The sequence below is a fragment of the Actinomadura sp. RB99 genome (assembly GCF_014706005.1).
GTDB lineage: Bacteria > Actinomycetota > Actinomycetes > Streptosporangiales > Streptosporangiaceae > Spirillospora.
On the sequence record NZ_JABMCA010000071.1, the window covers coordinates 1 to 48,304 of the forward strand.

At 75.0% G+C, this 48,304-nt stretch carries 47 protein-coding genes and 1 tRNA gene; 27 read left to right on the top strand and 21 right to left on the bottom strand.

Annotation, left to right across the window (positions count from 1 at the left end; genetic code table 11):
- Positions 1-13 precede the first annotated feature (13 nt).
- Entirely contained in the window at positions 14-1,372 is a 1,359-nt protein-coding gene (locus amrb99_RS39780) for a lactate utilization protein B (protein ID WP_241756372.1), read from the top strand.
- Entirely contained in the window at positions 1,369-2,010 is a 642-nt protein-coding gene (locus amrb99_RS39785; protein ID WP_190866279.1) for an LUD domain-containing protein, read from the top strand. The genes amrb99_RS39780 and amrb99_RS39785 overlap by 4 nt, the downstream gene beginning before the upstream one ends.
- Positions 2,011-2,045: 35 nt before the next feature.
- Here the strand turns inward: amrb99_RS39785 and amrb99_RS39790 are convergent, their stop codons facing one another.
- The 3 genes from amrb99_RS39790 to amrb99_RS39800 all read right to left on the bottom strand — a co-directional run bounded on the left by amrb99_RS39790 (position 2,046) and on the right by amrb99_RS39800 (position 3,837).
- Positions 2,046-2,618: a TetR/AcrR family transcriptional regulator C-terminal domain-containing protein gene (locus amrb99_RS39790; RefSeq protein WP_190866281.1), complete on the bottom strand. Its 573-nt coding sequence runs from the start codon at positions 2,616-2,618 to the stop codon at positions 2,046-2,048.
- Between the two features lie 349 nt (positions 2,619-2,967).
- Positions 2,968-3,062, bottom strand: a tRNA-OTHER gene (locus amrb99_RS39795).
- A gap of 43 nt (positions 3,063-3,105) precedes the next feature.
- Entirely contained in the window at positions 3,106-3,837 is a 732-nt protein-coding gene (locus tag amrb99_RS39800; RefSeq protein WP_190866283.1) for a hypothetical protein, read from the bottom strand.
- 208 nt (positions 3,838-4,045) lie between these two features.
- Here amrb99_RS39800 and amrb99_RS39805 point away from each other — a divergent pair, with 208 nt between their 5' ends.
- Together amrb99_RS39805 and amrb99_RS39810 are read left to right on the top strand one after the other, a co-directional pair.
- Positions 4,046-4,462 carry a plectin gene (locus amrb99_RS39805; RefSeq protein WP_190866286.1) on the top strand — a complete coding sequence of 139 codons (417 nt, stop codon included), beginning with the start codon at positions 4,046-4,048 and terminating at the stop codon, positions 4,460-4,462.
- A gap of 232 nt (positions 4,463-4,694) precedes the next feature.
- Entirely contained in the window at positions 4,695-5,423 is a 729-nt protein-coding gene (locus tag amrb99_RS39810; protein ID WP_190866288.1) for a maleylpyruvate isomerase N-terminal domain-containing protein, read from the top strand.
- Here amrb99_RS39810 and amrb99_RS39815 read toward each other — a convergent pair.
- The gene (locus tag amrb99_RS39815) at positions 5,371-6,744 is read right to left on the bottom strand and encodes a nitrate/nitrite transporter (protein ID WP_190866290.1); all 1,374 of its coding nucleotides are present in this window, start codon (positions 6,742-6,744) and stop codon (positions 5,371-5,373) included. The two genes, amrb99_RS39810 and amrb99_RS39815, sit on opposite strands and share 53 nt — an antisense overlap.
- A gap of 199 nt (positions 6,745-6,943) precedes the next feature.
- Between amrb99_RS39815 and amrb99_RS39820 the strand changes: the two genes are divergently transcribed.
- Positions 6,944-7,192: a hypothetical protein gene (locus tag amrb99_RS39820; RefSeq protein ID WP_190866292.1), complete on the top strand. Its 249-nt coding sequence runs from the start codon at positions 6,944-6,946 to the stop codon at positions 7,190-7,192.
- Between the two features lie 63 nt (positions 7,193-7,255).
- On the opposite strand, the gene amrb99_RS39825 is transcribed toward amrb99_RS39820, so the two are convergent.
- Positions 7,256-7,759: an NUDIX hydrolase gene (locus tag amrb99_RS39825; RefSeq protein ID WP_190866295.1), complete on the bottom strand. Its 504-nt coding sequence runs from the start codon at positions 7,757-7,759 to the stop codon at positions 7,256-7,258.
- 302 nt (positions 7,760-8,061) lie between these two features.
- On the opposite strand from amrb99_RS39825, the gene amrb99_RS39830 reads away from it, so the two are divergent.
- The 4 genes from amrb99_RS39830 to amrb99_RS39845 all read left to right on the top strand — a co-directional run bounded on the left by amrb99_RS39830 (position 8,062) and on the right by amrb99_RS39845 (position 12,653).
- Entirely contained in the window at positions 8,062-10,137 is a 2,076-nt protein-coding gene (locus amrb99_RS39830; protein WP_190866296.1) for a molybdopterin-dependent oxidoreductase, read from the top strand.
- Positions 10,138-10,335: 198 nt separating this feature from the next.
- Positions 10,336-10,731: a nitrite reductase small subunit NirD gene (nirD, locus tag amrb99_RS39835; RefSeq protein ID WP_190866298.1), complete on the top strand. Its 396-nt coding sequence runs from the start codon at positions 10,336-10,338 to the stop codon at positions 10,729-10,731.
- Positions 10,715-11,905, top strand: a complete 1,191-nt coding sequence (locus tag amrb99_RS39840; protein WP_190866300.1) for a uroporphyrinogen-III synthase — start codon at positions 10,715-10,717, stop codon at positions 11,903-11,905. Before nirD ends, amrb99_RS39840 begins: the two co-directional genes overlap by 17 nt.
- On the top strand, positions 11,898-12,653 hold the full coding sequence (locus amrb99_RS39845; RefSeq protein WP_347257051.1) for a CbiX/SirB N-terminal domain-containing protein: 756 nt from the start codon (positions 11,898-11,900) through the stop codon (positions 12,651-12,653). The genes amrb99_RS39840 and amrb99_RS39845 overlap by 8 nt, the downstream gene beginning before the upstream one ends.
- Here amrb99_RS39845 and amrb99_RS39850 read toward each other — a convergent pair.
- The gene (locus tag amrb99_RS39850; protein WP_206700283.1) at positions 12,647-13,255 is read right to left on the bottom strand and encodes a MarR family transcriptional regulator; all 609 of its coding nucleotides are present in this window, start codon (positions 13,253-13,255) and stop codon (positions 12,647-12,649) included. The genes amrb99_RS39845 and amrb99_RS39850 overlap by 7 nt on opposite strands.
- Before the next feature lie 116 nt (positions 13,256-13,371).
- Between amrb99_RS39850 and amrb99_RS39855 the strand changes: the two genes are divergently transcribed.
- The 3 genes from amrb99_RS39855 to amrb99_RS39865 all read left to right on the top strand — a co-directional run bounded on the left by amrb99_RS39855 (position 13,372) and on the right by amrb99_RS39865 (position 16,580).
- A complete protein-coding gene (locus amrb99_RS39855; RefSeq protein WP_190866302.1) occupies positions 13,372-14,355 on the top strand; it encodes an ATP-binding cassette domain-containing protein in 984 nt (327 codons plus the stop codon).
- 1 nt (position 14,356) lies between these two features.
- A complete protein-coding gene (locus amrb99_RS39860) occupies positions 14,357-15,259 on the top strand; it encodes an ABC transporter permease (RefSeq protein WP_190866304.1) in 903 nt (300 codons plus the stop codon).
- Positions 15,260-15,374: 115 nt separating this feature from the next.
- Positions 15,375-16,580: an esterase-like activity of phytase family protein gene (locus amrb99_RS39865; protein ID WP_241756369.1), complete on the top strand. Its 1,206-nt coding sequence runs from the start codon at positions 15,375-15,377 to the stop codon at positions 16,578-16,580.
- Between the two features lie 84 nt (positions 16,581-16,664).
- Here the strand turns inward: amrb99_RS39865 and amrb99_RS39870 are convergent, their stop codons facing one another.
- The 3 genes from amrb99_RS39870 to amrb99_RS39880 all read right to left on the bottom strand — a co-directional run bounded on the left by amrb99_RS39870 (position 16,665) and on the right by amrb99_RS39880 (position 20,534).
- Positions 16,665-18,047 carry an RNA polymerase sigma factor gene (locus tag amrb99_RS39870; protein WP_190866307.1) on the bottom strand — a complete coding sequence of 461 codons (1,383 nt, stop codon included), beginning with the start codon at positions 18,045-18,047 and terminating at the stop codon, positions 16,665-16,667.
- Positions 18,048-18,301: 254 nt separating this feature from the next.
- Complete coding sequence (locus amrb99_RS39875) at positions 18,302-19,309, bottom strand: cation diffusion facilitator family transporter (RefSeq protein ID WP_190866309.1); 1,008 nt, start codon at positions 19,307-19,309, stop codon at positions 18,302-18,304.
- Positions 19,310-19,373: 64 nt separating this feature from the next.
- Positions 19,374-20,534: an AMP-binding protein gene (locus amrb99_RS39880; RefSeq protein ID WP_190866311.1), complete on the bottom strand. Its 1,161-nt coding sequence runs from the start codon at positions 20,532-20,534 to the stop codon at positions 19,374-19,376.
- Between the two features lie 101 nt (positions 20,535-20,635).
- On the opposite strand from amrb99_RS39880, the gene amrb99_RS39885 reads away from it, so the two are divergent.
- The 3 genes from amrb99_RS39885 to menD all read left to right on the top strand — a co-directional run bounded on the left by amrb99_RS39885 (position 20,636) and on the right by menD (position 24,222).
- The gene (locus tag amrb99_RS39885; protein ID WP_190866314.1) at positions 20,636-21,535 is read left to right on the top strand and encodes a 1,4-dihydroxy-2-naphthoyl-CoA synthase; all 900 of its coding nucleotides are present in this window, start codon (positions 20,636-20,638) and stop codon (positions 21,533-21,535) included.
- Between the two features lie 63 nt (positions 21,536-21,598).
- On the top strand, positions 21,599-22,558 hold the full coding sequence (locus tag amrb99_RS39890; RefSeq protein WP_190866316.1) for an o-succinylbenzoate synthase: 960 nt from the start codon (positions 21,599-21,601) through the stop codon (positions 22,556-22,558).
- Positions 22,555-24,222: a 2-succinyl-5-enolpyruvyl-6-hydroxy-3-cyclohexene-1-carboxylic-acid synthase gene (gene menD / locus amrb99_RS39895; RefSeq protein ID WP_190866318.1), complete on the top strand. Its 1,668-nt coding sequence runs from the start codon at positions 22,555-22,557 to the stop codon at positions 24,220-24,222. Before amrb99_RS39890 ends, menD begins: the two co-directional genes overlap by 4 nt.
- Before the next feature lie 150 nt (positions 24,223-24,372).
- Here menD and amrb99_RS39900 read toward each other — a convergent pair whose 3' ends face one another.
- Positions 24,373-25,086, bottom strand: coding sequence for a diguanylate cyclase (locus amrb99_RS39900; RefSeq protein WP_190866321.1), 714 nt, complete (start codon positions 25,084-25,086; stop codon positions 24,373-24,375).
- A 133-nt stretch (positions 25,087-25,219) separates the two neighbouring features.
- Positions 25,220-26,026 carry a tyrosine-protein phosphatase gene (locus tag amrb99_RS39905; protein WP_190866323.1) on the bottom strand — a complete coding sequence of 269 codons (807 nt, stop codon included), beginning with the start codon at positions 26,024-26,026 and terminating at the stop codon, positions 25,220-25,222.
- 221 nt (positions 26,027-26,247) lie between these two features.
- Here amrb99_RS39905 and amrb99_RS39910 point away from each other — a divergent pair, with 221 nt between their 5' ends.
- Both amrb99_RS39910 and amrb99_RS39915 read left to right on the top strand, forming a co-directional pair.
- On the top strand, positions 26,248-27,273 hold the full coding sequence (locus amrb99_RS39910; RefSeq protein WP_241756370.1) for an acyl-CoA desaturase: 1,026 nt from the start codon (positions 26,248-26,250) through the stop codon (positions 27,271-27,273).
- Between the two features lie 13 nt (positions 27,274-27,286).
- Positions 27,287-28,102 (top strand): Fpg/Nei family DNA glycosylase, encoded by an 816-nt coding sequence (locus amrb99_RS39915; protein ID WP_190866328.1) that lies wholly within the window; start codon positions 27,287-27,289, stop codon positions 28,100-28,102.
- Positions 28,103-28,129: 27 nt separating this feature from the next.
- Here the strand turns inward: amrb99_RS39915 and amrb99_RS39920 are convergent, their stop codons facing one another.
- The 4 genes from amrb99_RS39920 to amrb99_RS39935 all read right to left on the bottom strand — a co-directional run bounded on the left by amrb99_RS39920 (position 28,130) and on the right by amrb99_RS39935 (position 32,177).
- On the bottom strand, positions 28,130-29,176 hold the full coding sequence (locus tag amrb99_RS39920) for a WYL domain-containing protein (protein ID WP_190866330.1): 1,047 nt from the start codon (positions 29,174-29,176) through the stop codon (positions 28,130-28,132).
- A gap of 42 nt (positions 29,177-29,218) precedes the next feature.
- Positions 29,219-30,454, bottom strand: a complete 1,236-nt coding sequence (locus amrb99_RS39925; RefSeq protein ID WP_347257052.1) for an isochorismate synthase — start codon at positions 30,452-30,454, stop codon at positions 29,219-29,221.
- 249 nt (positions 30,455-30,703) lie between these two features.
- A complete protein-coding gene (locus amrb99_RS39930) occupies positions 30,704-31,300 on the bottom strand; it encodes a biotin transporter BioY (RefSeq protein ID WP_347257053.1) in 597 nt (198 codons plus the stop codon).
- Between the two features lie 103 nt (positions 31,301-31,403).
- Positions 31,404-32,177: a spermidine synthase gene (locus amrb99_RS39935; RefSeq protein ID WP_190866336.1), complete on the bottom strand. Its 774-nt coding sequence runs from the start codon at positions 32,175-32,177 to the stop codon at positions 31,404-31,406.
- A gap of 109 nt (positions 32,178-32,286) precedes the next feature.
- Between amrb99_RS39935 and amrb99_RS39940 the strand changes: the two genes are divergently transcribed.
- On the top strand, positions 32,287-33,135 hold the full coding sequence (locus amrb99_RS39940; protein WP_190866338.1) for an SDR family oxidoreductase: 849 nt from the start codon (positions 32,287-32,289) through the stop codon (positions 33,133-33,135).
- A gap of 47 nt (positions 33,136-33,182) precedes the next feature.
- Here amrb99_RS39940 and amrb99_RS39945 read toward each other — a convergent pair whose 3' ends face one another.
- Positions 33,183-33,944, bottom strand: a complete 762-nt coding sequence (locus amrb99_RS39945) for an SDR family NAD(P)-dependent oxidoreductase (protein WP_190866340.1) — start codon at positions 33,942-33,944, stop codon at positions 33,183-33,185.
- A 207-nt stretch (positions 33,945-34,151) separates the two neighbouring features.
- Here amrb99_RS39945 and amrb99_RS39950 point away from each other — a divergent pair, with 207 nt between their 5' ends.
- The 3 genes from amrb99_RS39950 (at position 34,152) to amrb99_RS39960 (ending at position 36,709) form a co-directional block, all read left to right on the top strand.
- Positions 34,152-35,039 (top strand): helix-turn-helix transcriptional regulator, encoded by an 888-nt coding sequence (locus tag amrb99_RS39950; RefSeq protein WP_190866342.1) that lies wholly within the window; start codon positions 34,152-34,154, stop codon positions 35,037-35,039.
- A 68-nt stretch (positions 35,040-35,107) separates the two neighbouring features.
- Positions 35,108-35,704: a GNAT family protein gene (locus amrb99_RS39955; protein ID WP_190866344.1), complete on the top strand. Its 597-nt coding sequence runs from the start codon at positions 35,108-35,110 to the stop codon at positions 35,702-35,704.
- 18 nt (positions 35,705-35,722) lie between these two features.
- Positions 35,723-36,709, top strand: a complete 987-nt coding sequence (locus amrb99_RS39960; RefSeq protein ID WP_190866346.1) for a trypsin-like peptidase domain-containing protein — start codon at positions 35,723-35,725, stop codon at positions 36,707-36,709.
- Between the two features lie 69 nt (positions 36,710-36,778).
- On the opposite strand, the gene amrb99_RS39965 is transcribed toward amrb99_RS39960, so the two are convergent.
- A complete protein-coding gene (locus amrb99_RS39965; RefSeq protein ID WP_241756371.1) occupies positions 36,779-37,816 on the bottom strand; it encodes a helix-turn-helix domain-containing protein in 1,038 nt (345 codons plus the stop codon).
- Between the two features lie 107 nt (positions 37,817-37,923).
- Here amrb99_RS39965 and amrb99_RS39970 point away from each other — a divergent pair, with 107 nt between their 5' ends.
- Entirely contained in the window at positions 37,924-38,688 is a 765-nt protein-coding gene (locus amrb99_RS39970) for an NAD(P)H-dependent oxidoreductase (protein ID WP_190866357.1), read from the top strand.
- Positions 38,689-38,757: 69 nt separating this feature from the next.
- On the opposite strand, the gene amrb99_RS39975 is transcribed toward amrb99_RS39970, so the two are convergent.
- Positions 38,758-40,059, bottom strand: coding sequence for an MFS transporter (locus tag amrb99_RS39975; protein WP_190866359.1), 1,302 nt, complete (start codon positions 40,057-40,059; stop codon positions 38,758-38,760).
- A 57-nt stretch (positions 40,060-40,116) separates the two neighbouring features.
- Here amrb99_RS39975 and amrb99_RS52800 point away from each other — a divergent pair, with 57 nt between their 5' ends.
- Both amrb99_RS52800 and amrb99_RS39985 read left to right on the top strand, forming a co-directional pair.
- Positions 40,117-41,169, top strand: coding sequence for a helix-turn-helix domain-containing protein (locus amrb99_RS52800; protein WP_190866361.1), 1,053 nt, complete (start codon positions 40,117-40,119; stop codon positions 41,167-41,169).
- A 50-nt stretch (positions 41,170-41,219) separates the two neighbouring features.
- Positions 41,220-41,810 carry an HAD family phosphatase gene (locus amrb99_RS39985; protein WP_190866363.1) on the top strand — a complete coding sequence of 197 codons (591 nt, stop codon included), beginning with the start codon at positions 41,220-41,222 and terminating at the stop codon, positions 41,808-41,810.
- A 28-nt stretch (positions 41,811-41,838) separates the two neighbouring features.
- Here amrb99_RS39985 and amrb99_RS39990 read toward each other — a convergent pair whose 3' ends face one another.
- Positions 41,839-42,885 (bottom strand): Rv2578c family radical SAM protein, encoded by a 1,047-nt coding sequence (locus tag amrb99_RS39990; protein WP_190866365.1) that lies wholly within the window; start codon positions 42,883-42,885, stop codon positions 41,839-41,841.
- A gap of 180 nt (positions 42,886-43,065) precedes the next feature.
- On the opposite strand from amrb99_RS39990, the gene amrb99_RS39995 reads away from it, so the two are divergent.
- From amrb99_RS39995 to amrb99_RS51885, 3 genes are all read left to right on the top strand, one after another.
- Positions 43,066-44,676 carry a family 10 glycosylhydrolase gene (locus tag amrb99_RS39995; RefSeq protein WP_190866367.1) on the top strand — a complete coding sequence of 537 codons (1,611 nt, stop codon included), beginning with the start codon at positions 43,066-43,068 and terminating at the stop codon, positions 44,674-44,676.
- A gap of 56 nt (positions 44,677-44,732) precedes the next feature.
- On the top strand, positions 44,733-44,936 hold the full coding sequence (locus amrb99_RS40000; RefSeq protein ID WP_190866369.1) for a DUF3040 domain-containing protein: 204 nt from the start codon (positions 44,733-44,735) through the stop codon (positions 44,934-44,936).
- A 541-nt stretch (positions 44,937-45,477) separates the two neighbouring features.
- Complete coding sequence (locus tag amrb99_RS51885; RefSeq protein ID WP_190866371.1) at positions 45,478-46,101, top strand: ATP-binding protein; 624 nt, start codon at positions 45,478-45,480, stop codon at positions 46,099-46,101.
- A 43-nt stretch (positions 46,102-46,144) separates the two neighbouring features.
- Here the strand turns inward: amrb99_RS51885 and amrb99_RS52805 are convergent, their stop codons facing one another.
- A complete protein-coding gene (locus tag amrb99_RS52805) occupies positions 46,145-47,272 on the bottom strand; it encodes a WYL domain-containing protein (RefSeq protein ID WP_190866373.1) in 1,128 nt (375 codons plus the stop codon).
- 129 nt (positions 47,273-47,401) lie between these two features.
- Positions 47,402-48,304: hypothetical protein (locus amrb99_RS40015; protein ID WP_190866375.1), on the bottom strand; the 903-nt coding region annotated here is incomplete at its 5' end.

Genomic DNA, 48,304 nt, shown 5'->3' on the forward strand with positions numbered 1-48,304 from the left:
GGCCGACACCGCCCTGCGCCGCGGCCTGCGCGGCGCCGCCGCGGCGGTCCGGGAGCGGCGCTCGGCGGACCCCGGGCCCGCCGACTGGGAGGACCTGCGCGAGGCGGGCCGGGCCGTCAAGGACGCGACGCTGCTCGCGCTCGACGCGCATCTGGAGGAGCTCGAGCGGGCCGTCACCGAGGCGGGCGGCCGCGTGCACTGGGCGGCCGACGCGGCCGAGGCGCGCCGGATCGTCACCGGCCTGGTGCGGGCCGCCGGGGCGTCCGAGGTCGTCAAGTCGACGTCGGCGGTCACCCGGGAGATCGGGCTGAACGGGGCGCTGGCCCGCGCGGGCGTCACGGTCCGGGAGACCGGGTTCGCCGAGCTGGTCGCCCGGCTCGGCGAGGACGACCCGGCGGGGCCGGCGTCCGCGGCGCCCTACAGCGACCGCGCCCGGATCCGCGAGCTGTTCGTCCGGCGGCTCCCCGGCGCCGCCGGGGGTCTGTCCGACGATCCCGCCGCGCTCGCCGAGGCGGCGCGGCTGCATCTGCGCGAGCGGTTCCTCGGCGCGCGCGTCGCGGTCACCGGCGCGAACTTCCTGGTGGCGGAGACCGGCACGGTCGTGCTGCTGGAGTCGGAGGGCAACGGCCGGATGTGCCTGACGCTGCCGGACACGCTGATCTCCGTCGCCGGCATCGAGAAGGTGGTCCCGACCTGGGCCGACCTGGAGGTGCTGCTCCAGCTGCTGCCGCGCTCGTCGTCCGGTGCGCCGATGACGCCGTACGTGTCGTCGTGGACGGGCGTCACCCCCGGCGACGGGCCCCGCGAGTTCCATCTCGTGCTGCTCGACAACGGCCGCACGAAGGCCCTCGCCGACGAGGTCGGGCGCGCCGCGCTGCGCTGCATCGGCTGCTCGGCCTGCCTGAACGTCTGCCCCGTCTACGAGCGGACCGGGCCGGCCCCGTACGGGCCGGTCCGCGCCGGGCCGATCGGCGCGATCCTCACCCCGCAGCTGCGCGGGGTGGAGCGGGCCGCCGAGGCGTCGCTGCCGTTCGCCTCGACGCTCTGCGGCGCCTGCGCGGACGTCTGCCCGGTGAAGATCGACATCCCGGAGGTGCTGGTCCACCTGCGCGGGCGGGTGGTCGAGTCGCGCCGCCACCGGCCCGTCCCGACGCCGGAGCTGGTGCTGATGCGGGGCCTGGCCTGGACGATGGCCGAGCCGCGCCGGTACGAGGCGGCGCTGCGCCGCGGCACCCGCTGGGCGCGGCTGATGTCGCGCGGCGGCCGGATCCGCCGGCTGCCCGGCCTGCTCGGCAAGTGGACCGAGGCCCGCGACCTGCCCGCGCCGCCGCCGGAGACCTTCCGCGCGTGGTGGGCGAGGAGGCGCGGGTGAGCTCCCGGGACGAGGTGCTGCGGCGGGTGCGGGACGCGCTCGGCGGGGCGCGCGGCGCGCCCCCGCCGGTGCCGCGCGGGTACGCGCGCCGGCTGTCCGCCGCGGAGGCGGCGACCGGCGCGGACGTGCCGGCGCTGTTCGGCGAGCGGCTCGCGGAGAACCGGGCGGCGGTGCGGCACGTCGGCGCGGACGAGCTGGCCACCGCGGTCGCCGCCGCGCTGTGGGGACGCGAGGCCAAGCAGATCGTCGTCCCGGCGGACCTGCCGTTCGGCTGGCTCGCGGAGCTGGACGGGGTGCGCGCGATGGCGGACCGGCCGGCGATCGACGTGGACGCCCTCGCCGCCGCGGACGGCGTCGTCACCGGGTGCGCCGTCGCGATCGCCCGGACCGGCACCGTCGTGCTGGACGGCGGCCCGACGCAGGGCCGCCGCGCCCTCACCCTGCTGCCCGCCTACCACCTGTGCGTCGTGCAGGCCGAGCAGATCGTGGGGACGGTCCCGGAGGCGGTCGAGCGGCTCGACCCGGCCCGCCCGCTCACCTGGATCAGCGGCCCGTCGGCCGCGTACGCCGCGGACATGGCGGGCGCGGAGGGCATGCACGGCCCCCGGCACCTCGAGGTGCTGGTCGTCGAGGACTGAGCCCCGCACGCTGCACGGCTCCGCCGCACGGGCGGCTACCCGGCGCCGGCGAGGACGAGGTCGAGGCCGGCGGCGAAGCGGGCGTCCCAGTCGACGGCGCGGTCGGCGCCGTCCTCCGCCGTCCCGCGGACCTCCAGGGCGGCGTGCCCGATGACGTAGCCCAGCAGTGTGTGCGCGGCGACCGCGGCGGAGTCCTCGCGCACGCCACCCTGCCGCATCACCTCCCGCAGGGACGCGACGGTCGCGGCGAGCGCGGCCGGGTTGCGGCGGGTGACGACGAGCGGGAGCACGCCCGCGTGGGCGAGGAGCCGGGAGCGGTAGTCGCCGGCCCAGGCGCGCAGGACGCCCCGCCAGGACGCGGCGTCCGCGGCCCCGGTGTCGGCGGGGGCGGCGGCGACGTGCGCGACGAGGCCGTCGAGGAGCTGCTCCTTGCCGCGGGGGAGGTGGTGGTAGATCGCCATGGCCTCGACGTCGAGGGCGTCGCCGAGGCGGCGCATGGTGAGGCGGCCGAGTCCCTGGCCGTCGACGATCTGCAGGGCCGCCTCGGTGATCCGCTCGATCGACAGCGGCGCGCGGTTCTGGGCGTTGATGCTGGGCTGCCTGACCATGGGGGCAAGCGTACGGGGGGCCGCCGACATGATCGGGGACGCGGGCGCGCCGTGCCGTGCCGGCGGCGGGCGCCGGACGGCGGCGGGCCCCGGGACTTGCCCGAGTCCCGGGGCCCTTGGTGGTTCCGCCCTGATGCGCGCACCGGCGCGTTTCCGGGGGACGGTCAGGTTCAGTTCGCCGTGTTCTCCCTTTGAACCACCGCCGCACGAGAGCGGCGGACCAGATTCGAACTGGCACCTCGGCGACCTTCGCCGTCCCCCGCCCGCCGGTGACGGGCGGAGATGCTGAGACTGGAGCGAGAGCCTGAGATTCATGGGCCGCTCTGCCGCTGAGCTACCGGGGCCCGAGTGCTCCGGGGAGGATTCGAACCTCCGCTGACGCCACGTGATCAAGCTGAACTTCATTCTCAGCTTCGGGCTTGCGCCCGACCCCCGCGCTCCAGCGGGGGAGTCTTCAAGTTGTGCGGCCCGCGCCGGCGCGGGCGGTTCAGGCGAAAAGGTAGCCGAAGACGGCCTCGCCCACCTTACGGTCGGTCACCTCCGCGCCGTTGGCCTCCTCGCGGGCGAACTTGACCGCCGCCTGCAGCTTGGCGACGCGCTCGCGCAGCTCGTTCACCCGGCGCGCGGGCAGGGCGCCGGAGAACGCGGTCCTGGTCCAGGTGCCGACGATGACGTCCTCGGTGTAGGTCTCCACCTGGGCGGGGTGCTCGGTGGTCGCCTCGTACAGGACGTGCGCGCGCGGGATCTTCTTGGTGCGGGTCGTCCTGACCGGCTCGGTCCGCCACACGTCGGCGGACTCGTCGAACGTCCACGACTCGGCGGCGTCGAGCACCGGGAGCCGGTCGACGAGGGCGGCCAGCTCGGTGAGCTGCTTCTCCAGGAACAGCAGGTGCGCCACCGGGACCTGCTCCAGGACGGTCCGGCCGTCGACGGTGACGTCGGCGCGGGCGTCGCAGTTGGCCCAGTCCTTGGTGGCGCTGATGTCGAAGAGCCGGGTGAGCGCCGCCGCGACCTCCTTGAGCGTCCCCTCCGCCTTCACCTGCACGCGGGTGGACTCGGGCGGCAGCGACTCGCCCTCGTCGTCGAGCGGCTGGTAGGTGCGGGAGATGCCGGACAGCAGCGCGGTCTTCTGCAGCCGCTGGCCGATCTCGGCGATCTCGCGCTGCGCGCGGCTCTTCGCGCCCTTCTCGACCGCGATGATCTGGTTGAGCTTCGCCATGGTCCCTCGCCTCCCCGTGTTTCCGGCGGAAACGGTACTGATCCCGGATCTTCCTCGCATCCCGATTTCGGGTCGGCGGGGCGTCGCCCAGCGTTACCTTACTGCGTAAAGGCGCCGAGTTCGGTGTCCGGCGTCACACCCGGCGGGCGGCGCGCGTACGCTGGCCTCGATCGGACGATGAAGATCGTGAGCTTGAGGGAGTATCGCCATGCCGCTGATCCGCAGGGTGGACAAGGACGTCGCGGAGCAGTACGAGGCCGACGAGCGGCTGGCCGCCGAGTACGAGGCGCGCCTCGCGGCCGCGCGCGAGGCCGAGCGCGCGCTGCGGGACGCCCAGGGCGCGGACGTGCCCGGGCCGGAGCTGCACGAGCTGACCATCGCTTTCGACCAGACCATGACCGAGGTGCTCGCCGCGGCGGAGGCGGCCGAGCGGATCGCGATGGGCCCGAAGACCTACGTGTCCGACGCGCAGGACGCCAAGGCCCGCCGCGCCGCGGAGATCGAGCGCCGCAAGGCCAAGGCGCGCCCGTCCGTGCGGCCGTGGACCGACGAGGTCGACCGGCTGCGCACCGCGCGGGAGGCGCACCGGCTGAGCTTCCGGACGCGTCCCGCCGCGGCCGTCTGAGCGGCCGCGCAGGGGCGCCGCCGCCCGAGCCGGGGGGCCGTGGCGGCGGCCCGTGCCCACGTGGGACCACGTGGGACGACACAGCACCACCGAGTGGCACCGGCCACCGAACTCTGAGAGTCTGCCCTCTCGGGGAACGCCGGGGCGGCCCGTACCGCCCGCCGCGCGCGGCGGGCGCGGGACGCGCTCCGGCGGGGAGGGCGCCGGTGCCCTGGACGCGGGGGGAAGTCACGTGGAGCGCACGCCGCCGGATCGGTGCCGCGTACTCGAGTCCTACCAGGACGGTACGCGGGCGATCCGTGAGCTGGCGTCGGCGGTCGAGGACTGGGACGTGCCGACGCCGTGCGCCGACTGGCAGCTGATCGACCTGGCCGGGCACCTGCGGTGCGTGGCGGAGAACTTCCTGGAGTACCTGCAGGACGCGCCGGACAGCCGGCTGGCCAAGCTGTTCGCGCAGGACGCGGCGTCGGCGGTGCTGATCCGCCAGCAGGCGCGGCAGAACGCGGCCGAGCTGGCGGTGCTGCCGCCCGAGCCGGGCCCGGAGCGGATCACGGCGTTCTCGGTGTCGGCCGGCGCCTACGCCGACCTGATGCCGGACATGTGGGACCGCACCCACCTGATCTACCGGGGCACCAAGTACACCGTGGGCGACCACGCGGGCGCCGCGTGCGTGGAGTGGCACCTGCACGCCTGGGACATGGCCCGCGCGATCGGCGCGGACTACCGGCCGCGCGACCCCGACGTGCTGGTGTCGGCGTGGCACTGGGGGGTGCCGCACCTGCCCCTGGAGTCCGGGGACGCGTGGGAGTCGGTGCTGCGGTCGTCGGGCCGCGCGCCGAACTGGCCGGACCCCGGGGAGGGGCCCGGCCGGTCGCGGGGCGGGCGGCAGCGCAACGCGCGGCAGGGCGTCAGACGCCCGCCGGCCTCCTCGGGTGGGTCCGCAGGTAGACCGCCCAGGTGAGCAGGCAGCAGACGGCGTAGTAGGCGATGAACGCGAGGTACGCGCCGTCCCCGGTCCCGGACGTCAGGAACGACTGCCGGAAGGCGATGTTGACCAGCACGCCGCCGAACGCGCCGATCGCGCCGGCGATGCCGATGAGCGCGCCGGCGAGCCGCCGGGCCTCGTGCTCGGCGGCCACCGGGTCGCCGCCGTTCGCGACGCCGAGCTGCGCCTTCGCCCGGAAGATCGCCGGGATCATCTTGTAGGTGGAGCCGTTGCCGAGGCCGCTGAACGCGAACAGCAGGATGAACCCGGTGACGAACAGCGCGAGCGACTTCTCCCGCGAGGCGGTGAGGACGATCCCCGCCGAGACCGCCATCGCGACGAAGTTCCAGAACGTGACCCTCGCGCCGCCCGTCCGGTCGGCGAGCCATCCGCCGACGGGCCGGATCAGGGAGCCGAGCAGGGGCCCGAGGAAGGTCAGGTAGGCGGCCTTGATCGGGGTGTCGAAGTCGGCCTTGAACTGGACCTGCAGCACCTGCCCGAAGGCGAACCCGAACCCGATGAACGACCCGAACGTGCCGATGTAGAGCAGCGACATGATCCAGGTGTGGCCGTCCCCGCAGACGTCGCGCATCGCCCGCTTCTCGTTGCGGACCTGCGACAGGTTGTCCATGAACAGCGCCGCGCCGAGCGCGGCGAGCACGATGAACGGGATGTAGATGCCGGCGACGAGGCCCGGGTGGCCCTTGCCGGCGGTGGCGAGCACGGCCAGGCCGACGAGCTGGACGACGGCGACGCCGACGTTGCCGCCGCCGGCGTTGATGCCGAGGGCCCAGCCCTTGAGCCGCTGCGGGTAGAAGGCGTTGATGTTGGCCATCGAGGAGGCGAAGTTGCCGCCGCCGACGCCCGCGACCGCCGCGAGGACCAGCAGGGTGGAGTACGAGACGCCGGGCTTGATGAGGAACGCGGCGAGCACCGCGGGGACCAGCAGCAGCGAGGCGCTGACGATGGTCCAGTTGCGGCCGCCGAACCGGGCGACGGCGAAGGTGTAGGGGATCCGCAGCGCGGCCCCGATGGCCGCCGGGACGGTGGTGAGCATGAACTTGCCGGCCGGGTCGATGCCGTAGGCAGGGCCGAGGAACAGCACGAGCACCGACCACAGCGTCCAGACCGAGAACCCGATGTGCTCGGAGAAGATCGAGAACGCGAGGTTGCGGCGGGCGGTGCGGGCCCCGGTCGCGGCCCAGAACTCCGGCTCCTCGGGCCGCCAGTCCTCGATCCAGCGGCCTTTCAGCGAGGGGCGGCGCGTGCGCGGCGCCGCTTCGGTCGTGACGGTCATCGGGTGTCTCCTTGGGGTCGCTGACGCGGCACGACGCTAGGAACCGGCCGTTTCGTGCTTGTGTGGCCCGCAATGCGGCGGTGATAACTCCACTGCACAGCGTGCGCGCGCGAGGTGTGAGACCGGCCGGGGGCGCGTGGCCGCCGCCCCGCCGGGGTAGACCGTGATCGCGGCGCGGCGGGGGAGGGAGACAGGACCGATGGCGACCTGCGAGGTCTGCGGGAACGACTACGCGATGTCGTTCGAGGTGCACGCGCAGGGGGACGTGCACACCTTCGACTCGTTCGAGTGCGCGATCACCCGGATGGCGCCGATCTGCGAGCACTGCGAATGCCGGATCCTCGGGCACGGTGTCGAGGTGGGCGGGCGGTTCTACTGCGGTGCCCACTGCGCGCGCGCCGCCGAGCCGGAGCGCGCGCGGCTCATCCAGGACGCCGCGCCGGTGTAGGCGCGGCGCCGAGGCGCCGGGCCGGGCCGGCGCCTCGCCGCGGGCGGTGGCGCGGCCGCCCGCTCAGCCGGCGGTCCGCCCCGCGCCGCCGAACGCGGGCTCGCGGCCGTCCTCCAGGTAGACGGGGCGGCCGTCGGCGAGGGCGCGCAGGCTGGGCTCCATCCGGCGCGAGACGTGCGCGGGCGACAGCTCGGGGATCTTCTCCGGCGCGACCAGGACGTGGTCGGACAGCTCGTCGGGCGGCAGCCGGATCGCGGCGAGCTCGGCGTCGCTGATGGCGCCGCCGAAGACGAACACGTTGACCGAGTCGACGCCGTCGTCGCGCGGGGAGCCCCAGTCGACGCAGACGAGGCCGTCCAGGCGGGGGACGAGGCCGAGCTCCTCGCGGCATTCGCGCACGCACGCGGCGAGCGGGGACTCGTCGGTCTCGATGACCCCGCCGGGCAGGAACCAGCCCTCGCTGTAGGTGGGCTTGACCAGCAGGACCCGCCCGAGGCCGTCCAGGAGCAGTGCCGCCGCGGCGCCGCGGGAGCGCGGCAGCGAGGCGTAGTAAGCAAGGTCGGGCATGTACCGAGATTAGGCCGGACGACCGTCTTATGATCCTCGCCGCGGCGGGCCCGGCACCGCATCTTCCGCGAGATCGCCGGGCCGCCGCGAATCCGGTTCGGCAACCGGCCGGACGGCGACGAATGGACCCTGACAATCGCCGACAACGCTTGACACGCGATCGTCAACCATTGCCGGACCGTTCCGCCGGTGCCGCCGGAACGGGCGGCTGACCTTGCCGGACGCGCGGGCGTGAACCGCATTTAACGCGCGGGTCACACGTGGGACGCGGCGGCGAAACGGCATCGCCGGAGCCTTCCGGCATGACCGGGACTCCCACGCACTGCCCGTACTGCGCCCTGCAATGCGGGATGACCCTGGACGGCGGCGCGGCCGCGGGCGCGCCGGTGCGGGTGGCGCCGCGCGACGACGTCCCCGCGAACCGCGGCGGGCTCTGCCAGAAGGGCTGGACCGCCGCGGAGCTGCTGACCGTCCCGGACAGGCTGACCGTCCCGATGATGCGCCGCACCCGCGACGCGCCGCTGGAGCCGTGCACCTGGGACGAGGCGCTGGACCGGATCGTCTCCGGGATCGGGCGGCTGGCCGCCGAGCACGGGCCGGACGCCGTCGCGGTGTTCGGCGGCGGCGGGCTCACCAACGAGAAGGCGTACCAGCTCGGCAAGTTCGCCCGGGTCGCGCTGCGCACCTCGCAGATCGACTACAACGGGCGGTTCTGCATGTCGTCGGCGGCCGCGGCGTCCGGCCGGGCGTTCGGGATGGACCGCGGGCTGCCCGGCCCCGTCACCGACCTGGCCGCGTCCGGCGCGGTGCTCCTCGCGGGCGGCAACCCGGCCGAGACGATGCCGCCGTTCATGCGCCACCTGGCCGACATGCGCGACGGCGGTGGTGCGCTCATCGTCGTGGACCCGCGCCGCACCGCGACGGCGCGGCAGGCCGACCTGCACCTGCAGCCCGCGGCCGGCACCGACATCGCGCTCGCCAACGGCCTGCTGCATCTGGCGATCGCCGAGGGCCTCGCCGACGAGGACTACGTGGCGGCGCGGACGAGCGGGTTCGACGCCGTCCGGACGGTCGCGAACGCGTACTGGCCGGACCGGGTGGAGCGCATCACCGGCGTCCCGCTCCCGAAGATGCGCGAGGCCGTCCGGCTGCTGGCGGGCGCGGACCGCGCCCACGTGCTGACCGCTCGGGGCGCCGAGCAGCACGCGCGCGGCACCGACATGGTCAGCGCCTTCATCAACCTGGCCCTGGTGCTCGGGCTGCCGGGCCGTCCCGGCTCCGGCTACGGCTGCCTGACCGGGCAGGGCAACGGGCAGGGAGGCCGCGAGCACGGGCAGAAGGCCGACCAGCTGCCCGGCTACCGGAAGATCGACGACCCGGCGGCGCGCGCGCACGTCGCGGCGGTGTGGGGCGTCGACCCGGACGCGCTGCCGGGGCCGGGCCGGTCGGCGTACGAGCTGCTGTCGGCGCTCGGCACGCCGGACGGCCCCAGGGCGCTGCTGCTGTTCGGGTCGAACCCGGTGGTGTCGGCGCCGCGCGCCGCGTCCGTCGAGGAGCGGCTCGGTGCCCTGGACCTGCTGGTGGTCGCCGACTTCGTGCCGTCGGAGACCGCGCGGCTCGCCGACGTGGTGCTTCCGACGGCGCAGTGGGCGGAGGAGTCCGGCACGATGACGAACCTGGAGGGGCGGGTGCTGCGGCGGCGGCGGGCGGTCCGCGCGCCCGGCGGCGTCCGCACCGACCTGGAGATCATCGCCGAGCTGGCCGGGCGGCTCGGCGCGCCGGGGGAGTGGAGCACCGACCCCGAGCGGGTGTTCGGCGAGCTGCGCCGCGCGAGCGCCGGCGGCGCCGCCGACTACTCCGGCATCACCTACGAGCGGATCGAGGCCGAGGGCGGGGTGTTCTGGCCCTGCCCGGCCGAGGACCACCCCGGAACGCCGCGTCCCTACCTGGACCGCTTCCCGACGCCGGACGGGCGGGCCCGGTTCTTCCCGGTCGAGCACCACGGGCCGGCCGAGGACGTCGACGCCGAGTACCCGCTGTACCTGACGACCGGGCGCGTCCTGGCGCAGTACCAGTCGGGCGCGCAGACCCGCCGGGTCCCGGCGCTGGCGGACGCGGCGCCGGGCCCGTTCGTGGAGCTGCATCCCGACCTCGCCGAGCGGCTCGGCGTCGAGGACGGCCAGGACGTGAAGGTGGAGAGCCGCCGGGGCGCGGCGATCGCCGAGGCGCGCGTCACGGACGCGATCCGCCGCGACACGGTCTTCATGCCGTTCCACTGGGCGGGGGAGGGGCGCGCGAACCTGCTCACCGGCACGGCCCTCGACCCCGTCTCGCGGATGCCCGAGTTCAAGGTGTGCGCCGTCCGGATCTCGGCGTGAGCGCCTTTTAACACGGCGGTGACAAAGGAGACCCAACCGTGAAACGGCCTCTGCGGAGACTCGGTTCATGAACATCGGGGACGGACCGGCACGACCGGCCACCGAGCGAACCTTACAACGTCAAGGCGCCGGGCCGGCGACGTTCGCCGTAGCGCCCGCACTGTTCCCGCACGCGACTCGCCTGGAGGTTGCCGGCCGATGAGCATCACATCCGAAGCGACGATCACGAGGCGTCCCGCCGAAGCCGCGGCCCGCTGGTTCGACATCTGCTCCTACGCCGACCTGATCCCCGAGCGCGGGGCCTGCGCGATGCTGGACGGCACGCAGGTCGCGGTGTTCCGCGCCTTCGACGGGACCCTGTACGCGCTGTCGAACCTCGACCCGTTCAGCGGCGCCTGCGTGCTGTCGCGGGGCATCCTCGGCACGCGCGACGGCGTCCCGACGGTCGCCTCGCCCATGTACAAGCAGGTGTTCGACCTGCGCACCGGGGTCTGCCTGGACGACCCGCGGGTGGCGGTGCCGACGTTCCCGGTCCGCCGCGCGGCCGGCGGCGACCGCGTGGAGGTGGCGCTCACCGATGACCGCCGACAGTGAGCCGCTGGCCGGGTTCGCCGTCGGGGTGACCGCGGCCCGCCGCCACGAGGAGCTCGCGACGCTGCTGGAGCGGCGCGGCGCGCGGGTGGTGCTCGCCCCCGCGATCCGCCTCGTCCCGCTCTCCGACGACGCCGAGCTGCTGGAGGCGACGCGGGCGTGCCTGGCCCGGCCGCTGGACCACGCCGTCGTCACGACCGGGATCGGGTTCCGGGCGTGGCTGGAGACGGCCGACGGGTGGGGGCTGCGCGACGCCCTCATCGCGGCGCTCGGCGACGCCGACATCGTGGCCCGCGGCCCGAAGGCGCGCGGCGCGATCCGCTCGGCCGGGCTGCAGGAGCGCTGGTCCCCTGAGTCGGAGGGCTGCGCGGAGGTCATCGCGCACCTGCTGGAGAAGGACCTGGCGGGCGCCCGGGTGGCGGTCCAGCTCTACGGGGAGCGCCAGCCGGAGCTGACGGAGGCGCTGTACGAGGCGGGCGCCGAGGTGATCGAGATCCCGGTGTACCGGTGGGCGCGCGCCGAAGACGTCACGCCGCTGCGGCGGCTCGTCGGGCAGGCCGTCGCCGGCACGGTGGACGCGATCACCTTCACCAGTGCGCCCGCGGTCGCCGCGACGCTCGCGGTGGCGGCGGAGGACGGCCTGGAGGAGGCGCTGCTGGAGGCGCTGCGCACCCACGTGGTCGCGGCGTGCGTCGGCCCGGTGACGGCGCGGGCGCTGACCGAGCGCGGGGTGCCGGCCGTCCAGCCGGAAAGGGCCAGGCTCGGGGCGCTCGTGCGGGCGCTGGCGTCGGACCTGCCGCGGCGGCGCGCGCGGCTGCTGTCGGTGCGCGGGGCCTCGCTGGAGCTGCGCGGGCACGCCGTCGTGCTGGACGGGCAGCTGCGGCCCATCGCGCCCGCGCCGATGGCGATCCTGCGGGCGCTGGCGCGGCGGCCCGGGCACGTGGTGTCGCGCGCGGAGCTGTGCGGGGTGCTGCCGAGCCGGCTGGTCGTCGGCGGCTCTCCGTGGTCGCGGGACGCGCGGCCGCAGGCCGACGAGCACGCGGTGGAGATGGCGGTGGCGCGGCTCCGGCGGGGCCTCGGCCGCCCCGGGATCGTCGAGACGGTCGTCAAGCGCGGCTACCGGCTGGCGTGCGACCCGCGCCTGGTGGACCGGCTCGCGGCGGGCGCGGGTGGCTGACCCGCTCGCCGCGGCGGGCCGCGCGCCGGTGCTGCTGGCCGTGGCGCACGGCACCCGCGACCCGGCGGGGCCCGTCGCGGTGCGGGAGCTGCTGGCCAGGGTGCGGGCCCTGCGGCCCTCGCTGCGCGTGGCGGAGGCGTACGGGGAGCTGGTCTCCCCGTCGCTGGAGGAGGCCGCCGCCGCGCTGGACGGCCCCGCCGTCGCGGTGCCGCTGCTGCTCGGGCGCGGCTACCACGCGCTGATCGACATCCCCGAACGCGCCGGGCGGCTGCTGCCCGGCGCGGTGACGGCGCGTCCCCTGGGCCCGGACGCGCTGCTCGCCGACGCGCTGGCCGGACGACTGGGCGCGATGCCGTCCGTCCGGCGCGGGAACGGGGGCCCGCCGCGACCGCAGGACATCGTGGTCCTGGGCGCGGCGGGCTCCGCCGACCCCGCCGGCGCCGCGGACGTGCGGGCGGCCGCGCGGCTGCTGGCGCGGCGGCTGCGGCGGCCCGTCCCGTACGGGTTCGTGGCCGCCGGCGGCCCGGCCCTGGACGAGGTGGTCGCACGGCAGCGGCGCCGCGGCGCCGGGCGCGTGGTCGTGGCGTCGTACCTGCTGGCGCCCGGCCGGTTCCTGGACCGGATGCGGGCGTGCGGCGCCGACGCGGTGACCGCGCCGATCGGGGCGCACGACGCGGCCGCACGTCTGGTCCTGCGCCGCTATGACGAGGCGCGGTCGCGCATGGGCGAGCCCGCCGGCGTTCAGTGACGCGCCTGCTGCCGCAGCCGGGCCTCCGCCTCGACCTGCGGGGTGACGACCCGTTCGCGCGGCGCCGTTCCCCGGTAGGAGGCGCCGCCCGCGGGGGCGCCACCCGCGGGGGCCTCGTCTGAGGAGGCTTCGTTCGCGGGGGCCTCGTCCGGTGCCAGGCCGGCGAACCGGTCGTCGTGGTGGGCGAGGACCCGCAGCAGCATCTCCCGGAACAGCCGCCGCTCGTCCGGTGACAGGGGTTCGAACAGGACCTCGTTGAGGCGGCGGCGCGCCTGGAGGCTCTCCTCCAGGAAGCCGTGGCCGACGTCGGTGGCCTCCAGCGCGTAGCGCCGCCGGTCCGCCGGGTCGCGGCGGCGCCGGACGTGGCCGGCCTCCTCCAGCGCGTCGACGATCCCGACCAGGTCGCCTGCGTCCATGCGCAGCCGCTCGGCGACGTCGCGCTGCGACAGCGGCCCGGACCGCGCCACGCACCACAGGACGAGCAGGTGCGGCATCCGCGGCTGGCCGGGGAACATCCGCGCCCCGGCGCGCCGGACGACGCGCACCGTCTCGTACATCAGGTAGGTGGGCGAGTCGTACATCGGGTCGTCCTGGTCCTTCACGTCCCGCTCCTCGAGATCGCTGGAACGTCCTATCTCTCTTGACGTGAGAGATAGGCTACTCCTACCGTTGGAAAGCCCAAAATATGGGCGCATATCTCCATCGGAGGGGAGGCCCCATGCCCGGCGGGGGACCCGCCGTCGAGGTCGACGGCCTGATCAGGAAGTTCGGCGAGGTGGAGGCCGTCCGGGGGATCGGCTTCACCGTGGCCCCCGGGGAGATCTTCGGTTTCCTCGGCCCGAACGGCGCCGGCAAGTCCACCACGATCAACATGCTCTGCACGCTGCTGAAGCCGACCGCCGGCACGGCGCGGGTCGCCGGCTTCGACGTGGTGGCCGAGCGCGACAGCGTCCGCCGCAACATCGGCCTGGTCTTCCAGGACCCGACGCTCGACGGCTACCTGTCCGGCGAGCAGAACCTGCGCTTCCACGCCGAGCTGTACGGCGTGCCGCGCGGCGTGACCGGCGACCGCATCCGCCAGGTGCTGGAGATGGTGGGGCTCTGGGACCGGCGCGCCGACCTCGTGCAGACCTACTCCGGCGGCATGAAGCGCCGCCTGGAGATCGCGCGCGGCCTGCTGCACTCGCCGCGGGTGCTGTTCCTGGACGAGCCGACCGTCGGGCTGGACCCGCAGACCCGCGCGTCGATCTGGGACTACATCCGGCAGCTCAAGGACGCCGAAGAGATCACCATCTTCATGACCACCCACTACATGGACGAGGCCGAGTTCTGCGACCGCATCGCGATCATGGACTCGGGGCGGATCGTCGCGCTGGACACCCCCGAGGCGCTGAAGGCGGGCGTCGGCAAGGACCGGGTCCGCATCCAGACCGCCGACGACGAGGCCGCGATAGTCGCGCTCCGGGAGCGATTCGACCTGGAGGCCGGCATGTCGGAGGGCGCCGTCGCCTTCCCGGTGGCCTCCGGCGAGGCGTTCGTGCCGCGGCTGTTCGCCGAGCTGGGCGTCCCGATCCGGTCGGTGAGCGTGTCCCGGCCGTCGCTGGACGACGTCTTCATGTCCTTCACCGGCTCGACGATCCGCGACGCCGAGGCCGGCTCCACCGACAGGATGCGCGTCATGATGCGTGCGGCGAGGAGATGAGATGACGAGTTCGACGCGGGCGGGCTCGCCCGAGGCGGCGGCGCCGGTCGCGGACGTGGTGCGGGTCCGGGTACCGGAGCCGGGGCTGCGGCAGGACGTGCGCGCGGTGAAGATCGTCCTGCACCGGGAGCTGATCCGGTTCTGGCGCGACAAGCTGCGGATGGTGTCGGGGCTGGTGCAGCCGGTGCTGTGGCTGCTGGTGATGGGCACCGGCCTGTCGAACCTGATGGCCAGCGGCGGCGCGCACGGCGATATCGACCTGAAGACGTTCATCTTCCCGGGCGTGTGCGCGATGTCGGTGATGTTCACCGCGATGTTCTCCGCCGGGTCGATCGTGTGGGACCGCGAGTTCGGGTTCCTGCGCGAGATGCTCGTCGCCCCGGTCAGCCGCAGCTCGATCGTGATCGGCAAGTGCATCGGCGGCGCGCTGGTCGCGACCCTGCAGGGCGCGGTGATCGTCGCGCTGGCCGGGCTCGCCGGGGTCCCCTACGACCCCGTCCTGATCCTGGAGCTGCTGGGGCTGATGTTCCTCGGCGCGTTCGCGCTGACCGGGTTCGGCGTCATGATGGCCGCCCGGATCAAGCAGATGCAGTCGTTCTTCGGCCTCATGCAGATGGCGATGATGCCGATGATGTTCCTGTCCGGCGCGCTGTACCCGCTGAACGGCCTGCCCGCCTGGCTGACCGTGCTCACCCGGTTCAACCCGCTGACCTACGCCGTCGACCCGCTGCGGCAGGCGGTCTTCTCCCACCTGGACCTGACGCCGGCGCTGCGCCGCACCTTCGACCCCGGCGTCACCTGGAACGGGTGGGTCGTCCCGGTCTGGCTGGAGATCCTCATCGTGCTGGCCATGGGCTTCGGGCTGATGGGCGTCGCGATCATCGAGTTCCGCCACGCCGACTGACCGGCGCGCCGCCCGGACACCAACGGAAAACACCGCCGTCACCGTGCGTGATGCACCATACTGAGCCCGGCCACGGAGTGGATTCGGTCGGATGCGAAGGGTGATGGTGGACAGGTTGAACGGGCATCGGACGATGATGCGGGGGACGGCGGCGGCCGCCGCCGTCCTCGCGGCGCTGGCGGTCCCGGCGGTCATGGAGCGCTCCGCGCGGGCGGCGGACCGGACCGGAGCGCCGGCGGACCGCACGGCCGGGGCGGCGGACGGCGCGCACCGGGGGCTGCGGATCACGCGGTTCCTGGGGGAGAGGCGGCTGCCGCACCTGATGAAGTTCCAGGGCACGACGGTCGGCGGCCTGTCGGGCATCGACCGGGACCCGCGCACCGGCGACTGGTACATGATCTCCGACGACCGGTGGCGGTACGACCCGGCCCGCTTCTACACCGGGCGGGTGGACATCGATCCGCGGACGGGCCGGTTCGGCGGCGTGCGGATCAGCGGGGTCAGCACGCTGACCGGCCCGGACGGCGGGCCCTACCCGGGGTTCGGCAAGCCCCGCTCGGTCGACCCCGAGTCGATCCGCTACGACCCGGGCCGCCGCCGGGTGCTGTGGGGCAACGAGGGCGACCGGCCCGACGAGACGCACCGGGTGCCGCTCGCGCCGCTGACCGTCCAGTGGGCGGGCCGCGACGGCCGGTACCGCGGCCTGCTGCCGCTGCCGGCGGACCTGCGGCTCACCACCGGCCACCACGGGCCGCGCCGCAACTTCGGCATGGAGGCGCTGGCGATCGCGCCGCACACCATCGCCGGGATGATCGAGGGGCCGCGCTATGAGGACGGCCCGCTGCCGACGGTGCAGCACGGCGCCGCGACCCGGCTGACGCTGTGGAGCCCGCGCGGGAAGGTGCGGGCGCAGTACGCCTACCAGGTGGACCGGCTGCCCGCCGCGCCGGTCCCGGCGGGCGGCGTCGCCGACAGCGGCGTGTCGGAGATCCTGGCGATCGACGACCACCGCTACCTGGCGCTCGAGCGGTCGTGGCTGCAGGGCGTCGGCTACAAGGTCAAGCTGTACGAGTTCGACGTCCGCGGCGCGACGAACGTCCTCGCGAGGGGGAGCCTCGCGCAGGGCGGGGGGTACCGGCCGGTCCGCAAGCACCTGGTCGCCGATCTCGGCCGGTACGCCTCCCCGACGCAGAACCTGGAGGGGATGGGCTGGGGCCCGGAGCTGAGGTCGGGGGAGCGGACGCTGGTGGTGTGCTCCGACGACAACTTCGACGCCCAGGAGGTCACCGAGTTCCTGGCGTTCGCGGTCCGGGGCCGCTGACCGCCGGACTCGTCCCCCAATGGACGGCGGCGCCCGCGGATCACGGATGATCCGGCGGGCGCCGGTGTCGTGCGGGACGGTGCGTCAGACGGCGAAGTCCAGCAACGGGCGGGCGTTGCTGGGGTGCCGCAGCTTGGACAGCGACTCCTTTTCCAGCTGCCGGATCCGCTCGCGGGTCAGCCCCATCGCCTTGCCGATCTCGTCGAGCGTGCGGGGCGTCCCGTCGTACAGCCCGAACCGCATCGCCATGATCTTGGCCTCGCGGGGCGACAGGATGTCCAGCGTGCGGCGCAGCTGGTCGGCCATCAGCTGGCGGTCGACCAGCTCGGACGCCTCGGGGCTGTCGGTGTCCTCGATGAGGTCGCCGATGCGGGTCTCGCCGTCCTCGCCGATGGTGGAGTCCAGGCTGATCGGCTGGCGGCTGGTGCGCAGCAGCTCGCGGACCTGCTCGGGGCTCTTGTCGAGCTCGACGGCCAGCTCCTCGGGGGTGGGCTCGCGGCCGAGCCGCTGGTGCATGTCGCGCTCGACCCGGCTGAGCTTGCTCAGCATCTCCAGGACGTGCACGGGCAGCCGGATGGTGCGGGCCGAGTCGGCGAAGCCGCGCTGGATCGCCTGGCGGATCCACCACATCGCGTAGGTGGAGAACTTGTAGCCCTTGGAGTAGTCGAACTTCTCCACGGCGCGGATCAGGCCGAGGTTGCCCTCCTGGACGACGTCCAGCAGCGACAGGCCGCGGTCGGAGTACTTCTTGGCGACCGACACCACGAGCCGGAGGTTCGCCTCCAGCATGTGGGCCTTGGCGCGGCGCCCGTCGGCGGCGATCCACTCCAGGTCGGCGCGCATCCGCGGGGCGAGCTTCTCGGTCTCCAGCTTGTGCTCGGCGTACAGGCCGGCCTCGATGCGCTTGGCGAGCTCGACCTCCTGCTCGGCGGTGAGCAGCTGCCGGCGGCCGATGGCCTTGAGGTAGGTGTGCACCGAGTCGCCCATGCCGGTCGACTGGTCGTCCAGGTCCGCGGGGGAGTCGGCGGCCTCGACCTCGGTGACCTCGAAGCCCTCTTCGGGGACGTCGGCGTCGCCGGTACCGGGCCGCGGGGCGTCCTCGGCGGCGGTCTTGGCGGTCTTGCGGGTCCGCCCGCCGGCCGTCTTGCCGCCGGTCGTCTTGGCGGCGCCCTTGCGGGCGGCGGCCTTCTTGGCGCCCGGGGTGGCCTGGGCGGTGTCGCCGCCGTCGTGGTCGGCGGCCGCGGCCAGCTTGCGGACGGTGTCGGGCTCCCCGGCCAGGCTGATCCCGGCCTCCGACAGCTCGCGCAGGATCGAGCGGCCCTGCGCCGGGCTGAGGCCGGCGCTCTCGAAGGCCCCCCTCACCTCGTCGAGCGAGAGGCGCCCTTGGGCGCGGCCGCGCTTCAGGAGGTCGTCGAGTGCGGGGCTCGCCGACTCCGTGAGCGGGGTCTCGATAGCGCTTCGCGGCATGGGGGCACCCCTCTCCCTTCGGTGTGTGGATGCGGCGCGGATTGTCGTTCGCTGCAGGCGCACGCATATACGGGAACGTCGCACGGAGGGCCGGTTGTTCCCGGTCCGGCCGGATGGGCGCTCCCGGAGGGATCGCGAGGGGGGCGATCCGGTCCTTCGTGGTGCCCGCTCGGGGGCGTTTCATGCCGTCCTACCCCGCGAATCCTGACCTTACTTCGTAAAGGCGTCGGGCGGTGGCACTGTGACCAACGCCACTAGACCTCCGGGCTCTTCGGCCGCAGCGTCCGGCCGTACCGGGCGATCACGCGTTCCCGCAGCTCGGGGTCGTCGCGGGGGACCGGTTCCAGGAAGACCTCGTCGATCTCCTCGTGGGCGTCGCGCAGCTCGCGCGCCATCCGGACGCAGGCGCGCTCGACGTCGGCGGCGGTGAGCGCGTCGCGGAAGTCCAGGCGCGCGCAGACCAGCACCCGGTCGGCGCCGACCGTCATCGTGATGATGTCGACGACCCACTCCACCTCGGGCGCGGCGTACAGCCGGGCGCGGACGTCGTCGACGATCCGGGGATCGGCCTGGTTGCCGATCAGCAGGTTGAGGTTGATCCGGCCGAGGACGAGGGCGACGACGGTGAGCAGCACGCCGATGAGGACCGACCCGATGCCGTCCCAGACCGCCGAGCCGGTGGCCTGGTGCAGGCCGAGCCCGCCGAACGCCAGGAGCAGTCCGACGAGCGCGGCGGAGTCCTCGAGCAGGACGCTGATCGCGGTGGGCTCGTCGGTGCGGCGGATGTAGGCGAAGAACGGCAGCGCCTCCTCGCGGGCCGCGGCGCGGGTCTGCCGGAGGGCCTGCTGCCAGGAGATCCCCTCCAGGACGAACGCCACCGCCAGCACGACGTACCCGACCAGCGGGTCGGCCTCGGCGCCCGAGCGGGCCCCGATGAGCGTCTCGAACCCCTGGTAGTAGGAGAACAGCGCGCCCATGCCGAAGATCGCGACGGCGACGAGCAGCGTCCAGATGTAGCGCTCCTTGCCGTACCCGAAGGGGTGGCGGCGGTCGGCGGGGCGGCCGCTGCGGCGCAGCCCGACCATGAGCAGGATCTCGTTGAAGGTGTCGGCGACCGAGTGCGCGGCCTCGGCGGCCATCGACGCCGAGCCGGTGATCAGCGCGGCGACGATCTTGGCGACGGCGATGCCGAGGTTGGCCAGGAGCGCCAGGAGGACGGTCAGGCCGCTCTCGTTCTCCGGTTCCTCGCGCTGTCCGCCCATGCCGCTCGTCCTCCCCCGATCGCCGCCGTGCCATGCGCCCCGCGCGCCCCGCGCGGTACGGATGTCACCCCGGGGTGCGCAGGCGGGCGCGGTCGGGCTTGCCGGAGGCCAGCAGCGGGATCGCGTCGACGAGCTCCAGCTCGCGGGGCGCGGCGCAGGCGGGCATCGTCTCGCGGACGAAGGCGCGCAGCTCGGGCAGGCCGGGCGCGTCGGCGGCGGGCACCACGACGGCGGTGACGCGCTCGCCCCACTCGGGGTCGGGACGTCCCACCACGACCACGTCGCGGACCTTGGGATGCCTCGACAGCGCGGTGGCGATCTCGCCGGCGAGGACCTTCTCGCCGCCGGTGTTGATGACGTCGTCGACCCGGCCGCGGACGCGGAGCCGGCCGTCCTCGTCCAGGGCGCCGAGGTCCTGGGTGACGAACCACTCGCCGTCGCGGACCGCGGCGGTCTGCTCGGGGCGCAGCCGGTAGCCGCTGAACAGCGACGGCCCGGCGAGGCGGATCCGGCCGTCGGCGCCGAGCCCGGCGCGCATGCCGTCCAGGGGCGTGCCGTCGTACACGCAGCCGCCGCAGGTCTCGCTCATGCCGTAGGTGGTGAAGACGCGGCCGCCGCGCTCGCGGGCCTCGGCGAGCAGGCCGGGCGCGGCGGCGGCGCCGCCGAGGACGATCGCGCCGAGCCGGGACAGGTCGGTGCCGGCGTCGAGCAGGCGGCGCAGCTGCGTGGGGACCAGGGAGATGTGCACGGGTCCCGCGGCGGCGACGGCGGCGGTGTCGAAGCGGGGCGTGATGATCGGGTCGGTGCCGGCGAGCAGGGACCGGACGAGGACCTGGACACCGGAGATGTGGCTGGTCGGCACGCAGCACAGCCAGCGGTCGCCGGGGGCGGCCTCGATGCGGGCGAGGGTGCCGGCGGCGGAGTGGCGCAGCGCGGCGGCCGTCAGCTCGACGAACTTGGGGGCGCCGGTGGAGCCGGACGTGGCGATCAGCACGGCGGTGCCGTCGGCGGGCGGGGCGTGCTCGCCCACGGCCCGGTAGGGGGCGAGGCCGTCCTCGGTCTCGACGGCGTCCGGGGCCAGCGCCTCCAGCATCGCCTCCAGCGCCGGCGCGGGAAGCTCGGGGGAGAGGGGGCAGACGGCGGGGCCGCCGTCGAGGGCGGCGGCGAGCGCCCGGAACAGCCGGGGCCCGGGCGGCAGTACGACGGCGTGGAGGCGGCGATCCATGATCTCATCAGGGTAGGCGACCCCGCTGAACGCGTTCAAACCGCGGGGCGGTTGAATGGGCTCGACCCGGATCGACGCGGGCCCCGACGGGAGAGGAACACATGGTCTCGGAGCTGTTCGACGCGGACGCCTGGAAAGAGGTCGAGGGGTTCGGCTTCACCGACATCACCTACCACCGGGCCGTGGACCAGGGCACCGTCCGGATCGCGTTCGACCGGCCCGAGGTGCGCAACGCGTTCCGCCCGCACACGGTCGACGAGCTGTACCGGGCGCTGGACCACGCCCGGATGTCGTCCGACGTCGGCTGCGTGCTGCTGACCGGCAACGGGCCGTCGCCCAAGGACGGCGGGTGGGCGTTCTGTTCGGGCGGCGACCAGCGCATCCGCGGCAAGGACGGCTACAAGTACGCCGAGGGCGAGACGGCCGAGACGATCGACCCGGCGCGGGCGGGCCGGCTGCACATCCTGGAGGTGCAGCGGCTGATCCGGTTCATGGGCAAGGTCGTGATCTGCGTGGTGCCGGGCTGGGCCGCGGGCGGCGGCCACAGCCTGCACGTGGTGTGCGACCTGACCCTCGCCAGCCGCGAGCACGCCCGGTTCAAGCAGACCGACGCGGACGTGGCGAGCTTCGACGGCGGTTTCGGGTCGGCGTACCTGGCGCGGCAGGTCGGGCAGAAGTTCGCGCGGGAGATCTTCTTCCTCGGCGACGCCTACGACGCCGAGGCCGCGCACCGGATGGGCATGGTGAACGCGGTCGTCCCGCACGCCGAGCTGGAGGCGACGGCGCTGGAGTGGGCCCGCAAGATCAACGGCAAGAGCCCGACGGCGCAGCGGATGCTGAAGTACGCGTTCAACCTCATCGACGACGGACTGGTGGGCCAGCAGGTGTTCGCCGGCGAGGCGACGCGGCTGGCCTACGGCACCGACGAGGCCGCGGAGGGACGCGACGCGTTCCTGGAGAAGCGCGACCCCGACTGGTCGCGCCACCCGTGGTACTACTAAGGGTCCGGCTCACGACGTGGTCCGGAATAGCGTGATTCGGTAGGCAGGTCAGGGGGTCAGCGGGTGCGGGTCTTCGCCATCCCGATGCGGACGCGGTTCCGCGGTGTGACGCGGCGGGAGGGCGTGCTGTTCCAGGGCCCCGCCGGGTGGGGGGAGTTCTCGCCGTTCGCCGACTACGGGCCGGCCGAGTGCGCCCGCTGGCTGGCGGCCGCGCGGGAGGCCGCGCACGAGGGCTGGCCCGCTCCGGTCCGCGACCGGATCCCGGTGAACGTGACGATCCCGGCGGTCGGCCCCGACCGGGCGTTCGAGATGACGAAGGCGTCCGGCTGCCGGACCGCGAAGGTGAAGGTCGCCGAGCGCGGCCAGGACGACGCCGACGACTTCGCGCGGGTCGAGGCCGTCCGCGACGCGATCGGGCCGGACGGCCGGGTGCGCATCGACGTGAACGGCGGCTGGGACGTCGACCACGCGGCGCGGATGATCCGGTCGCTGGACCGGTGGGAGCTGGAGTACGCCGAGCAGCCGTGCGCGACGCTGGACGAGCTGGCGCGGGTGCGGCGGATGGTGGACGTGCCGATCGCGGCGGACGAGTCGATCCGCCGCGCCGAGGACCCGCTGAAGGTCCGGGCGGCGGGGGCCGCGGACGTGGCGGTGCTGAAGGTGCAGCCGCTCGGCGGGGTGCGGGCGGCCCTGGAGGTCGCGGAGGCGTGCGGGCTGCCGGTGGTGGTGTCGAGCGCGGTGGAGACGTCGGTGGGGCTGGCGGCGGGCGTGGCGCTGGCCGCCGCGCTGCCGGAGCTGCCGTACGCGTGCGGGCTCGGGACGCTGTCGCTGATGGACGGCGACGTCGTGCGGGATCCGCTGGGGGAGCGCGGCGGGGAGATCGAGGTGCGGCGGCCGGTGGTGGACGAGGAGGCGCTGCGGCGGTTCGCGGCGCCGCCGGATCTGGAGGACGCCTGGCGGCGCCGCGCGGCGGACGCGCAGGCGTTCCTGCCGGGCCCGCCGCTGGTCGAGGTGGGCCGGTGAACCCGGCGACCGCGCTGGCGACGGTCCTGGTCGACGAGCTGCTGCGGTGCGGGATGACCGACGCGGTGCTGGCGCCGGGGTCGCGGTCGGCGCCGCTGGCGCTGGCGCTGCACGCCGCCGAGGAGGCCGGCCGGGTCCGGCTGCACGTGCGGATCGACGAGCGGTCGGCGTCGTTCCTCGGGCTGGGGCTGGCGAAGCGGTCGGGGCGTCCGGTGGCGCTGGTGTGCACGTCGGGGACGGCGGCGGCGAACTTCCATCCGGCGGTGGTGGAGGCGCACGAGTCGGGCGTGCCGCTGATCGTGCTCACCGCGGACCGTCCGCCGGAGCTGCGCGACACCGGCGCGAACCAGACGATCGACCAGGTGAAGCTGTACGGGACGGCGGCGCGGTGGAGCACCGAGGTCGGCGTGCCGGAGAACCGTCCGGGGATGGTGGCGTACTGGCGGTCGCTGGTGAGCCGGGCGTGGGGGCTGGCGCAGGCGCCGGTGCCGGGTCCGGTGCATCTGAACGCGGCGTTCCGCGAGCCGCTGATCCCGGATGGGGACGAGTCGTGGTGCGAGCCGCTGGACGGCGACGCGACCGGGGCGTGGACGAAGGTGCGGGCGGCGACGCCCGGGTCGGTGCTGCACGTCCCGCCGACGCGGCGCGGCGTGCTGGTGGTCGGCGACGGCGCGGTCAACGTCAAGCGGTACGTGGCGGCGGCGTCGATGGCGGGGTGGCCGGTGCTGTCGGAGCCGAACGGGAACGCCCGGTACGGCGACCACGCGCTGACCTCGCACCATTTCCTGCTGGGGATCCCGGAGTTCGTGGAGCGGCACCGTCCCGAGGTGGTGGTGACGCTGGGCAAGCCGGGGCTGTCGCGGCCGCTGCTGTCGCTGCTGCGGCGGGCCGAGGAGCACATCGTGCTGGCCCCGGACCTCGCGCACTGGCCGGACCCGGTGCGGTCGGCGACGCAGGTGGCGCCGGAGATCGAGATCCCGGTGGTGTCGGGCGACGACGCGTGGCTGAAGTCGTGGCGGTCGGCGGACCTGGTCGCCGCGGCGGCGGTGGACGCGGTGCTGGACGGCGTCCCGGAGGTGAGCGAGCCGCGGCTGGCGCGGGACCTGGTGGCGGCGATGCCGGGCGGGTCGCTGCTGTTCACGGCGGCGAGCATGCCGATCCGCGACCTGGACCAGGTGATGCGCCCGCGGCGCGGCATCCGGATCATGGCGAGCCGGGGGGCCAGCGGGATCGACGGGCTGGTCTCGACGGCGATCGGGGCGGCGCTGGCGCACAGCGGCCGCTCGTACGCGCTGCTGGGGGACCTGGCGTTCCTGCACGACCAGAACGGCCTGGTCATCGGGCCGCACGACCGCCGTCCGGACCTGGCGATCGTGGTGGTGAACAACCAGGGCGGCGGCATCTTCTCGCTGCTGCCGCAGGCGGCGCTGGCGGGTCCGTTCGAGCGGGTCTTCGGCACGCCGCACCAGGTGGACCTGGAGGCGGTGGCGGCGGCGCACGGCGTCCCGTACCGGCGGCTGGAGGCGGCGGCGGACGTGCCGAAGGCGATGGCGGGGGAGGGGCTGCGCATCGTGGAGGCCCGCACCGACCGGGAAGCGAACGCGGTGCTGCACGCGGAGATGCGCAAGGCGGCGCACGCTGCCGTCCGGGAGCTGTTCGGTTGAGAGACACCCGAGACGAGGGGCCGGCGTGCGTCGGCCCCTCGTCTCGATGTTTCAACCCTCATTTTACAATGTAAAGGCGCCGGGCGGGTTGCACCTCCTCCGCACCCGAAAACCAAGAACCCCTCACCGAAAAAGAAGAGCCTTCGCAGGTCATTCGGCGGTGGCGTGCTCCGGGTCCGCAGGGATGGACAGAGTGGGGGTCGGTGCCGGCGTGGTGGTCGGCTGCGGTTCGAGGGTGGGGCGGGCGCGCAGGCAGCGGACCATTTCCTCGGCATAGGGGAGGGCACCGAAGACGCCCATCGCGGCCAGCAGCGCGATCCGGGTCCGGCGGGACAGCGGGTCACGGCGTTTCAGCCGGAGGCGGAAGTCGGGACGGCCGTCCTGGCCGACGAGGGCGCGCGCCTGGTCCCAGTACAGGACGGTCAGGAAGCCGGTGGCCATCAGCGGGACGACCTCCAGCAGGCTGTGGATGTGCTGCTCCAGCGGGGTGACGCGGCGGCGCTCCTCGGCATAGCTGACGTCCCAGTACGCGGTGGCGCCGTGGACGGCGAGGGCCCCGGCGCAGGTGGCCAGCACGCCGGGGTTGACCTCGCAGAACAGGCCCAGGGTGACGGGGACGCCGGCCTCGGCCATCATCAGCGAGTGGATCATGGACTCGCGGGCGCCGGCGGTGGTCTCGATGTGCGTCCTGCGGTGCCGGTGCCAGTCGGCGAGGCCGGCGCCGAGCCAGAGCGGCAGCACGCCGCCGATGAGCCAGCGCCGGGTGGCGGTCTCGACGCCGAGGGCGCGGCGGACGTCGCGGGGCCGGACGGTGGGGTCGGCAAGGGCGCGCAGGGCGGCGATGTGCGGTGAGCGCAGTTTCATCGGCGTTGCCTCCGGGTTGGTGTCGGGTGTTCCCGGCGCTACCCGTGAGGTGCGGCCGTACACGTGCGCCGCGCCGCTCGCGAGGCGGTCGCGGCGGCGCGGGGTTATGCGGTGGTGCGTGCGGTGGGGCCGGTCAGCCGAGGAGGCGGTCGCGGAGGGCGTCGGTGTCCTCGCCGGTCCAGCCGTGGCCGGCGAGCCAGCCCTCGGTGCCGCCGAACTCCTCGTCGATGCGGGCGAGGAGCTTTTCCATGATGGCGGCGTGGGGGACGTGGGTGTCGGCGGGACGGGAGTCCAGGTCGGCGGCGTAGGTGTCGCTGTTGCGCAGGCGTCCGAGGACGGCGTCGATGCGGTCGCCGGTCATGGCGTAGTCGGCGACGATCGCTTCGCGGGTGACGCCGGCGAGGTCCAGGGCGAGGGCGCAGACGACGCCGGTGCGGTCCTTTCCGGCGGCGCAGTGGACGAGGGCGGAGCCGTCGGTGCGGGTCATGACGCGCAGGGCGGCGGCGATGTTGTCGCCGCGGTCGCGCAGGTAGCCGAGGTAGTGGCCGGTGGAGCGGTCGAGCTCGGTGCCTCCGGCGTCGCGGTCCTGCCAGGGGAGCGCCTTGTCGACGTCGGCGCGGTCGGGGGTGTCGGCGGTGACGTCGGTGCGGCGGCCGCCCTCGGGGAACAGCGACAGGTGGTGCAGGGTGACGGAGGGGACGCGGGCGAGGGGGCCGGGGCCTTCGAGGCGGACCTCGGCGTCGCTGCGCAGGTCGATGACGTTCTTGAGGTGGTACTCGTCGAGGAGGATCCGGACGTCGGTGACGGTGAGGTCCTGGAGGTTGTCCGAGCGCAGGACGCGGCCGCGCCGGGTGGTGCCTCCGTCGGCCGTGGGGAGACCGCCGAGGTCTCGGGCGTTGACGGCACCGTCCAGGTCGATCCACCGCGTCGGTTCGCTCATGACTTCTGACCCTATATGGACGGGATGTTCCGTCTTCGATGCAGGGTCGGCGTCGGGGGTGGTCGCGGGCTCGTCCGGGTGGTCCGCGGGGGCGACGGCGGATGGGGGGTACCGGGACCTGGGAGCCAGGGCGGGGTTGGCTCCGCAGCGTGGCGACCGTTTGATGATCGTCTCCGTAGCTTCGGGTCAGTCAGCGCACCGACGATCCGATGGAGGCCCCGATGACCGCGACCCTCGACGCCCCGCCCGCCCGGGCGGCCGGCAGTGATTTCGCTCCGCTGGCGCGGCAGGTCCGCGCGAGCGGGCTGCTGGACCGGCGTCCCGGATACTACGCGCGGGCGATCGGGCTGAATCTCGCGGCGACGGCGGCGGTGTGGGCGGCGGTCGCGTGGGCGGGGGCGAGCTGGTGGGCGGTGCTGCTGGGGATTCCGCTGGCGGTGCTGTCGGCGCGGACGGCGTTCCTGGGGCATGACGCGGGGCATCGGCAGATCGCGCGGTCGGCGCGGGCGAACCGGCTGCTGGGGCTGGTGCTGGGGAACCTGCTGCTGGGGATGGGGCAGGGGTGGTGGAGCGACAAGCACAACCGGCATCACGCCAATCCGAACCATGTCGGCAAGGACCCGGACGTGGGGGAGGGGGTCCTGGCGTGGACGGAGGGGCAGGCGGCGCGGCAGCGGGGGCTGCTGCGGTGGGTGGCGCGGCATCAGGCGGGGTTGTTCTTCCCGTTGCTGACGCTGGAGGGGCTGAACCTGAAGGTGGGCAGCGTGCTGTACCTGCGGGGGAGGTCGCGGCGGGAGCGGCTGGTCGAGGGCGGGCTGCTGGCGTTGCACGCGGTGGGGTACCTGTCGCTGGCGTTCACGCTGCTGTCGCCGGGGAAGGCGGTCGTGCTGATGGTGCTGCACCATGCGCTGTTCGGGGTGCATCTGGGGGCGGTGTTCGCGCCGAACCACAAGGGGATGGCGATGCCGGAGCCGGGTGAGCGGTGGGGGCATCTGCGCAGGCAGGTGCTGACGTCGCGGAACGTGCGGGGCGGTGTGGTGGTGGACTGGCTGATGGGTGGCCTGAACTACCAGATCGAGCACCATCTGTTCCCGGGGATTCCGCGGTGCAGTCTGCGGCGGGTGCAGCCGCTGGTGCGGGCGCATTGCGCGGCGGTGGGGCTGCCGTTCACCGAGACGGGGCTGGTGGAGTCGTACCGGCAGGCGCTGTCGCACATGCGGGAGGTGGGGGCGCCGCTGCGGTCGTAGGATTGCGGGCGTCATGCCCGAAGGACATACCCTCCATCGTCTGGCCGCCGAGCACCGTCGGGTGTTCGGCGGCCGTCCCGTCGCCGCCGAGAGCCCGCAGGGCCGGTTCGCGGCGGGTGCGGCCGAGATCGACGGTCGCGTGCTGAGCGCCGCCGAGGCGTACGGCAAGCATCTGCTGCTGGAGTTCGACGACGACCGCGTTCTGCACGTCCATCTGGGGATCTATGGGACGTGGCGGTTCGGCGGGTTGCCGGTGCCGGAGCCGCAGGGGGCGGTGCGGTTGCGGTTGTCGGGTGCGGGCGGGCACGCGGATCTGCGCGGTCCGAACGCGTGCGAGCTGCTGGAGTGGGGTGAGGTGAAGCTGCTGGTGGATCGGCTGGGGCCGGATCCGTTGCGGGCGGACGCGGATCCGGGGCGGGCGTGGGCGCGGATCTCGCGGAGCCGGACGAGCATCGCGGCGCTGCTGATGGATCAGTCGGTGGTGGCGGGGCCGGGGAACATCTACCGGGCGGAGGTGCTGTTCCGGCAGGGGATCGATCCGATGCTGCCGGGGCGGGCGCTGTCGGAGGGGCAGTGGTCGGCGATCTGGGCGGATCTGGTGGTGCTGATGGCGGAGGGGGTGCGGTCGGGGCGGATCGACACGGTGCGTCCGGAGCACATGCCGGAGGCGATGGGGCGTCCGCCGCGAGTGGACGATCATGGTGGTGAGGTGTACGTGTACCGGCGGGCGGGGGCGCCGTGCCTGGTGTGCGGGTCGGTGGTGGCGTCGGCGGAGCTGGCGGCGCGGAATCTGTTCTGGTGTCCGGGGTGCCAGCCTGCGGCGCGGTGAGGCTGTACGGGTGAGGCTGTGTGGGGGTCAGTGCAGGTAGCGGTCGGCGAGGGCGCGGGCGGTGTCGGCCATCATGGCGCGCAGTGGCGGTGGGTCGAGTACTTCGATGTCGGCGCCGAGTTTGAGGAATTCGACGTGGGCGTGGCGGAGTGATTCGACGGGGAGGGTGACGGTGGTCCAGCCGGTGGGGTCGGGTGGGCCGGCGTTGTCGTGGACGGCGCGTGCCATGACGGGTGGCATGAGGAGTGCGGCGCGTTGGAGGCCGTTGGGGTTGAGGCGGACGGTGGCCTGGTCGCGGTAGGAGTCGGCTTCGAAGCGGGCGGCGTAGGCGTCCCAATAGGCGGCGAGGTCGAAGCCGGGTGGGCGTTCGAAGCGCTGGGGGAGCGGCTGGAGGGTGAGGATCTTGGAGACGCGGTAGGTGCGCGGCGGCGCCGCGTGCGCCGGTGCGGTGTCGGTCGGTTGGGCGTCCGGCTGTTCGGTGTCGGTCGGTTGGGCGTCGGGGTGGTGGGTGCGGGCGATGAGGTACCAGGTGCCGGCCTTGAGGACGACGCCGATCGGTTCGAGGACGCGTTCGACCTGCTGGGGGCGGGCCCAGCGGCGGTACAGGACGCGGATGCGCTGCTGGTTCCAGACGGCGTCGGCGACGGGCTGCAGGTGGGGGACGTCGTCGGGGGCGCGGAACCAGCCGGGGGCGTCGAGGTGGAAGCGTTCGCGGATGCGTGCGGCGCGGGAGCGCAGGTCGGGTGGGAGGGCCGCCATGAGTTTGAGTTCGGCGGCGGCGACGACGTCGCCGAGGCCGAGCTGGGAGGCGGGGCCGGGCATGCCGGACAGGAAGAGGGATTCGGCTTCGCCGGTGGTGAGTCCGGTGAGGCGGGTGCGGTAGCCCTCCAGGAGGCGGTAGCCGCCGTCGGGGCCGCGGTCGGCGTAGACGGGGACGCCGGCGGCGGACAGTGATTCGACGTCGCGGTAGACGGTGCGGACCGAGACCTCGAGTTCGTCGGCGAGGTCGCGGGCGGTCATGCGGCCGCGGGTCTGCAGCAGCAGGAGCAGGGACAGCAGGCGGGACGCGCGCACGTGACCAGTGTGGCGTGGCGGGCGGGGTGCCGGTGGGGCGGGTCAGCCCTGCAGGGCGTACTGCATGGCGCGGAACTTGGTGCGGGCTTCGGCGAGTTCGGCGGCGGGGTCGGAGTCGGCGACGATGCCGCAGCCGGCGAACAGGCGGGCGCGGGTGCCGTCGAGTTGGGCGCAGCGCAGGGCGATGCCCCATTCGCCGTCGCCGCGGGCGTCGACCCAGCCGACGGGGCCGGCGTAGCGGCCGCGGTCCATGCCCTCGAGTTCGCGGATGAGGTCCATGGCGATGTCGGTGGGGGTGCCGCAGACGGCGGGGGTGGGGTGGAGCGCGGCGACGACGTCGAGGACGGAGCGGTCGGCGGCGAGGCGGCCGCGCAGGGGGGAGGCGAGGTGGTGGAGGTTGGGGAGGGTGAGCAGTTCGGGTTCGGCGGGGACGTGCAGGCGGGCGCACAGGGGGTCGAGGGCGTCGCGGACCATGTCGGCGGCGTAGCGGTGCTCTTCGCGGTCCTTGGCGGAGGCGAAGAGGCGGGCGGCGCGGTCGCGGTCGTCGTCGGGGGTGTCGCCGCGGGCGGTGGTGCCGGCGAGGACGAGGGATTCGATGTCGCCGCCGGTGCGGCGGATGAGCAGTTCGGGGGTGGCGCCGACGAGGCCGGCGCAGGAGAAGGTGTAGCAGCCGGGGAACCGGTCGGCGAGGCGGCGCAGCAGGACGCGGGCGTCGATGGGGGCGTCGGCGTGGACGGTGAGGTCGCGGGCGAGGACGACCTTGCCGAGGGCGCCGCCGCGGATGCGCTGGACGGCGGTGGCGACGGCGTCGCCCCAGGCGTGCGCGGGCATGGCTCCGTCGCCCCAGGTGAGGCCGGTGGGGGCCTGGGGTTCGTGGACGAGGGAGAGGGGGTCGGCGTCGTCGCCGATGGTGGTGAGCCAGGCTTGGCCGTCGCGGCGGCCGAGGACGCGGCGCGGGACGATGAGGACCGAGTCGGGGGATTTGGGGTCGAAGGCGAATCCGCCGAAGGCGACCGGGCCGGTGCCGGGCAGGGCGACGGGGTCGTCGATGTCGGCGGCGCCGAACAGTTCGCGCAGGAGGGCGGCCGCGGTGGTGAAGCGGTCCTCGCCGCCGGGCAGGGTGATGCGGGCGGCTTCGCCCCAGCCGACGATGCCTTCGCCGTGGCGGATCCAGGCCAGGGCGGAGGGGTGCGGAAGTCTCGAGACGAGGTCGCCGGGGTCGGCGACCGGGGCGGTGCGGACGACGAGGCGGTCCGGTGCTGTCACGGCGAGCTTCACGCAAGCCACTGTACGGCAGAATTGAACCTGTTCAAACAGGCGGGGCGGCGGCGTCCGGTGAGGTGTGCGCCACATCGCGGCGGGCGCTCACGACCTGCACATGCCCGCTCCGCCCGCACCCATGCATCGCGCCCGCGCGTCCCCTCGGCACCCCTCTGCGCCTCTGCGGCGGCTTCCCGGCGGGCGGTTCCTGCGCGTCCGCCCCCGTGCCGTGAGGCTCCACGGCACGGGGGCGGGTGAGGCGGTGCGTCAGGAGGCGCGGCCGGTGAGGCGGCCCGTCAGCTTCCATGCCGCCGGCAGCAGCGCCGCGGCGAGCGCGACCTTCAGCGCGTCGCCCGCCAGGAACGGCGTCACGCCCAGGTGCAGCGCCTTGCCGAGTCCGACGTGCAGGGACGCCATCAGGTACGGGACGCCCGCCGCGTACATGATGGCGGTGCCGGTCAACATCGTCGCGACGGTCCGCAGCGGGGTGCGGTCGCCGCCGCGCTCGGCGAGGCGGCCGACCACGGCGGCGGCGACGACGAAGCCGAGGACGTAGCCGAACGTCGGGAAGCCGGCGCCGGAGGCGCCGTCGGTGAACCAGGGGACGCCCGCCATCCCGGCCAGCAGGTAGACGATCATGCCGAGTCCGGCGCGGCCGAAGCCGAGCGCGGCGCCGGCCAGCAGCACCGCGAAGGTCTGCCCGGTCACGGGCACGGGGGTGCCGGGCAGCGGTACCGCGATCTGGGCGGCGACGCCGACGAACGCGGCCGCGCCCGCGACGAGCGCGGCGTCGCGGGCCAGGGAACCGGGCAGCAGGTCGCCGAGGACGGCGGGACCCCGCCGGGCGGCGTGAGCAGTGGCCACTGAACCTCCCATTAAAGGTGTTGTCAGCCGAAACCTAGCGAACGGGTCATCCGGAACCGAGCGCGCGGTCGACAGAAACGGCCGCCCCGGGTTTGTCCGCCGCCTACGGGCGCGGGCGGCGGGCCAGGTACACCATGTCCGGCTCGCCGCGCGGGACCGGCACCGGCAGCGCCTCCACGCGCGCGAACCGGGTCGCGAGCAGGTCCTGGAAGCCGGGCGCGGCGCCCGCGCTCCACACCGCCAGCACCCCGCGCGGGCTGAGCCGCCCGGCGAGCAGGTCCAGCCCGTCCGGCCCGTACAGGCGGGCGTTGCCGGGCGTGACCGTCCAGTCGGGGCCGTTGTCGATGTCCAGGCACACCGCGTCGAACCCCGCCCCGTCGACACCGGCGACCCCGGCGACACCGTCTGCCGGGTCGGCGGCGACGACGTCGAGGAGGTCGGCGCGCACGAGCGCGACGCGGGGGTCGTCGAGGCCGCCGCGCGACCACGGCCGCAGCGGCCCGGCGTGCCAGCCGACCACCGCCGGTTCCCGCTCCACCACCGTGACGTGCCCGACGGCCGGATGCGCCAGCGCCTCGGCCAGGGAGAACCCGACGCCGAGCCCGCCGATCAGCACCCGCAGCGGCTCCCCGCCCGGCTGTCCGTCCGGCTGCCCGCCTGGCCCGTGGGCCCCGGAGCCGTCCCGGTCGAGGGCGGCGTCGACGGCGGCGCGGACCAGCAGCCGCTCGGACTCGCCGTTGCGGGTGTCCATCAGGAACATCCCGTTGCTGATGATCTCGTAGTCGGCGCCCGCCCGGCGCAGCACCAGCTCCCCGCCGACGCCCGCGGCGCGCTCCACGACGACCGGTTCCGCCCGGCCTTCCCCGATCACGTCCATGGCCCCGACCCTAGCCACCCGAGGCGCTCCGCCGGGCCCGAGCGCCGGGGGCGCCGTGCCGCCGCCGGGGTCTGGGCGGGGGACGGGCGGGTCGGCTACGGTGCCGGGCATGCCCGACCCCTCCGCGCGTCCCCCCGCGCAGCCCGCGCGTCCCTCCGTCCCGCCCGCGGTCCCCGGCGGGCCGCTGCTGCCCGGCCGCCGCATCCTGGTCGTCGGCGCCGGGACCCGGCCCAGCGACGACCCCGAGGCGCCCGTCGGCAACGGCCGCGCCATCGCCGTCACCGCCGCCCGCGAGGGCGCGCAGGTCGCCTGCGCCGACGTCGACGAGGACGCCGCGGGCGCGACCGCCGGGATGATCGCCGCCGAGGGCGGCCGCGCGCACGTCGTGATCGCCGACGTCACCGACCCCGAGTCCTGCGACCGTGTGGTCACCCGGGCGGCGGAGAAGCTCGGCGGCCTGGACGGGGTGGTGTTCAACCCCGGGATCGGCATCGGCTACGGGATGGCGGGCACCGGCCTGGCCGACTGGGACCGCGTCATGCAGGTGAACCTGCGCGCCCCGTTCCTGGTCGGCAAGGCGGCGCTGCCCGCCCTGGACGCCGGTGCCGCGATGGTGTTCATCGGGTCGCTGGCCGGCACCAAGCCCGGGTCGCGGTCCCCGTCCTACGACGCGTCCAAGGCCGGGCTCACCGGGCTGGTCCGGCACATCGCCGCCGAGGGCGCCGGGCGCGGCGTGCGCGCCAACGTGGTCGCGCCCGGCCTGATCGACACGGTCATGGGACGCGACGCCTCCGGCGGCAACGCCGGCCGCGACCGCGTCGCCGCGCTGATCCCGATGCACCGGCAGGGCACCGCGTGGGAGGTCGCCGACGTCGTGGTGTTCCTGCTGTCGCAGCGCGCCGCCTACGTCACCGGGCAGGTCGTGCACGTCGACGGGGGCCTGTCCACCCTGCGCTGACCCCCTGCCCGGCGCCTGTTCCCGGGAGCCGCCCCCCGGCCGGGGTATCAGCCTTGGCGGCCGGGGAGCATGCTCAGGGCCTGGGAGCGCTGTGCGACGAGATCGGCGTAGGTGCCGTCGCGCTCGGCCCAGCGGTGCATGAGGACGCCCTTGACGAGGATCTCGTCGGGGGTGGGGTCCGCCGAGAGCAGGTCCATGACCTCGGTGGCGAAGTCATCGAGCGGCAGCGCGTGCGGGTTCACCGTCTCCTGGCCCGCCGTGGCGACGGCCGGGGGGACGAGCTCGACGACCTCGACGCCGGTGCCGTCGAGTTGCGCGCGCAGCGCCTCGGAGTAGGCGTGCACCGCGGCCTTGGAGGCGGCGTAGGTGGGCATGGGCGGGAACGGCAGGAACGCGATGCCCGAGGTGACGGTGACGAAGGTGCCGGCGCCCCGCCCGACCAGGTGGGGGGTGAAGGCGTCGATGACCCGGATGGTGCCGACGAGGTTGGTGTCGATCGTCGTCTCCGCCGCGGGGAAGTGCGCGGGGTCGCGCAGGTCCTCCAGGAGCATGACGCCCGACATGGTCACCACGGTGTCCAGGTCCGGGTACCGGGCCAGGACGGCGTCACGGGCGGACGCGACGGACGTACCGTCGGTGACGTCGACGGCGAACGTGCCGAAGCCCTCTTCGGCGAGGTCGGAGAGCGCCTCCGCGCTGCGGCCGCCGACGGCGACGGTGCTGCCCGCCGCGGCGAACCGGCGGGCCAGCTCCCGCCCGATGCCCGAGGTCCCGCCGACGATGAAGACGGTGCGGTTGGAGATGTCCATGAGATCTTCCCTTCCAGTCCAGGGCGCCGGCGGCGTTCAGGCCCGCCGGCGCGGACGGCGATGTCCGTCCTTCTCGAATCCGTCCTTCTCGAAAAGGACGCTGTGACCGCAGTCTCGGCGGGATCCGCCGAGTGCGGCAGGGCCCCCGTTCTCCCTGGTCCTGGCAGGGCCCCCTTTGGAGACATGCCCACCGCATACGGTGGAGTCATGAAGGACGAGGATTCCGGCAACCGGCTCGGCAGCTACCTGCGCGCCCGCCGCGAGCTGGTCACTCCCGCGCAGGCGGGACTCCCCGCCGGGGGCAACCGCCGCGTGCCCGGCCTGCGCCGCGAGGAGGTCGCCCTGCTCGCCGGGATCAGTCCCGACTACTACCTGCGCCTGGAACGGGGCCGTGACACCAACCCCTCACTCCAGGTCCTGGAGGCGCTCGCGCGTGTCCTGCGGCTCGACGACGTCGAGCGGACGTATCTGCTGGGCCTGACGGCGGCGCGCCCCAGAGCGCCGCGCCGCAAGCGGCCCGAGCACGTCCCGGCGCGCGTGCACGAGCTGCTCGCCCACCTGCAGGTCCCCGCGTTCGTCGAAGGGCGCGCGTTCGACGTCCTGGCCTCCAACCCCATGGCCGTCGCGCTGTCCCCGCGCCTGCGGCCCGGCCAGAACCGGCTCCGCTCCCTCCTCCTCGATCCCGAGGAACGGGCCTTCCACCAGGACTGGGCCAGAGCCACCGCCGACTTCGTCGCCGCCCTGCGCACCACCATCGGGGACGACACCGACGATCCCCGGTTCGTCGAGCTCGTCGGAGAGCTCGCCCTGTCTAGCCAGCGGTTCCGCACCCTGTGGGCCCGCCACGACGTCCGCGCTCTCGACGGAGGCACCACCACCGTCCACCACCCCGTCGTGGGCGACCTGCGCCTGCACCGCGACAAACTCCCCATCGACGACGTCATCCTCGTCGTCTACTACCCCGACAAGGGCAGCGACAGCGACGAGAAACTGCGCCTCCTCGCCGCGCTCTCGCACACCAAGCCCGCCGGCGCCGCCCGCGACGAGCAAGCCCGCGACGAACCGGCCGGCGACCCGTACCCGACGGCACCCTGACGCACGACGGGCTCCGCCCGGGGCGGGCGGGTCGCGCGGCGGGAGCGGTCCGCCCTACGGTGACGGCCATGAACGATCATGTGGAGTTGCGGCCGGTCGCCGAGGCGGACCTGCCGGTGATCGAGCGGCTGCGCACCGACCCCGAGCTCGCCGGGCCGTTCCTGTGGGAGGGGTGGAGCGACCCGCACCGGTTCCGGCGCCGCTACGAGCAGGACGGGATGCTGGGGGAGGACACCGGCACCCTCGCCGTCGCCCGCGCCGAGGAGGTCCTCGGGATCGTGTCCTACCGGCGCGTCCCCATGGCCGGGTCGCTGTGGTGCTGGAGCATCGGGATCTCGCTGCTGCCGGCGGCGCGGGGACGCGGCGCCGGGTCCCGCGCGCAGCGGCTGCTGGTGGCGTACCTGTTCGCGCACACCACCGCGCACCGCGTGCAGGCCGAGACCGAGGTCGACAACATCGCCGAGCAGCGCGCCCTGGAGAAGGCCGGTTTCACCCGCGAGGGCGTGATGCGCGGGTACGGCTTCCGCGACGGCCGGTACCGCGACGAGGTGCTCTACAGCGTCCTGCGCTCCGAGGTCCGCGGCAACGGCGGCCCCCTGACCGGCTCCGACCGGCACCGGGGGGAACACTCCGCCGCTTCCGGATGTTGCGCGGTAATGTTGTAATCATCTGGAGGTGTCGCGATGTCCCCCGAACCCCGCCAGAGCGCCCGCCCGCCCGATGACGACGGGCCCGCCGCGGACGCCCTGGACGCCTACTCCGCCGCCGTGTCCGCCGTCGCCCGCGAACTCACCCCCCGCGTCGCCGCGCTGCGCGTCCGCCACCGCCGCGGCGAGGGAGCCGGATCCGCCGTCGCGTTCACCGGCGACGGGTTCCTGCTCACCAACGCCCACGTCGTCGGCGCCGCCGCCGGCGGGCAGGCCGCCTTCGCCGACGGCTCCACCGCCGACTTCACCGTGGTCGGCACCGACCCGCTGTCCGACCTCGCCGTCGTCCGCGCCGACGGCGACGTCCCCGGCCCCGCCACCCTCGGCGACAGCGACCGCCTCGTCGTCGGGCAGCTCGTCGTCGCCGTCGGCAACCCCCTCGGCCTCGCCGGGTCCGTCACGGCCGGGGTGGTGTCCGCGCTCGGCCGGTCCCTGCCCGCCCGCAGCGGCGGCACCCCCCGCGTCATCGAGGACGTCATCCAGACCGACGCCGCCCTCAACCCCGGCAACTCCGGCGGCGCCCTCGCCGACTCCCGCGGCCGCGTCGTCGGGATCAACACCGCCGTCGCCGGCGCCGGGCTCGGCCTCGCCGTCCCGATCAACGCCACCACCCGCCGCATCATCGGCGCGCTGATGCGCGACGGCCGCGTCCGCCGCGCCTACCTCGGCCTGGTCGCCGCGCCCGTCCCGGTCCCCGCGGCGCTGCGCGCCCGCACCGGGCAGGACGAGGCGCTGCGGGTCGCCGAGGTCGTCCCCGCCAGCCCCGCCGACCGCGCCGGGCTGCGGCGCGGCGACCTGGTCCTCACCGCCGGCGGGGAGCCGGTGTCGCACGCCCAGTCCCTGCAGCGGCTGATGTTCGCCGACGCCATCGGCCGGCCCCTGCCGATCACCGTCGTGCGCAACGGCGCCATGGTCGACGTCATCGCCGAACCCACCGAGCTCACCGACACCGAACCCGCCTGACCCCCGCCCGCCGCCTGCGGCCGCCGCGGGCGCGCGGGCGGCGCGGCAGCCAGCCCGCCGGCCGCGGGGTCAGCCCGCCGGGCGGCCCGCACCCGGCCCGGAACCCGGCCCCGCGCCGGCGGCGGGACCCGAGCCGGAACCCCGGAACGTCGCCCGGTACGCCGACGGCGACACCCCCACCGCCGCCTGCAGACGCGCCCGCAGCGACGCCGCCGTCCCCAACCCCGACCGCTCCGCCACCCGCTCCACCGGCAGATCGGTCTCCTCCAGCAGCTGCCGCGCCCGCTCCACCCGCTGCCGCGCCAGCCACACCGCCGGCGACACCCCCGCCTCCTGCCGGAACCGCCGCGTGAACGTCCGCACGCTCATCGACGCCTGCGCCGCCAGCTCCGCCAGCGTCAGCGGCTCGGCCAGCCGCTCCAGCGCCCACTCCCGCGCCGGACCCGTCGACGCCTCCCGCGGCGCCGCCACCGGACGCGCGATGAACTGCGCCTGCCCGCCCTCCCGGTGCGGCGGCACCACCGTCCGCCGCGCGACGTCCCCCGCGACCGCCGCGCCGTGGTCCCGCCGGATCACGTGCAGGCACAGGTCGATCCCCGCCGCCTCGCCCGCCGAGGTCAGCACGTCCCCCTCGTCGGCGTACAGCACCGCCGGATCCAGGTCCACCCGCGGGAACATCGCGCTGAACCGGTCCGCCGACAGCCAGTGCGTCGCCGCCCGCCGCCCCTCCAGCAGACCCGCCGCCGCCAGCACGAACGCGCCCGTGCAGATCGAGGCGACCCGCGCGCCGCGCCGGTGCGCCTCGACCAGCGCCGCCGGCACCGGCCCCGCCCCCGGGCACCGCTCGTCCAGCTCGTGCGACGCCGGCACCACCACCGTGCCCGCCCCCTCCAGCGCCTCCAGCCCGAACGGCACGTGCACCTGGAAATCGGCGTCGGTGCGCACCGGCCCCGCCGCCACCCCGCACGACACCACCTCGTACAGCGGCTCCCCGGCCGCCGACCGCGCCCCCCCGAACAGCTGATGCACGATCCCCAGCTCCATCGGCAGCACACCCTCGCGCACCAGCACCACCATCCGATGCCGGCCGCCTCCACTCCCGCTCATGGCCCGATCCTTGCACATGATGGCCGACCGGCCACTCGTGACGGTCGACCCGCCCCGGCAGCATCGGAAACGGACCACCCGACCGCACCCCGCAAGGAGGACTCCCGATGAACGTGCTGTGGGTGTTCGCCCACCCCGAACCGCGCTCCCTCAACGGCGCCCTGCGCGACCACGGCACCGCCACCCTGCGGCGCCACGGCCACCGCGTCCGCCACTCCGACCTTTACGCGATGCGCTGGAATCCCGTCGCCGGACCCGGCGACGTCGCCCACGACCCCAGCGAACCCCTGCGCCTGGGACCCGCCACCGAGCGCGCCCGCGCCACCGGCGCGCTCGCCCCCGACATCCGCGCCGAACACGCCAAACTCGACTGGGCCGACGCCCTCGTCCTGCAGTTCCCGCTGTGGTGGCACGGGATGCCCGCCATCCTCAAAGGCTGGTTCGACCGCGTGTTCGTCCAGGGCTACGCCTTCGGCGTCCACGACGACGACGGCCGGGCCCGCCGCTACGGCGACGGCGGCCTGACCGGGCACCGCGCCCTCGTCGTCACCACCGCCGGCGCCCGCGCCACCGGCCTCGGCCCCCGCGGCGTCCACGGCGACGCCGAGGACATCCTGTTCCCCCTCCTGCACGGCACCCTGTTCTACAGCGGCATGGACGTCCTGCCGCCCCTGGTGATCACCGGCGCCGACCGCGCCGGACCCGCCGAGCACGCCCGCGCCGCCGCCCGCCTCGACCGGCGCCTCACCGCCCTGCCCACCGCCGACCCCATCCCCTACCGGCCCGAACGCGGCGGCGGCTACGACGACGACCTGGTCCTGCGCCCCGACCTGGCCCCCGGACGCACCGACCTCGCCGTCCACCGCACCTGACCCCGCACACCCCACCCCGCCCACACCCCACCCCGCGCACGAGCACCGGCCCTCACCGCCTCCCGCGCCTCACCCACCCGCTCCCGCGCCGGTGTCGGCGGTCCGGGCGGCGGCGCGCGGACCGGAGCGCATCGCCGCCCCATGCCGCACCAGCGCCGCCGCCGCCAGCGCCCCCGCCAGCCCACACACCCCCGCCCACCCGAACCCCCCGTACGCCCGGGCCGCCAGCCACGACCCCGCCGCCCCGCCCAGATACCCGCACGTCATGTAGGCGGTGTTCACCCGGCTGCGCGCGTCCGCCCGCAACCCGTAGTTGCGGACCTGATTGGCGACCATCCCCGACTGCATCGCCACGTCCAGCAGCAGCGACCCCGCCGCCAGCCCCGCCAGCCCCACCGCGCCGCCGACGCACCCCACCGCCAGCACCCCCGCCGACACCACCACCCCCGCCATCGCCCACAGGCTCACCGCGTCCGCGCCCCGCCTGTCCGCCGCCCGGCCCGCCACCGGCGTGCACACCATCGTCGCCGCGTTCACCAGAGCCAGCGCCCCCACCGCCGGCCCCCCCAACCCGTACCGGGAACCCGCCAGCAGCAGCGCCACCCCCGTCCACACCGCCGAGAACGCACCGAACACCGCCGCCTGGTAGAAGCACGACCGCCGCAGTTCCGGCTCCTCCCGCAACAGCGCCAGCGGCTCCAGCAGCAACCGCCCGTAGCGCTGCCCCGACGGCGGCACCGTCACCGGCAGCCCGCGCGCCAGCACCACCGCGAGCACCAGCGCCAGCGCCGCCGCCACCAGATACGGCGACCGCCACCCCAGCCACTGCGCCAGCGGCCCGCCCAGCGACCGCGACAGCAGCATCCCGCCCAGCGACCCGCTCAGCATCACCCCGCTCACCCACCCCCGCCGCGACGCCGGAACCAGCCCCGCCGCCATCGGCCCCACCACCGGCGCGACCACCGTCGCCGCCCCCGCCGCCGCGCTCGCCGCCACCAGCACCCCCGCCCCCGGCGCGGCGCCCGCCACCGCCAGCGCCGCCGCCGTCACCGCCAGCAGCACCACGATCAACCGCCGGTGCGCCACCCGGTCGCCCAACGGCACCAGCAGGAAGATCCCCGCCGCGTACCCGAACTGCGCCGCCGACACCACCCCCGCCGCCGTCCTCGCACCCACCCCCAGCCCCGCCGCGACCGCCGGAGCCACCGCCTGCGGGAAGTACACGTTCCCGACCGCGACCCCGCACGTCACCGCCAGCAACACGATCACACCCCGGCCCGCACCCGCCGCCGCCGTGGCGGCGGCGGGTGCGCCGCCCGTGCCACCGCCCGCCGCGTTCGTGCCCGCCGTGTTCGCTGCGCTCGTCGTCATGCCCACGAGTCGATCGCGGAGGCCCCGCCCGGCAGAAACGATGTAGCGTGACGCTTAATGATCCGTTTCGTGCTCGGTGTCGAGGACCTCGCCGACACCCGCTTCGCGCTGTCGCCGCTCGGCGAGACCATGGAGAGCCTGCGGGTCCTGCGCGACCCCGGCCGCTACGCGCTGCAGCTGCCCTGGCGGCGCGGCGCCCTGCGGCGCCTCACCGGCGTCGACACCACGCTGCTGATGGCGCTGGTCGGCGACCGGCACGCCATCCCCGACCACCTCACCCCCCGGCCCGAGACGTTCGCCCCCCGCTTCGACGACCAGCTCGCCGCCGCCCGCGCCGCCCCGCCCGGCCGGGTCCGCCGCGACCTGCTCGCCGTCCACGCCCCCGGCCCACCGCCCGCCGCCCTCGCCGACGCCGCCGCCGACGACGCCCGCGTCGCCCGCCTCAACGACGCGATCTGCGACGAGCTGCGCCGCTACTGGCACATCGCCGTCCGGCCGCACTGGCCGCAGATGCGGCTCGTGCTGGAGGCCGACATGACCTACCGCGCCCGCCGCCTGGCCACCGGCGGCGCCCGCGCCCTGTTCGCCGGCATGCACCCCAACCTGCGCTGGGACGACGGCGTCCTGCACATCGACAAGATGATCGGCCGGCACACCGTGCACGCCGCCGGACGCGGCCTGCTGCTGGTCCCCTCGGTGTTCGCGCACAAGCCCGCCCCGCCCGTCAGCCCAGACGAACCGCCCCTGCTCGTCTATCCCAGCCGCGGCGTCGCGACCCTGTGGCGCCCCGCACCCGCCGACACCGCCCCCGCCACCGGCGCGGACGGCGGCGGTGGCGGTGACGCGCTGGCGGCGCTGCTCGGCGCGCCGCGCGCCCGGCTGCTGGGCATGCTCGGCGAACCCCTGCCGACCGTGGAGATCGCCCGCCGCCTGTCGGTCACCCCCAGCGCCGTCTCCCAGCACCTGAAGATCCTGCACGCCGCCGGGCTCGTCGCCCGCGCCCGCGACGGCCGCCACATGCTGTACCGGCGCAGCCCCCTCGGCGACCGCCTCACCGGCCCGCACACGGCCCCCGAAACCACCCCCGAACCCTCCATGTGTTCGAAGTAACGTGATATGTGTTAGAAACAGGGTTCAACGAACACGCAGAGGGAGCCGTCATGGAATGGGTCGTCGTCGACTACGGCGAGGTCGTCTGCCACGCACCGCCCGAGGACGCCGCCGCCCGCATCGCCGGCACCGTCGGCGGCGACCCCGCCGCGTTCTGGGACGCCTACTGGAGCGGCCGCCCCGCCTACGACCTCGGCACCGTCGACGCCGCCGGCTACTGGGGCGAGCTGTGCGGGCGCCTGGGCCGCGCCGCCACCCCCGCCCTGCTGGACGTCCTGGTCCGCCTCGACCTGGAGATGTGGTCGCACCTCGACGAGGGCACCCTGAAGATCCTGCGCGACCTCGACGCCCGCCGCGTCCCCCTCGCGCTGCTGTCCAACGCGCCGCTGGAGATGGCCCGCCACATCGAGGCCGCGCCGTTCGCCGCGCTGTTCCGGCACCGCTTCTTCAGCGCCGACCTGCGGCTCGCCAAACCCGACCCCGCGATCTACGCGCACGTCGCCGACCGCCTCGGCGCCGCGCCCGCCGACCTGACCTTCGTCGACGACCGCCCCGCCAACGTCGAGGCCGCCCGCGCCGCCGGCCTGCGCGCGTTCCTGTTCACCGGCGCCGACCGCCTGCGCCGCGACCTGGCCCTCTGACCCGCCGCGGGGGGCGCGGGGGCGCGGGTCACAGCAGGGGCAGCTGCTCGGCGACCGGCCGCGGGGGAGCGGGGACGGGACGGTGACCCGACGGCCCGCGGCGCCCCGCGCCCACCTTGTACCGGGCCGCCAGCTCCCGCACCCGCGCCGCGATCCGCCGCTGGTACCCCTCAGGCGCGTACGCGCCCGACCCGTACAGCCGCGCGTACGGGACGATCAGCTCCGGATGGTGCTCGCGCAGCCACGCGGTGAACCACTCACGCGCGCCCGGACGCAGATGCAGCGTGATCGCCGACACCGACGTCGCGCCCGCCTCGGCGATCTGCCGCACCGCCGCCTCCAGTTGCGCCGGCGAGTCCGACAGGTAGGGGATCACCGGGCCCATCAGCACCGAGCAGCCGATCCCGGCCTCGTTCAGCCGCGCGCACACCTGCAGCCGCGTGCGCGGCGACGGGGTGCCCGGCTCCACCAGCCGCCACAGCTCGGAGTCCACCGACCCGACCGACACCGCCGCGCCGACCGTGGTGCGCTCGGCCGCCTCCTGCAGCAGCGGCAGGTCCCGCAGGATCAGCGACCCCTTGGTGAGGATCGAGAACGGGTTCGCCGCGTCCCGCAGCGCCGCGATGATCCCCGGCATCAGCCGGTAGCGGCCCTCGGCGCGCTGGTAGCAGTCGACGTTGGTGCCCATCGCGACGTGCTCGCCCCGCCACCGCGGCGCCGCCAGCTCCGCCCGCACCCGCTCGGCCGCGTTCACCTTCACCACGATCCGCGAGTCGAAGTCCGCGCCCGCGTCCATCTCCAGGTACTCGTGGGTCTTGCGCGCGAAGCAGTACACGCACGCGTGGGTGCAGCCCCGGTAGGGGTTGATCGTCCAGCGGAACGGCATCCGGGACGCCTTCGGCACCGCGTTGATCACCGACCGGGCGTGGACCTCGTAGAAGGTCATCCCGCGGAACTCCGGCGTGTCGAAGGTGCGCGCCACCGCCCGCCGCTCGATCAGCGGCACGGCCGCGATGCCGTCCCCGGCGCCGCCGTCCGCGCCGTCACCGGAAAGCCGCAGGTGGTCCCAGCGCACAGCCGCCCCCTCTCGAACACGTGAACGACATTGGTCAGGCGGCCAGTATGGAACGTGTGTTCGAAGATCGCAACGAGGCGGGCCCCGGTGGCGAAAGGGACGCAGCGGGAGGGTGAGGCATCACACGGACATCGCCGTTCCGTCCGTACCACCGCAACGGATGCGTAACAATGGCTCGCTATGGCATGGCGAACGGGGACGCGGATCCGGGCGGCGGCGGCGGTGCTGGCGGCCGGCGCGGTGACGAGCACGGCGGGCTGCGGCGTGCCCGCCTTCGGCGGCGGCGACGACGGCGACCGCGCCGGGCCCGTCACCGCCGGCGCCAAGCCAGAATGCCCCAAGGTCGCCGCCCCCGACGGCGACGGACCCTCCCGCCAGGTCCGCGGCATGTGGATCGCCACCGTCGGCAACACCGACTGGCCCACCGAGCCCGGCCGGCCCGCCGCCACCCAGAAGAAGCAGTTCACCCGCCTGCTCGACACCGCCAAGGCGATGAACATGAACGCGGTGTTCGTGCAGATCCGCCCCGACTCCGACGCCTTCTACCCCTCCCCGTACGAGCCGTGGTCCCAGTGGCTCACCGGAACCCAGGGCAAGAGCCCCGGCTACGACGTCCTGGACTTCATGGTCAGGGAGGCGCACGCGCGGAACCTGGAGTTCCACGCCTGGTTCAACCCCTACCGCGTCAGCCGCCAGGACGACCTGAAGAAGCTCGCCGCGAACAGCCCCGCCCGCCGCCACCCCGACTGGGTCCGCAAGTACGGCGGCGGCCTGTGGTACGACCCCGGCCTGCCCCAGGTCCGCGACCTGGCGACCAAGGCCGTCCTGGACGTCGTCCACAAGTACGACGTCGACGCCGTCCACTTCGACGATTACTTCTACCCCTACCCCGAGGACGGCGACTTCCCCGACGCCGCCGCCTACAAGACCTACGGCAAGGGCCTGTCCAAGGCCGACTGGCGGCGCCGCAACGTCGACACCCTCGTCCAGACCCTCTCCCAGCAGATCCACCAGGCCAAACCCTGGGTCCGGTTCGGCATCAGCCCCTTCGGGGTGTGGCGCAACAAGTCCAGCGACCCCGCCGGCTCGCCCACCAGCGCCCTGCAGAGCTACGACGACATCTACGCCGACACCCGCGGCTGGATCAAGAAGGGCTGGCTGGACTACGTCACCCCCCAGCTGTACTGGCCCATCGGCGACCCCCGCGCCGGCTACGCCGAACTCGTCGCCTGGTGGGCCGACCAGGTCAAGGGCACCAAGGTGCAGCTGACCATCGGGCAGGCCGGCTACCGCGTCGGCGAACCCGGCGCCTGGCGCAAGGCCGACGAGCTGTCGCGCCACCTCACCCTCAACCGCAAGTACCCGCAGGTCCGCGGCGACGTGTTCTTCAGCGCCGCCGACATCGCCGCCAACCGCCGCGGGTTCGCCGCCCGCCTGCGCGACGACCACTACTCCCGCCCCGCGATCCCGCCCGCCGTCACCGGACGCGGCGGGCACGCCCCGCCCCCCGTCCAGGACACCCGCGCCGTCCCCGACGGCGAAGGCATCAAGGTGCAGTGGCGGCCCTCCCAGGACGCGGTGTCCTACGCGGTGTACCGGGCCGACGGCAGGACCGCCGGATGCGCGCCCCTCGGCGACGCGCGCCTGATCGCCGACGTCCGCGGCGGCGGCGTCATCGACCCCTCCGCGAAACCCGGCCGCGCCTACACCTACTACGTCACCGCCCTGGACCGCCTCCACCACGAGAGCGCGCCCGCACGCGGCTCAACGGTTACCGCCGCCGAAGGATAATGATCATGCTCCGTGGGGAAGAACACAGCACTGCCCGCCCCCCGGAGGTATTGAGCATGGCGCTGTCGATGGAGGAACAGCGGATCCTCACCCAGATCGAGGTCCGCCTGAGCGAGGACGACCCGCGGCTGGCCGGCCGCCTCGCACGGCTCGGCACCCCCCGCGGCCGCCGCGCCCGCGTGATCACCGCGACCGCGATCGCGGCCGTCGTCGTCCTGGCGGCCGTCGGAGCCGCGATCGCCACCGCCCTTCTGCAGTGACCCGCCCCGCCACCCGACCCGGCCGCCCCCCGCCCGGGCACCCCGCCCCCGGCACGCAGGCCCGCCGCGCACGCACCCACCCCTGACCACCCGCGGGCTCCACCGCCGTCCCCCCGGAACGAACCGGCCCCGAGACGGCGAACGCCGAGGCCCCGGCGAGAGAGATCTCGCCGGGGCCTCGGCGCTTGAGCCGGTGTGGTGGTCGCCTCACGGCGAAAGGCACAACGGAGTTCCAGCCCGGACCGTACGGACCGGCGGTATTCCCCGAAGGCGTTGTGTAGAGCCCGGGGGACACATGCCACACCGACGCCACCCACCATAACGGCAACCGGACCCTGCTCATTCCACCGGGGCCGCCCGCGTGTCCACCATCACCTCACCCGCGGGTGAGGATTGCCTGCGCCCGTGCACCGCCCCCGCGCCCGATGCGTCCCTGAAGATGAACCGACGCGGAGAACGCCGGAACCGGCCGCCGGGACGGGGAACACCCGGCGGGCGCCACCGGCCCGCGCACACCGCCGTACGGTGAGGAGACGGGGACGTGGAACTCGAGGGGAACGGCGCCGGCACCGGAAGCACCGGTGCGGACGCCGCAGGCGAACGCAGCATCGACATCATCGACCCCGCCGCCGGCGGGACCACCGCCCGCCGCACCAACGGGCGAACCAGCGGGCAGAGCAACGGGCTGGGCATCGGGGCGGGGGAGCGGCGCGCCGCGTCCTGGGAACTGCCCGCCGAGCGGCGCACCGCCGCGCGCGCACGCGCCCTCACCGCACAGGCCCTGGACGCCTGGCACGTCACCGACCCCGGCGACGTCGACGACATCGTCCTCATGGTCGACGAACTGGTCACCAACGCGGTCGTGCACGGCACCGGCCCCGTCCGCCTCGGCCTGCGCCTGGACGGCGCCCGCCTCACCGGCGAGGTCGGCGACGCCGACCCCGCCGCGCCCGGCGGAGCGCCGCCCGCGCCCCCCGTCCTCGACTGGGCCGAGGCCGGCCGCGGGCTGCTGCTGGTCACCGCGCTCGCCACCGGGTTCGGCGCCCGCACCCACCCCACCGGCAAGACCGTCTGGTTCACCCGCGACCTGCACCCCGCCGAAGGGACGCCCGCCGCCGCGGCGACCCCGCCCGTCACCGCCGGCGCCGGACCCGCCCCCGCCTAGGAGCCGGCTCCGCCGCCCCGCCACCCGGCCGCCGTCCGGCGGGTCAGGCCTGGAGCGGGCAGCGGTCCACCACCCAGACGTCCTCCTCGTCACCGGACGGCGGCCGAGGCGGCTCGTCGGTCAGCCGGTCCAGATGCCACTCGACGTGCGCCAGCGGCCCCCGCCAGCCCGCCAGCAGATCCGCCAGCGGACGCGGCGGGCCCGGCGGCCCGTACGGGCGCGGATCGGGCAGTTCGCCCTCCCACAGCGCGTCGTCGCAGTCGGCCGCCCAGTGCGCCGCCGCCTCCAGCACCTGGCTCAGGTCCCGCACCAGATCCCCCAGCGACCGCGGCGCCATCGCGTCCTGGATCATCCGCTCCCGCGCCTCGTAGGGCAGCTCCCGGTCGAACGCGGCCGGGAACGGCGGACGCCGCCCCTCCAGCACCGGGTCCTCGCCGGTCGCCGCCGCCCGGATCGCCGCCAGCTGCCAGCGCGTCCACTCCGCCAGATGCCCCAGCACGCCCCGCAGCGCCGCCGCGCCCTCCCCGCCGCCGCGCACCTCCGCGGCCGCCTCCCGCAGCCGCGCCCGCACGAACTCCAACCGGTCCAGGGTCCACGCCCGGGCCCGCGCCGCACCCGCCGGACCGCGCCGCCCCGCCTCCGCCGCCGGGCGCGGCATCGGCACCCGCAGCGCCGCCAGCAGCCCGTCCAGATCCCGCACGTCCGCGCCGCGCCCCGACAGCACCGCTGCGCCCACCCGGTCCAGCCGGAACATCCGCGGCCCGTCCCGCTTCAGGCACCACCCCACCAGGTACTCCCCGTAGGGGGCGGTGACCAGCCCGTGCGCCTCCACGTCCCGGAAGCTGCGCGCGCCCGACCGGTCGGTGTAGGCGAGCCGCACGATCCGGCGCCGCCGCACCGCCTCGGCGAGGGTGTCGCGGACCGGGCCCATCAGCGACGCGACCTCGCTCAGCGGCTCCGGCTCCGCCGGCCCCTCCAGCACGTACCCGCGGCGGCCGAGCTGCCGGACCTCGAGCCCGCCGTGCGTCAGCAGCTCCAGGTCGCGGCGCACCGTCCGCTCGCTGACCTCCAGCCGCGCCGCCAGCTCCCGCGGCTCCAGCGGCTCGGGCGAGGCGGCGCGCAGCTCCGCGACGAGCGCCAGGAGCCGGTCCACGCGATCGGCATGCTCCACACACCCATCGTGACCGCCGCCGCCGACATTATGCGGCGCCGAAGACGCCTGTAACCCTTACGGCACGGGCGATCCCGCCGACACCGGCCCCCGGCACCGGCCCCCCAGGGGTGTCCCCGGCGGGGCGGGTCAGCGGCCCGACAGCTCGGCGGCCAGCCCCGCGAAGTCCGCCGCCGTCAGCGTCAGCGCGCTGCCGATCGCCTGCGTCGCCTCCGCGCTGCCCAGATGCCGCGTCGCGGCCCGGTCCAGGTACGCCTCCACCAGCCGCGCGCCGGTCAGCCGGCCGCGCGGGCGCAGCGTGGCCGCCTCCCGCTCCACCACCGCCCAGGCGTCCGAGCCCAGCCGCAGCGACCGCTCCTCGGCCAGCAGCCCGATCAGCGCCGACCGCGCCCGCCCGTCGGCCAGGTCCGGCAGCCGCACCGCCCGCAGATCGGTCACCAGCTCCGGCGACGCCGCCGACAGCTCCCCGACCCGGTCCGGCTCGCAGGTGCCCAGCAGCGCGGTGTCGTTGACGCCCTCCAGCCGCGTCCGGTACAGCACCGACGCGTACGCCGCGCCCTGCGCCTCGTCCAGGATCAGCCCGTCCAGGCCGTCCAGCAGCAGCACGTGCCCGGCGTGCTCCTCCAGCGCCGCCCGCAGCCCGTCGGGGCCCGCGTCGCGCAGGTCCTCGGCGTGCACGGAATGGACCTCGCCGCTGGAGGCCTCCACCTCCGCCAGCGCCCGCGCCACCATCCGCGCCAGCCGCCGCTGGCCGCTGGACGGCGCGCCGATCAGCAGCAGCGCCGGCGCCGACGCGCTCGACACCTCCTGCCCGCGCAGCCGCCGCGCCCACTTGCCGCGCCGCCGCACCTCCGTCACCACCCGGCCGATGTCGTCGGCGCCGCACAGGAACCGGATCCCGTACGCCTCGGCGATCTGCGGGGCCGACTCCGGCACCGGCGCGGGCGGCGCCGGCGGGACCGGCTCGGGCACCGGCACCGGAGGCGGCGGCAGGTCCGCCTGCGGCGCCGGCGGCGGAACCGCCGCGGGCGG

What these genes read in the sequence shown, in the direction of transcription:
- amrb99_RS52800 (WP_190866361.1), top strand. Translation starts at nt 40,117, where the DNA reads ATGATCCGTTTCGTGCTCGGTGTCGAGGACCTCGCCGACACCCGCTTC.
- amrb99_RS39970 (WP_190866357.1), top strand. Translation starts at nt 37,924, where the DNA reads ATGAACGTGCTGTGGGTGTTCGCCCACCCCGAACCGCGCTCCCTCAAC.
- amrb99_RS39870 (WP_190866307.1), bottom strand. Translation starts at nt 18,047, where the DNA reads ATGCCGCGAAGCGCTATCGAGACCCCGCTCACGGAGTCGGCGAGCCCC.
- amrb99_RS39805 (WP_190866286.1), top strand. Translation starts at nt 4,046, where the DNA reads ATGCCGCTGATCCGCAGGGTGGACAAGGACGTCGCGGAGCAGTACGAG.
- amrb99_RS39985 (WP_190866363.1), top strand. Translation starts at nt 41,220, where the DNA reads ATGGAATGGGTCGTCGTCGACTACGGCGAGGTCGTCTGCCACGCACCG.
- amrb99_RS39875 (WP_190866309.1), bottom strand. Translation starts at nt 19,309, where the DNA reads ATGGGCGGACAGCGCGAGGAACCGGAGAACGAGAGCGGCCTGACCGTC.
- amrb99_RS39800 (WP_190866283.1), bottom strand. Translation starts at nt 3,837, where the DNA reads ATGGCGAAGCTCAACCAGATCATCGCGGTCGAGAAGGGCGCGAAGAGC.
- amrb99_RS39995 (WP_190866367.1), top strand. Translation starts at nt 43,066, where the DNA reads ATGGCATGGCGAACGGGGACGCGGATCCGGGCGGCGGCGGCGGTGCTG.
- amrb99_RS39955 (WP_190866344.1), top strand. Translation starts at nt 35,108, where the DNA reads ATGAACGATCATGTGGAGTTGCGGCCGGTCGCCGAGGCGGACCTGCCG.
- amrb99_RS39880 (WP_190866311.1), bottom strand. Translation starts at nt 20,534, where the DNA reads ATGGATCGCCGCCTCCACGCCGTCGTACTGCCGCCCGGGCCCCGGCTG.
- amrb99_RS39975 (WP_190866359.1), bottom strand. Translation starts at nt 40,059, where the DNA reads ATGACGACGAGCGCAGCGAACACGGCGGGCACGAACGCGGCGGGCGGT.
- amrb99_RS39935 (WP_190866336.1), bottom strand. Translation starts at nt 32,177, where the DNA reads ATGGACGTGATCGGGGAAGGCCGGGCGGAACCGGTCGTCGTGGAGCGC.
- nirD (WP_190866298.1), top strand. Translation starts at nt 10,336, where the DNA reads ATGAGCATCACATCCGAAGCGACGATCACGAGGCGTCCCGCCGAAGCC.
- amrb99_RS39910 (WP_241756370.1), top strand. Translation starts at nt 26,248, where the DNA reads ATGACCGCGACCCTCGACGCCCCGCCCGCCCGGGCGGCCGGCAGTGAT.
- amrb99_RS39960 (WP_190866346.1), top strand. Translation starts at nt 35,723, where the DNA reads ATGTCCCCCGAACCCCGCCAGAGCGCCCGCCCGCCCGATGACGACGGG.
- amrb99_RS39820 (WP_190866292.1), top strand. Translation starts at nt 6,944, where the DNA reads ATGGCGACCTGCGAGGTCTGCGGGAACGACTACGCGATGTCGTTCGAG.
- amrb99_RS40000 (WP_190866369.1), top strand. Translation starts at nt 44,733, where the DNA reads ATGGCGCTGTCGATGGAGGAACAGCGGATCCTCACCCAGATCGAGGTC.
- amrb99_RS39905 (WP_190866323.1), bottom strand. Translation starts at nt 26,026, where the DNA reads ATGAGCGAACCGACGCGGTGGATCGACCTGGACGGTGCCGTCAACGCC.
- amrb99_RS39885 (WP_190866314.1), top strand. Translation starts at nt 20,636, where the DNA reads ATGGTCTCGGAGCTGTTCGACGCGGACGCCTGGAAAGAGGTCGAGGGG.
- amrb99_RS39830 (WP_190866296.1), top strand. Translation starts at nt 8,062, where the DNA reads ATGACCGGGACTCCCACGCACTGCCCGTACTGCGCCCTGCAATGCGGG.
- amrb99_RS39860 (WP_190866304.1), top strand. Translation starts at nt 14,357, where the DNA reads ATGACGAGTTCGACGCGGGCGGGCTCGCCCGAGGCGGCGGCGCCGGTC.
- amrb99_RS39950 (WP_190866342.1), top strand. Translation starts at nt 34,152, where the DNA reads ATGAAGGACGAGGATTCCGGCAACCGGCTCGGCAGCTACCTGCGCGCC.
- amrb99_RS39945 (WP_190866340.1), bottom strand. Translation starts at nt 33,944, where the DNA reads ATGGACATCTCCAACCGCACCGTCTTCATCGTCGGCGGGACCTCGGGC.
- amrb99_RS39840 (WP_190866300.1), top strand. Translation starts at nt 10,715, where the DNA reads ATGACCGCCGACAGTGAGCCGCTGGCCGGGTTCGCCGTCGGGGTGACC.
- amrb99_RS39965 (WP_241756371.1), bottom strand. Translation starts at nt 37,816, where the DNA reads ATGAGCGGGAGTGGAGGCGGCCGGCATCGGATGGTGGTGCTGGTGCGC.
- amrb99_RS39815 (WP_190866290.1), bottom strand. Translation starts at nt 6,744, where the DNA reads ATGACCGTCACGACCGAAGCGGCGCCGCGCACGCGCCGCCCCTCGCTG.
- amrb99_RS39900 (WP_190866321.1), bottom strand. Translation starts at nt 25,086, where the DNA reads ATGAAACTGCGCTCACCGCACATCGCCGCCCTGCGCGCCCTTGCCGAC.
- amrb99_RS39940 (WP_190866338.1), top strand. Translation starts at nt 32,287, where the DNA reads ATGCCCGACCCCTCCGCGCGTCCCCCCGCGCAGCCCGCGCGTCCCTCC.
- amrb99_RS39825 (WP_190866295.1), bottom strand. Translation starts at nt 7,759, where the DNA reads ATGCCCGACCTTGCTTACTACGCCTCGCTGCCGCGCTCCCGCGGCGCC.
- amrb99_RS39915 (WP_190866328.1), top strand. Translation starts at nt 27,287, where the DNA reads ATGCCCGAAGGACATACCCTCCATCGTCTGGCCGCCGAGCACCGTCGG.
- amrb99_RS39790 (WP_190866281.1), bottom strand. Translation starts at nt 2,618, where the DNA reads ATGGTCAGGCAGCCCAGCATCAACGCCCAGAACCGCGCGCCGCTGTCG.
- amrb99_RS39855 (WP_190866302.1), top strand. Translation starts at nt 13,372, where the DNA reads ATGCCCGGCGGGGGACCCGCCGTCGAGGTCGACGGCCTGATCAGGAAG.